The sequence below is a fragment of the Paenibacillus solanacearum genome (assembly GCF_910593845.1).
GTDB lineage: Bacteria > Bacillota > Bacilli > Paenibacillales > NBRC-103111 > Paenibacillus_G > Paenibacillus_G solanacearum.
This window is the reverse complement of the sequence record NZ_CAJVAS010000001.1, coordinates 346,028-403,698: the sequence shown is the minus strand read 5'-3', so window position 1 is coordinate 403,698 and position 57,671 is coordinate 346,028. Positions and strand designations below refer to the sequence as shown.

54 protein-coding genes and 1 pseudogene (2 of these 55 running past the window's edge) are annotated in these 57,671 nt (G+C 55.5%); 5 read left to right on the top strand and 50 right to left on the bottom strand.

Features of this window, described 5'->3' with window-relative positions; genetic code table 11:
• The 3 genes in view from KXG62_RS01705 to KXG62_RS01695 are tightly spaced (at most 57 nt apart) and all read right to left on the bottom strand, a layout consistent with a single transcriptional unit that may run on beyond the window.
• Nucleotides 1-788: the 5' portion of a phosphotransferase family protein gene (locus KXG62_RS01705; protein ID WP_246627250.1), read on the bottom strand. Its footprint begins 145 nt before the window's first position; the window shows 788 of its 933 coding nt (coding positions 1-788); its start codon is at nt 786-788; its stop codon lies beyond the left edge, outside the window.
• Entirely contained in the window at nt 788-1,336 is a 549-nt protein-coding gene (locus KXG62_RS01700; RefSeq protein ID WP_218090161.1) for a P-loop nucleotide/nucleoside kinase family protein, read from the bottom strand. Before KXG62_RS01700 ends, KXG62_RS01705 begins: the two co-directional genes overlap by 1 nt.
• Before the next feature lie 57 nt (nt 1,337-1,393).
• Nucleotides 1,394-2,248 (bottom strand): alpha/beta fold hydrolase, encoded by an 855-nt coding sequence (locus tag KXG62_RS01695; RefSeq protein WP_218090160.1) that lies wholly within the window; start codon nt 2,246-2,248, stop codon nt 1,394-1,396.
• A 243-nt stretch (nt 2,249-2,491) separates the two neighbouring features.
• On the opposite strand from KXG62_RS01695, the gene KXG62_RS01690 reads away from it, so the two are divergent.
• Complete coding sequence (locus KXG62_RS01690; RefSeq protein WP_218090159.1) at nt 2,492-2,917, top strand: hypothetical protein; 426 nt, start codon at nt 2,492-2,494, stop codon at nt 2,915-2,917.
• Nucleotides 2,918-3,124: 207 nt separating this feature from the next.
• Here KXG62_RS01690 and KXG62_RS01685 read toward each other — a convergent pair whose 3' ends face one another.
• From KXG62_RS01685 to KXG62_RS01630, 12 genes are all read right to left on the bottom strand, one after another.
• A complete protein-coding gene (locus KXG62_RS01685) occupies nt 3,125-3,994 on the bottom strand; it encodes an aminoglycoside 6-adenylyltransferase (protein ID WP_218090158.1) in 870 nt (289 codons plus the stop codon).
• A 286-nt stretch (nt 3,995-4,280) separates the two neighbouring features.
• Nucleotides 4,281-5,732 (bottom strand): sulfatase family protein, encoded by a 1,452-nt coding sequence (locus KXG62_RS01680; RefSeq protein WP_218090157.1) that lies wholly within the window; start codon nt 5,730-5,732, stop codon nt 4,281-4,283.
• Between the two features lie 6 nt (nt 5,733-5,738).
• On the bottom strand, nt 5,739-7,181 hold the full coding sequence (locus KXG62_RS01675) for a glycoside hydrolase family protein (RefSeq protein ID WP_218090156.1): 1,443 nt from the start codon (nt 7,179-7,181) through the stop codon (nt 5,739-5,741).
• 52 nt (nt 7,182-7,233) lie between these two features.
• Nucleotides 7,234-8,556: an ABC transporter substrate-binding protein gene (locus tag KXG62_RS01670; RefSeq protein WP_218090155.1), complete on the bottom strand. Its 1,323-nt coding sequence runs from the start codon at nt 8,554-8,556 to the stop codon at nt 7,234-7,236.
• Nucleotides 8,557-8,615: 59 nt separating this feature from the next.
• Complete coding sequence (locus tag KXG62_RS01665; RefSeq protein WP_218090154.1) at nt 8,616-10,133, bottom strand: sulfatase family protein; 1,518 nt, start codon at nt 10,131-10,133, stop codon at nt 8,616-8,618.
• A 71-nt stretch (nt 10,134-10,204) separates the two neighbouring features.
• Nucleotides 10,205-12,340, bottom strand: a complete 2,136-nt coding sequence (locus tag KXG62_RS01660; protein ID WP_218090153.1) for an ADP-ribosylglycohydrolase family protein — start codon at nt 12,338-12,340, stop codon at nt 10,205-10,207.
• Between the two features lie 300 nt (nt 12,341-12,640).
• Entirely contained in the window at nt 12,641-13,657 is a 1,017-nt protein-coding gene (locus KXG62_RS01655; protein WP_218090152.1) for a LacI family DNA-binding transcriptional regulator, read from the bottom strand.
• A gap of 58 nt (nt 13,658-13,715) precedes the next feature.
• On the bottom strand, nt 13,716-14,639 hold the full coding sequence (gene rbsK, locus KXG62_RS01650) for a ribokinase (RefSeq protein ID WP_343223411.1): 924 nt from the start codon (nt 14,637-14,639) through the stop codon (nt 13,716-13,718).
• Nucleotides 14,640-14,766: 127 nt separating this feature from the next.
• The gene (locus tag KXG62_RS01645; protein ID WP_218090151.1) at nt 14,767-15,327 is read right to left on the bottom strand and encodes a DEAD/DEAH box helicase family protein; all 561 of its coding nucleotides are present in this window, start codon (nt 15,325-15,327) and stop codon (nt 14,767-14,769) included.
• Nucleotides 15,328-15,511: 184 nt separating this feature from the next.
• A complete protein-coding gene (locus tag KXG62_RS01640; RefSeq protein ID WP_218090150.1) occupies nt 15,512-15,964 on the bottom strand; it encodes an SRPBCC family protein in 453 nt (150 codons plus the stop codon).
• A gap of 14 nt (nt 15,965-15,978) precedes the next feature.
• Nucleotides 15,979-16,410 (bottom strand): SRPBCC family protein, encoded by a 432-nt coding sequence (locus KXG62_RS01635; protein ID WP_218090149.1) that lies wholly within the window; start codon nt 16,408-16,410, stop codon nt 15,979-15,981.
• 36 nt (nt 16,411-16,446) lie between these two features.
• On the bottom strand, nt 16,447-16,929 hold the full coding sequence (locus KXG62_RS01630) for a MerR family transcriptional regulator (protein WP_218090148.1): 483 nt from the start codon (nt 16,927-16,929) through the stop codon (nt 16,447-16,449).
• 365 nt (nt 16,930-17,294) lie between these two features.
• Here KXG62_RS01630 and KXG62_RS01625 point away from each other — a divergent pair, with 365 nt between their 5' ends.
• Complete coding sequence (locus KXG62_RS01625) at nt 17,295-17,621, top strand: DUF2087 domain-containing protein (RefSeq protein WP_218090147.1); 327 nt, start codon at nt 17,295-17,297, stop codon at nt 17,619-17,621.
• Between the two features lie 66 nt (nt 17,622-17,687).
• Here the strand turns inward: KXG62_RS01625 and KXG62_RS01620 are convergent, their stop codons facing one another.
• The 9 genes from KXG62_RS01620 to KXG62_RS01580 form a co-directional block, all read right to left on the bottom strand.
• The gene (locus KXG62_RS01620; RefSeq protein WP_218090146.1) at nt 17,688-19,262 is read right to left on the bottom strand and encodes a SagB family peptide dehydrogenase; all 1,575 of its coding nucleotides are present in this window, start codon (nt 19,260-19,262) and stop codon (nt 17,688-17,690) included.
• 27 nt (nt 19,263-19,289) lie between these two features.
• Nucleotides 19,290-21,230 carry a TOMM precursor leader peptide-binding protein gene (locus tag KXG62_RS01615; RefSeq protein ID WP_218090145.1) on the bottom strand — a complete coding sequence of 647 codons (1,941 nt, stop codon included), beginning with the start codon at nt 21,228-21,230 and terminating at the stop codon, nt 19,290-19,292.
• Entirely contained in the window at nt 21,227-23,164 is a 1,938-nt protein-coding gene (locus tag KXG62_RS01610) for a putative thiazole-containing bacteriocin maturation protein (protein WP_218090144.1), read from the bottom strand. The genes KXG62_RS01615 and KXG62_RS01610 overlap by 4 nt, the downstream gene beginning before the upstream one ends.
• Nucleotides 23,165-23,322: 158 nt before the next feature.
• Nucleotides 23,323-23,652, bottom strand: a complete 330-nt coding sequence (locus KXG62_RS01605) for a heterocycloanthracin/sonorensin family bacteriocin (protein ID WP_218090143.1) — start codon at nt 23,650-23,652, stop codon at nt 23,323-23,325.
• A gap of 247 nt (nt 23,653-23,899) precedes the next feature.
• Nucleotides 23,900-26,461: a heavy metal translocating P-type ATPase gene (locus tag KXG62_RS01600; protein WP_246627249.1), complete on the bottom strand. Its 2,562-nt coding sequence runs from the start codon at nt 26,459-26,461 to the stop codon at nt 23,900-23,902.
• 285 nt (nt 26,462-26,746) lie between these two features.
• Nucleotides 26,747-27,109 carry an ArsR/SmtB family transcription factor gene (locus KXG62_RS01595; RefSeq protein WP_218090142.1) on the bottom strand — a complete coding sequence of 121 codons (363 nt, stop codon included), beginning with the start codon at nt 27,107-27,109 and terminating at the stop codon, nt 26,747-26,749.
• Nucleotides 27,110-27,257: 148 nt separating this feature from the next.
• Nucleotides 27,258-28,379 carry a DUF418 domain-containing protein gene (locus KXG62_RS01590; protein ID WP_218090141.1) on the bottom strand — a complete coding sequence of 374 codons (1,122 nt, stop codon included), beginning with the start codon at nt 28,377-28,379 and terminating at the stop codon, nt 27,258-27,260.
• A gap of 258 nt (nt 28,380-28,637) precedes the next feature.
• On the bottom strand, nt 28,638-28,964 hold the full coding sequence (locus KXG62_RS01585) for a hypothetical protein (protein ID WP_218090140.1): 327 nt from the start codon (nt 28,962-28,964) through the stop codon (nt 28,638-28,640).
• Nucleotides 28,961-29,182, bottom strand: coding sequence for a hypothetical protein (locus KXG62_RS01580; RefSeq protein WP_218090139.1), 222 nt, complete (start codon nt 29,180-29,182; stop codon nt 28,961-28,963). Before KXG62_RS01580 ends, KXG62_RS01585 begins: the two co-directional genes overlap by 4 nt.
• 173 nt (nt 29,183-29,355) lie before the next feature.
• On the opposite strand from KXG62_RS01580, the gene KXG62_RS01575 reads away from it, so the two are divergent.
• Complete coding sequence (locus tag KXG62_RS01575; RefSeq protein WP_218090138.1) at nt 29,356-30,231, top strand: helix-turn-helix transcriptional regulator; 876 nt, start codon at nt 29,356-29,358, stop codon at nt 30,229-30,231.
• A gap of 122 nt (nt 30,232-30,353) precedes the next feature.
• On the opposite strand, the gene KXG62_RS01570 is transcribed toward KXG62_RS01575, so the two are convergent.
• From KXG62_RS01570 to KXG62_RS01530, 8 genes and pseudogenes are all read right to left on the bottom strand, one after another.
• Nucleotides 30,354-32,501, bottom strand: a complete 2,148-nt coding sequence (locus KXG62_RS01570; protein ID WP_218090137.1) for an alpha-galactosidase — start codon at nt 32,499-32,501, stop codon at nt 30,354-30,356.
• A gap of 139 nt (nt 32,502-32,640) precedes the next feature.
• Nucleotides 32,641-33,495 (bottom strand): annotated as a pseudogene (locus KXG62_RS01560) (DUF6454 family protein).
• A 39-nt stretch (nt 33,496-33,534) separates the two neighbouring features.
• Nucleotides 33,535-34,086 carry a 2'-5' RNA ligase family protein gene (locus KXG62_RS01555; RefSeq protein WP_218090134.1) on the bottom strand — a complete coding sequence of 184 codons (552 nt, stop codon included), beginning with the start codon at nt 34,084-34,086 and terminating at the stop codon, nt 33,535-33,537.
• An 18-nt stretch (nt 34,087-34,104) separates the two neighbouring features.
• Nucleotides 34,105-34,461, bottom strand: a complete 357-nt coding sequence (locus KXG62_RS01550; protein ID WP_218090133.1) for a DMT family transporter — start codon at nt 34,459-34,461, stop codon at nt 34,105-34,107.
• Between the two features lie 25 nt (nt 34,462-34,486).
• Nucleotides 34,487-34,813 (bottom strand): DMT family transporter, encoded by a 327-nt coding sequence (locus tag KXG62_RS01545; protein ID WP_218090132.1) that lies wholly within the window; start codon nt 34,811-34,813, stop codon nt 34,487-34,489.
• Nucleotides 34,814-34,828: 15 nt separating this feature from the next.
• Nucleotides 34,829-35,365: a TetR/AcrR family transcriptional regulator gene (locus KXG62_RS01540; RefSeq protein WP_218090131.1), complete on the bottom strand. Its 537-nt coding sequence runs from the start codon at nt 35,363-35,365 to the stop codon at nt 34,829-34,831.
• Between the two features lie 146 nt (nt 35,366-35,511).
• Nucleotides 35,512-36,483, bottom strand: a complete 972-nt coding sequence (locus tag KXG62_RS01535) for an aldo/keto reductase (RefSeq protein ID WP_218090130.1) — start codon at nt 36,481-36,483, stop codon at nt 35,512-35,514.
• Between the two features lie 57 nt (nt 36,484-36,540).
• Entirely contained in the window at nt 36,541-37,590 is a 1,050-nt protein-coding gene (locus tag KXG62_RS01530; RefSeq protein ID WP_218090129.1) for an MBL fold metallo-hydrolase, read from the bottom strand.
• A 324-nt stretch (nt 37,591-37,914) separates the two neighbouring features.
• Here KXG62_RS01530 and pdxR point away from each other — a divergent pair, with 324 nt between their 5' ends.
• Nucleotides 37,915-39,348 carry a MocR-like pyridoxine biosynthesis transcription factor PdxR gene (pdxR, locus tag KXG62_RS01525; protein ID WP_218090128.1) on the top strand — a complete coding sequence of 478 codons (1,434 nt, stop codon included), beginning with the start codon at nt 37,915-37,917 and terminating at the stop codon, nt 39,346-39,348.
• Nucleotides 39,349-39,423: 75 nt separating this feature from the next.
• Here pdxR and KXG62_RS01520 read toward each other — a convergent pair whose 3' ends face one another.
• The 8 genes from KXG62_RS01520 to modA all read right to left on the bottom strand — a co-directional run bounded on the left by KXG62_RS01520 (nt 39,424) and on the right by modA (nt 48,410).
• A complete protein-coding gene (locus KXG62_RS01520) occupies nt 39,424-39,828 on the bottom strand; it encodes a FixH family protein (RefSeq protein ID WP_218090127.1) in 405 nt (134 codons plus the stop codon).
• Between the two features lie 423 nt (nt 39,829-40,251).
• Nucleotides 40,252-41,268, bottom strand: a complete 1,017-nt coding sequence (locus KXG62_RS01515) for a cytochrome d ubiquinol oxidase subunit II (protein WP_218090126.1) — start codon at nt 41,266-41,268, stop codon at nt 40,252-40,254.
• 13 nt (nt 41,269-41,281) lie between these two features.
• Nucleotides 41,282-42,610, bottom strand: a complete 1,329-nt coding sequence (locus tag KXG62_RS01510) for a cytochrome ubiquinol oxidase subunit I (RefSeq protein WP_218090125.1) — start codon at nt 42,608-42,610, stop codon at nt 41,282-41,284.
• A gap of 215 nt (nt 42,611-42,825) precedes the next feature.
• Nucleotides 42,826-44,988 carry a sialate O-acetylesterase gene (locus KXG62_RS01505; RefSeq protein WP_218090124.1) on the bottom strand — a complete coding sequence of 721 codons (2,163 nt, stop codon included), beginning with the start codon at nt 44,986-44,988 and terminating at the stop codon, nt 42,826-42,828.
• A gap of 195 nt (nt 44,989-45,183) precedes the next feature.
• Nucleotides 45,184-45,858, bottom strand: a complete 675-nt coding sequence (locus tag KXG62_RS01500; RefSeq protein ID WP_246627248.1) for a hypothetical protein — start codon at nt 45,856-45,858, stop codon at nt 45,184-45,186.
• Between the two features lie 290 nt (nt 45,859-46,148).
• A complete protein-coding gene (locus tag KXG62_RS01495) occupies nt 46,149-46,787 on the bottom strand; it encodes a Type 1 glutamine amidotransferase-like domain-containing protein (protein WP_218090123.1) in 639 nt (212 codons plus the stop codon).
• 157 nt (nt 46,788-46,944) lie between these two features.
• A complete protein-coding gene (gene modB / locus KXG62_RS01490) occupies nt 46,945-47,601 on the bottom strand; it encodes a molybdate ABC transporter permease subunit (protein ID WP_218090122.1) in 657 nt (218 codons plus the stop codon).
• Between the two features lie 11 nt (nt 47,602-47,612).
• Nucleotides 47,613-48,410, bottom strand: coding sequence for a molybdate ABC transporter substrate-binding protein (modA, locus tag KXG62_RS01485; RefSeq protein WP_425517322.1), 798 nt, complete (start codon nt 48,408-48,410; stop codon nt 47,613-47,615).
• A 243-nt stretch (nt 48,411-48,653) separates the two neighbouring features.
• Between modA and KXG62_RS01480 the strand changes: the two genes are divergently transcribed.
• The gene (locus KXG62_RS01480; protein WP_218090120.1) at nt 48,654-49,604 is read left to right on the top strand and encodes a helix-turn-helix transcriptional regulator; all 951 of its coding nucleotides are present in this window, start codon (nt 48,654-48,656) and stop codon (nt 49,602-49,604) included.
• Nucleotides 49,605-49,712: 108 nt separating this feature from the next.
• Here KXG62_RS01480 and KXG62_RS01475 read toward each other — a convergent pair whose 3' ends face one another.
• The 10 genes from KXG62_RS01475 to KXG62_RS01430 form a co-directional block, all read right to left on the bottom strand.
• A complete protein-coding gene (locus tag KXG62_RS01475; protein WP_218090119.1) occupies nt 49,713-50,933 on the bottom strand; it encodes an MFS transporter in 1,221 nt (406 codons plus the stop codon).
• A 206-nt stretch (nt 50,934-51,139) separates the two neighbouring features.
• The gene (locus tag KXG62_RS01470; RefSeq protein ID WP_218090118.1) at nt 51,140-51,703 is read right to left on the bottom strand and encodes a nucleoside/nucleotide kinase family protein; all 564 of its coding nucleotides are present in this window, start codon (nt 51,701-51,703) and stop codon (nt 51,140-51,142) included.
• A gap of 56 nt (nt 51,704-51,759) precedes the next feature.
• Nucleotides 51,760-52,215, bottom strand: a complete 456-nt coding sequence (locus KXG62_RS01465) for a GNAT family N-acetyltransferase (RefSeq protein WP_218090117.1) — start codon at nt 52,213-52,215, stop codon at nt 51,760-51,762.
• Between the two features lie 73 nt (nt 52,216-52,288).
• Nucleotides 52,289-52,891 (bottom strand): NUDIX hydrolase, encoded by a 603-nt coding sequence (locus tag KXG62_RS01460; RefSeq protein ID WP_218090116.1) that lies wholly within the window; start codon nt 52,889-52,891, stop codon nt 52,289-52,291.
• A 165-nt stretch (nt 52,892-53,056) separates the two neighbouring features.
• The gene (locus tag KXG62_RS01455) at nt 53,057-53,386 is read right to left on the bottom strand and encodes a hypothetical protein (RefSeq protein ID WP_218090115.1); all 330 of its coding nucleotides are present in this window, start codon (nt 53,384-53,386) and stop codon (nt 53,057-53,059) included.
• Nucleotides 53,386-55,578 carry a PrsW family intramembrane metalloprotease gene (locus KXG62_RS01450; protein WP_246627246.1) on the bottom strand — a complete coding sequence of 731 codons (2,193 nt, stop codon included), beginning with the start codon at nt 55,576-55,578 and terminating at the stop codon, nt 53,386-53,388. The genes KXG62_RS01455 and KXG62_RS01450 overlap by 1 nt, the downstream gene beginning before the upstream one ends.
• Before the next feature lie 304 nt (nt 55,579-55,882).
• On the bottom strand, nt 55,883-56,137 hold the full coding sequence (locus tag KXG62_RS01445) for a DUF2164 domain-containing protein (protein ID WP_218090114.1): 255 nt from the start codon (nt 56,135-56,137) through the stop codon (nt 55,883-55,885).
• Nucleotides 56,138-56,170: 33 nt separating this feature from the next.
• Nucleotides 56,171-56,629: an NUDIX domain-containing protein gene (locus KXG62_RS01440; protein ID WP_218090113.1), complete on the bottom strand. Its 459-nt coding sequence runs from the start codon at nt 56,627-56,629 to the stop codon at nt 56,171-56,173.
• 168 nt (nt 56,630-56,797) lie between these two features.
• Entirely contained in the window at nt 56,798-57,526 is a 729-nt protein-coding gene (locus KXG62_RS01435) for a glycerophosphodiester phosphodiesterase (RefSeq protein ID WP_218090112.1), read from the bottom strand.
• A 30-nt stretch (nt 57,527-57,556) separates the two neighbouring features.
• A protein-coding gene (locus tag KXG62_RS01430) for a spermidine synthase (RefSeq protein WP_425517316.1) crosses the window boundary here: on the bottom strand, nt 57,557-57,671 show its 3' end. 644 nt of this gene lie beyond the right edge of the window; the window shows 115 of its 759 coding nt (coding positions 645-759); its start codon lies off the right edge, out of view — the gene reads right to left on this strand; the stop codon is at nt 57,557-57,559.

Below are 57,671 nucleotides of genomic sequence, written 5' to 3'. Positions count from 1 at the left end.
AGGTCCCAGTACGGATCGTAGGCAAAAGAATCCCCCGCATACTGCCGATACGCGGACAAAAATGCGTCGGCAGCTTGTATACCGTGGAGCTGCGCCAAATTCACGCGGCAATGGCCGACATCGATGCCTGCCGGGCCAATGCAGCCGTTGACCCAATCGACAACGCCGCTCACCTCCCCGTCCTTCCATAATACATTTGCCGGATGATAATCCCGGTGGATGAACCGCGATGCAGCCGACGGGCGGTCTCCCGTCACGATGCGAGCAGCTTCCCTCCACTTGCCGGGAAACTGCGACCACGACGATGTATCCAGCAAGCCGGCATCGCAGTATGGCGTGAACGACCACCCATGATCTGCAGCATCCACTTGGTGAAGCCGCGAGAGCGCTTCGGCCATGCCGTCCACCCACTGCCGGATATCCGGCGGATCCAAGACGACCAGGCCTTCGAGGCGCGTCATGAGCAGCGCAGGCACTCCGCACCGCTCCCCGGTTTCATCGAAAGCGATCAGCTGCGGAACGGCTGTGCCGCTTGCCCTCGATGCCCTGCGCAAGCTTGCGGCTTCGCGCAAAGCAAGGTCGGGCTGTTCCCGCACCCACTCCGCGTTGGTGAACAGCCGAAGCACGACGCTTCTCTCCTCCCCGTGAACGCTGAGCACAATCCTGCAGACGAGTGCGGAAATTCCGCCGTGCAGCCGCTCAACCGACGCAACGCGCGCTTCCGGGTGCACCGCATCGATCACCCATTCCAGCACCGGATTCGACAACCATGGATTCATTGTATTCATCACACATTTTCTCCCTTCGCTTGTACAGCCGTATCTTCACGTAAATAAGCCATTATGTATTCGACAATCGTATCCAACGGCTCTACCGTATCCACGACAAGCTCGCCCTTCAGCGGTCGGATGGACAAGTCGCCATAATGGCTTTTCAACTTGGCAAAATCCGTAATCAGCTGGTTAGGAAGCGGGTTCGCCTTCCGCTCGTGGAAGCGTTCAGCCCAAATTCCTTCATCACTGCAATTGCAAAGTATCGATTTCAAGCAATAATTCCTTGTAGACAGCCACTCGGCAAAACGATTCATTTCTTCGTTATTGTTAAAAGGAAAATCCAGAATGAAGCGCGACGGCGCTTGCGCATTCGTATCCAATAGGCGAAACAGTATCCCATACGAAACTTTGTTTCTTTGCTCGTGATTATCGTTATAGCCGGCAATCACATCGTAAAAATCATCTTTGCGAATGACAGGCGCATGAAGTCTGCTTCCGAGCCGGTTCGAGATAACCGTTTTGCCGACGCCCGGCCGTCCCCGCAGCAAAATCACTTCCCCCATACTAACCCTCCTTGATTGCGATTGATGCTCCCGGTTATAGCATGCGGTCCTTCATGGTTACGGAAATAACCTTTGTAAAAATGCATTCATTTCCGCTCCCAGCATCGATGGATTATCCAGCCATGGATAGTGACCTGCCTTCTGAATGATGCAAAAATGTGCCGATGGCAGCAGGCGGGACAACGCGAGAGAATAGTTATAGGGCCGCGGGTCCATCTCTCCATGAAGGAATAGCGCGGGAGCCGTCACGCGCGAAACGTCTTGCTTGAATGCCACGTTTTCAAAATACTGATCGCACTCGGAGCCCACCGTTCGATTGACCTCATTATTTATGTAATGCCCGTTTATTTGCGGCATTGCTTCGTATTGGTCCTGACAAACGAGGTCGGCCCGCAGGCTAAGCTCGCGGACACGAGCGATGGCGCAAGATTTTTTCTCTCCACTCAGCGTATCCATTACAGAGCGCAGCTTGGCGTATTCCTCTCTGTCGTCGGAGCTCATTCGATTGAGCCGGTTTACGCGATAGTCGGCATGCCAGCCAGGGTCGATGCCCGTTCCAGAAATATAGATCAGTGCCATCACGCGAGCAGGATGTTGAACCGCATAAGCCAGCGCAAGAGAAGCGCCCCAGGAATGACCGCCGACGATCCAGCGCTCCAATCCCAGATGAATGCGCAATTGCTCCAGATCCTCTATAAATGTAGCGATATCGTAAGGCCCCTTCTTCTCGGATCTCCAGCTCCCTCGCTGGTCGTATCTGATTACGAGGTATCGGTCACTTAGCAGCCCAGCTACAGGCGCCAAATAATCATACGCTCCCGGGCCGCCATGCAGCAATACGACTGGAGTGCCTTGACCTTGCTTTACGTACCATAAAGAGATTCCATTGATAATGGATACACATTCTTCCATACCCGCCCCTCCTGCGTACAACATGTCAATTCAGCTTGTACTATTTCGATACCGCGCATCATTTTCCTTTATTTGTATGCGTTCCTCCTCAAATGGAAGACGATGAGAGGCCCATACTGGACTTTAGTCGGGGACAAAACCGTACACCGGTCCAAAGCGGGGCGAGGAGCATCCGTGTTACTATGGAGATAATGGAATGTCATCAACATAAACGACAGGAACAATGGAAATGAGGTTGCTGCGATGTATATCATTATTAGTCCACGACGAATTCTGATGGTCAGCACGATGGTGCTCACCTTTACGGCCGGGCTTGGCATTTGGGATAAGAAAGTCGAAGCCGGGGCCGGAGCTCCTCCAAGCTTGCATGAAAGCGTAAATACGCAGGACGGGCCCGTGTCGGCAAAAGATCATTTTCTGCAAACTCTGGGGGCATCGTCGGACGAAGCAGTGTATGATGCGCTGCTGGAAGGCCAATCGCTTGCGGACATCGCAAGCCTTCATCAGACCGATGCCGAACAGATCGTTACCCTTCAGGTGGACGAGCTGACTGCGCAGCTCGACGCCCGACTGGCGGAAGGAAGCATACGGCCGGAGCAATACCGCGCATACAAGGCGGAACTGACGGATATCGTCAGGAAAAGCGTATACGGCGGTACCTCCTCCTAAGATTCTCCGCGTGAGTATACGGGCTCTTGCGCGCACATGAAGTTTGCGCCAGCCCCTGTCTCATCATCCTACATATGGCTTGCCAACGTTCTTGCTCCAGCTTGTAGAACCGTTTGCTACGCAGTAGGACGGCTTACTTCACAAGCCAGCATAACACAAAAAACCAGCCGCGAACGGCTGGTTTTTTGCATGCCTCTTGTAGAACGATTACTTATCGCCGGCGCCGGGCGCCATATGCCGCACCCGGTTCAAATACGCTGTAACGTTCCTGTCATCGTCAAGCGGGTAAGCGTAGTTCAACCGTTCCGCAACCTCTTGCGCCGTGGCGCGGAACAAATCCAAAGTAGCAAACAGTGCGCGCCATACGCCTTCCACGTTTCCTTCCGGGTAGGTGGACAGCAATGTCTGCCAGCTCTGCGCGGACAAGTGCCGCTGCAAGTATTTGCCGTTCTTCCCCGTGCTGAGCGAAAATGCGGTGTCGATCCCGACCTTCCATTCAAGCATCTTGATCAGCATCGGCCTTACGTACAAATTCAAATGGTCCATGGCATACGTCATTTCTTGCCGCCATAACCCTTTGGCCACATAAGTGGATACCCACCAGAACTCATTGCAGCAGTCGGCATAAAATGCAGCAGACGGACATTTCACCCAATAATCTTGATCCGTCGGCGCCGGTAGCTCGGACAGCGCATGATCTTTATCCAGCAGCACGACAGACAGGCGGTCGCCGCTATGCCAGTCGTCCTTCTTCTCGATCGGGCAAAGCGTAAGGTCAATCCGGTTCCCATCCGCAAACAGCATCAGATAAGAGAAGTTACCGCCCAGCTCCGGCGGGAACATGGACATATTTTCCGGCATTTGCATAATAATCCGGCTTCCAAAGCAATCCACCCAATGTGGATCCGCGATAAAAGATTGCATGTCCGTAACCAGAAATACGATATCGTAGTCCTGGAACCTGTCTTTCGGCACGTTCGGATTCGTTCGCGATCCGTTCATCCCGACAGCCCGGACCCGCTCGTCATTTCTCGCGTAGTTCAAGATCATATCCATCATTTCTTGTTCGTTCCTCATCTGCTCACTCCGCCTTCCCATGGATTGATTTTCATATCGAAGCTTACGAACGGAAAGGCGGTCCGCGGATTCGTAAGAAACAAGACGAATGCGCGGTATAACGTTACAACAGATCCAGCAGCCTACTCATAATCGATCGTCCTCCTGTCGTCTCAATGAATTGAATCGGATTCCGCAAAAACGGGAAACCATGCAGTGTAGGTTTATTTTACCATAACTGCATGGTCGAATCATCCGGGCGCAGGCGCACCCTGCCTTTTCTGTATAACCCGCCTGCAGCGGCGATTTACAGTTCGTCTACGACCGTGCTCGGCCAACGAGGCGATTGATCGAGATAGCCTTTGGGCACATGTCTCGTCGGTTCGTAACGGACAAGCTTATCGCCGTCCAGCGCTTCCGCCAACCCGTAAGAGCGGTAATGGTCGAGCATTTCCTGCTGGCATTCCCGGCAAAGGTCGGGCTGCTGCGCCGCAATATCCGTCCATTCGTCCGGGTCGGCGCGCAGATCGTACAAGTTTTGCTTGCCGCCGTTGGCGTGATAAATATATTTGTAATCGCTGAAACGCAGCATCATCTTGAACACTCGGCCTCTTCCAACCTCCGCGAACAGCTTATCGCGAAGCGGCGCAGCCGGGTCCGCTGCAGCCGGCAGGAGATTCCGCCCCGAAGAAATGGCCGGCACCGTCCCGCCTGCCGCTTCAATGCACGTAGCGTAAATATCCTGCAGCAGCGCCAGCTGATCGCGGCGCTCGCCTTGGGGCAATGCCGCAGGCCAGCTGACAATGAGCGGCACTCTGGCGGACGCTTCATAGAAGGTGCGTTTGCCGTAGGAATAATGGTCTCCGAGCATTTCGCCATGATCCGAAGTAAAGACGATCAGCGTGTTCTCCAGCACGCCGCAAGCTTCCAGTGTATCGAGAATGCGTCCGACCTGCTTATCAACTTGAGTGACGCAGCCGTAATAATAGGCGCGCATCTTGAGCTCTTCCTCCAGGCTGAGGCTGTCAATCCCGTTCACTTTGTAATCGTTCATGACATCAATCGCATAATCGTCGGGAATCCGCTCATGCTCCATGCGAGCGGGCTTCGGTACTTGCTCCGGATCGTACATTTGATCGTACGGCTCGCAAGGATCGAACGGCGGATGCGGCTTAATGAACGACGTGAACAGGAAGAACGGCCGGTTCCGGTTGTTTCTTATGACGCGGCACGCCGCATCGGCCGTCCAGGCCGTCGTGTGCAGATGCTCGGGCAGCTCCGAAATTTGCGGAACGTAATACAGCTCGCTTCGTTTGCCGTGAGGCTCGATTACGTGACCATACCCCTGCTCACGCAAAAATTGCAAATAATCATCGTTCTCGATATGCGAAGGGATCTCTTCGGACAAGTACATGCGGTCGAACCCGTAATGCTTGCGCACCGGTTGAAAATGCATTTTGCCTACGGCGCAAGTATAATACCCCTGCTGCCGAATGAGCTCGGGCAGCGGATGCTTAATTTCTGTGGCCAACCGCTCATTCTTGAGCAGGCCGAGCTCGAACGGATGCTGCCCGGCGATCAGCCCGTGGCGGGCGGGAACGCATACCGGCGTCTGGCTGTACGCCCGGTCAAAGCATACTCCCCGCTCGGCCAGCCGGTCGATATTCGGGGTCTGAACGTGCCGATTGCCGTAGCAGCCCAGCACATCGAACCGCAGTTGATCGCACATGATCAATAAGATGTTCGGTTTTTGACTCATTCCTTCTCAACCTCCAGGACCCGGAATCACGTTCACGTCTCGGACGGATGCGCTGTCCATGTCGAACTCGTCGATCGTGATCGGCTTGTTGTTCATTGTAACCTGTTCAAACGTAATATGGCGAATTCCGTGCTCGGCGTCATGGCCTTGCAGGATGCTCTTATGCTTCATTTCATTCAGAATGTTAATGTGACGAAACGTCACATCGGAGATGTTCCCGTACCCGATCTGCTCTTCGTTGAACTTCGTTTTCAGGAAAATTAGCTTGACGAACCGGAAGTCGGCATTTTCAATCGTGATATGATCGAATATGTAACGGCTGAGATGCCCGGTTCCGCCGTGAATCGAGTTGAACACAGCCCGGTTGTCCCAATCCTTGTAGTGCTCGACGCGGATCACGTCGCAATTCGTGACGCTGACATCGCTTGTCGGCACCGATACGTTCCAGGTCAGTTGAAAAGGGGCGCCGTTCATTAATTGCCACAGCACGCAGTTGCGCACGACCATCCGCGAATGGTACAGCTTGACGGCATCGTCGTTCAGCTTGAAAAAGCAATCCTCAATGAGCGAATCGTTGCCTAGCAAAATGCCGTCGGTATTATAATACCAGCTGATCATTTTCACGTTTCGGACGGTGTTGTTTTGCCCCCACATGCGGATATGCGTCCATGGCGAGTTGACGATCGTGATGCCCTCGATGCGAATATTTCGCGTGTTGTTCCCCATTATTTCAATCATATGATGCGCTTTGTGCTCATACGCCTCGCCCGATACAACGCCCCGGCCGCGTATCGTAATATCGGTCTTGTTCGTCCCGCCGTCAAAATACCCTTTTACATACGCGCCGCCGGCGATATAGACGGTCTGGCCGGACTTCAGCTCCACTCTCCCGACCTCATGAACGCCCGGCCCAAAATAAAGAACATCCGGTCCCGGCTCGGGGACGGGCTCGCTCTCCGGCGGATCGGCAAACACAAGCAGCGGATGCTTGATTTGACCGTTGATCTCGACGGACAGCTTCGCCGGAGTGTCAAGGTCGAATTCGACCTGATGACCGTTGATCCGCGGTTGAATACCGAGGCGCGAGGGCAGGATGCTGCATGATTGAATCGGCCCCGAAACTTGACTTGTAACGACCACGGTCACTTTGCCGGAAAAAGAGAACGTCGTCCACGACGTATCTTCACTGTAAAGGTTCACTCTCGGAAACTGATTTTTGCTAATATAAGTAAAGCTGTCCTTCGTCTCCTGTCCCTGCCGAACAGCAACCGTATAATAAGGGGACTTAGGCGCTTTGTCGGGACCGGGATACGTAATCACCTGGGAATCCCCCGCCTTCCGTTCCTTTGGGGGAGCGGGAGGCGAATCGCTTGCCTCCGGACTCCCGGCGTCGCAGGCCGACACCAGCATGACGAGCAGTACGATCCAGATCACGATAACGTTTCGCATTTTCGTGGCCCCGCTCCCCATTCCAAGTATACATTTTCATTCATGCATGACGCTATTTTTTTAATAAAGACTCCACCGCTTTATTGATTTTCTCATCGGTTTGACGGATGACGGTATTCACATCAGCTGCAGGATCCTTGGCGATCTGATTCCCGCCGGCCACCAGTTCCTTGAACGCCGCGTCGTCATATTTGGTCGCTTGCGGCTGCGGCGCCAGCGTCATTTTGAAAATCGCATCTTTATTTTTTCCTTTCAGCGACTTCAAATCTTCGCCGAACACTTGGCTGTATTTCGGATCCTTCAGACTGCTGCGGCGGCCTTGCTTGCTCAGCATCGTCTGCGCTTCGTCGTCGGTGAGCATTTTGATCACCTGGAACGCTTCCGTCTGATGCTTGCTTTTGGAGGACATCATCATGTAGAAGATGCCTCCGCCGAACGCGTTTTTCGGCGCTTGCGGGAATGCCGGCAACGTCGCCATATCCCAGTTCATCGCCTGGCCCTGGCTCATCATCTGCTCGAATTCCCCGAGTCTTGCGCTCAGACCGGCCAGCATGGCCAAGTTCCGGTCTTTCTGGAAGGCAGGGATGCGCTGCGGATTTTCCAGCCAATTATCGGGGATTTGCCCGATTTTGCGGTACGTGTCGAACACCGATTTCCATGCATCCGTCTGCAGCACCGATTTGCTCGTCTTGGCGTCGACCATCGGCAGCCCCAGCTGTTCCCCGAGCCGGTTGATGTTGCCGTCGATCGCAAGCCCTTTGTACTGCACGCCTCCGTCCATCCGCGTCAGCTTCTTGGCCAGCTCGATTGCCTCATCCCACATCATGCCGTCCTTCGGGTAAGGAACGGCGAACCGGTCGAATATTTCCTTATTGTAATACAGCGCGGAGAAATTGAAGGCGAGCGGGAGCGCGAACAGCTTGCCGCCATCTGCAAGCTGCTTGGCGATTGTAATGCCGGCCGGATCGAATTTCCCCAGATCGACGTTATTTTTTTTCACCGTATCGTTCAAATCCTGCGCCGCTTCCAGCTCGACGATTTTGGCGGCGGTGACCGGACCGGCATAAATAATGTCCGGCAAATTCCCGATCGAGATGAGCTCCGCGAGCTTATCCGGGTTATCCTCGCGAACGAGGTTCAGCGTAATGTTCGGGTATTTCTTCTTCAACGGATCGACAACCCACATCTTGAACTCGTCGTCCGTCATTTTTGCGGAAGTTTGCAGAAAGGATAGCGTTACCGGCTCGCTGCTCACCGTTTCCGCCTTCGGCGTATCGGCTTTTCCCTTATCCGTTTTTACATCCGCGGAGCATCCTGCGACAAGCGCCATCGACAACCCTGCCATGAACAGGGCGGCTTTCTTATTCGTCGTCATGAACTGGACTCCTCCCCCTTTTTGCGCGGTACGTCCCCCTTGAGACGGTCCGGGCCCGCTTACCCGTCTTCCCACTTCGGAAACTCAGCCTCGTCTTGAAATACGCCCTGCCGAATCAGCTCCTTGCACTGCGGATCGGTCATCGTCAGCGTATAGTCCTGCCCGTCTTTCCCGATCAGTCCGAGGTCCGCTTTCGCCCGCAGCGATACCGCTTCCGGATCGACGATCGTGCGCAGCAGCGCTTCGAACTGCTTCAGCGTGTCGGCGTATTGCGGGTCGGCTGCCAAGTCCCGCATCTCTTGCGGATCTTCCTGCAAGTTGAACAACGAAGGACGATCGTTCACATAGTGCGTGTACTTGAAGCCGTCCTTGACGAGCATATACCAGTCCTGCTTGAAGAAATTGCCGTGATACTCCGAGAACGCGTATTCTTCCCGATTCCGGCTTCCGTTCTTGATTAACGGCAGCCAGCTGGTACCCGGCCGATCCGGCTCCGTCTCCAGTCCCGCGATGTCCATCAGCGTCGGATACAAGTCGACGAGCGTCACGGGCCCGTCGATGCGCTGTCCGCTTGGCAATCCCGGCCCCTTCACGATAAGCGGCACGCCGACGGATGCTTCATAGCTGCACTGCTTGTAAAACAATCCGTGCTCCCCGAGATTTTCTCCGTGATCCGACATGTAGACGATGTACGTGTTGTCGTACAAGCCTTGCGCCTTCAGCTCGGCGATAATTTTGCCCACATTGTCGTCCAGCGCCGTAATCATCCCGTAATACGCGGCGATCACGTTGCGCAGCATCGGCTCCGTGATCGTGCCGAGACCGAGCGCATTTTGCATATTGCGTACCTGCGGATGAAGTGCGTCGTTCGGAAAATAAGCATCATGCGGCATGACGATGTTGTTCGGGTAATACATGTCGTAATACTGCTGCGGCACTTTGTAAGGCCAGTGCGGGAACATGAGTCCGACGTACATCGCCCAAGGCCCGCCTTCCTTCTCCGCGCCCTTGTGCTGCAAATAGTCGATGGCCCATTCGGTAACCACCCGGTCATGGTCGTAGAAGCCGAGGTCTTTGTTGTAGCCGGTATCGCCGTCCGTCACCACGTCTTCCCGAATGCCGGCATTGACGATATGCATCCGCTTATCTTGACGCACATGCCCTTCCAGCCGGGCGTACAGCGGCGTCGTTCGCGGATAGGGCCTAAAGGCAGGACGCTTCTTAATGATTTTGTGCTCTGTGAATCCGCCGTCCTGGTATGGCCCGCAAAAATCCATCTTGCCGAACATCGCCGACGGCATGCCGGCCTCGTGCAGCTTGCGCGACCACGTCATTTCATTGCGGTCCAGCGGGCAGCCGAGAAACCAGCTGTCGATCTGATGCGGATATTTGCCTGTAATGAAGCTCATGCGGCTCGGCGTACATACGGGACAATTGCTGTATGCGCTTGTAAAATGAGTGCCTTCCGCCGCAAGCTGATCCAGATGAGGCGTCTTGATATACGGATGTCCGCGGTATCCGGTAATGAGCGGGTGATGCTGGTCGCTGCAAATGACAACAATATTCGGTTGGCTCATGCGATGTTCTCCCTTCCTTGATTGCATGATAATACGAGCGTGGCGAATGCGATTCGATGAAGCTCGATCCGTTACAGACTGACCAGAGAGAAGCCGCGGTAATGCGTATGGCTTGCTTCGGCGTTGGAAAATCCGATCATCCCGGTCATGTACGGCTGCTCCGCATCGGTGTAGCTCAGCAGCGATACGCCGTCTGCGGCAATGTCGAACCGGTTGCCCCGCGCCTGAACCGCGATCTTGACCGGCTGCTCGGCCTGCCAGTTCCAGTCGGCTTCCGCCAGCTTCTTGTATCCGTTCTCATTCTTGAAGAGCGCCAGCTTGCCGCCGGGCGCAAGTCCGACCGCATAGGAACGAATCCCTCCCTGCACGCGGAAGTTGATGCGGTGATGCTCGCCAAGCTTCGGCACGACGACCGCTTCGAACGTATAATCGTCCCACTCCAGCTTGCCTGTGTAGCATTCCGCCGTTTCGCCCGAATAGCTTCCGCTCAGTTCCCCGTCTTCCAGTGTCCAGATGCCCCGCAAATACGTCATTTGACTGACTTCGATGTGCAGCCCGTTCCACTTCTCCAGCCGCTCCTTGGCAAAATCGACGGCATAGCTCGGCTTGCCCCCGAAGACGACATCGTCCACATAGGCTACGAGACTCGCCCCTTTCGGTCCTTTGCCTTCCAGCGGGATCAACTCGACGCCTGCCTGCTCCAGGCAGCAGCCGCTTAACGGAGGAATCGCCAGCGCAAGCTGCGTCCATTCGCCAGGCGCAAGCACCGCGGCTTCGCCGTAATAATCAGTGCCCGAATGGCCGTCCCTCACATACATCCGCGCCTTGACCGGGCGTCCGGATGCCGGAACCATGACTTTCGCCTCCAGGCTTTGTCCCGGATACAAGATTGGAGAGAAGCTCGGGTCGTACCGGCTGTCGTTAAAATCATGAGGGCGGTAATACGTCTGATGGTATACACGGTAGCCGACGCCGCCTTGCGTTTTATCGAACAGCACCTTGAGCGAGCGCGTCCCGGAAGCGGCGGCCTCCGCCGTGTTCTCAATCACCGACGTCACCTGCAGCGGATCGTCGGTCGACGTGCGGAACGCATGCGTAGAACCGGGCAATTCAAAGTGAAAGCGCGTCCGCTTCTCTTCCATAATTCCCGCCCATCTGTCCGGAACCGGTTCACCTGCGATCCGGTAGCCGAGACCTGCAATATAGGTCGCGCACCATGCGTTGTCCAAAATGTTCAGCGATCCGATCACGCTGGAGCAGCACAGGAAATCGTTGATCGGCTTCCGCCAGTGGTCCTCGATTCCTTCCAGTCCGCCCCGGACGCCCATGATCGTTCCGACGTTCGCCACGTTGCAGTCCGTATCCCAGCCGCACATGTTGCAAATGTTGATCGACTTGGAGAAATCGCCTTCCCCGTACAATAGCGATAAAATAATGACCGCCGAGTTCGGAATGATGTGGCAGTGGCCCGGATACTTATCGTAGCCGAAATGCGCCTTCACATATCGAAACGCGTCCCGCCAGTTATCCGGATTCGCTTGATGAAAGTCCATGACGGCGCGGGTCATCCGAACATATTCGCAATCGGCGGGAATCGTATCCAGACCGGTTTCGATGATGCGCCGAATATCTTTCTCGACGAACGCGGCGGCAATGCAGGCGGCGATGAACATCCCGCCGTACTTGCCGTTGCCGTCATGGGACACGCTGGCGATCTTCTCCGCGTATTCCGCGGCGAGCTTCGGGTTCCCCGGGGCAATGAGTCCCCAGACGTCGATGAAGATTTGTCCGCCGATCTGTTCGGCGACCGCATGCCCGTTCTGCGCGATAGAGCCGGATCGCGGCGCCATGACACCGTTCTTCAGATTGATGTAAGCGGTATGCTCGGTAGACTTGCCGTAGCCGCCCCACCAGTAGAAGCCGTGGCCGTCCGGCGCATAATTCAGCCAGGTCAACCCCATTTGCTCCGCCGTAATTCCGGGACCGCACGCGTAGTCCTCCAGCGCCCTGAGGAAAAATATCGGCCCGTTCGTGTCGTCGTCGGCCGCGAAGTTGATAAACTCGTGCAGATAGCCGGTCACCTCGCCGAACGTGCGCTCGATGCGTTCGAACGTCCAATTCTCGATGTTGCCCCCGTGCCGGACGCCGATCACTTTCCCGAGCCAGCCGGCATACACCCGTTCGACGTAATCATGCTGTATCACCATTGCTTATTCCACCTTTCTTCTAGCCATACGATGAGTGCCGGTTGGAATGCATGGAACTAATTTTGCAAACTTGGAACCGGTTTTATTTTGTTTTAAAAAAATTATTTGTTGATTCCATCACGTTTTCCGTGCCTTCCGTTCTAGTTACAGCCCACCTTTATGGAACCGTTTCTATTTCGACTGCTGCTTTCGCGATGAATACATGAAAGCAGCAGACTTATCGGTGCGCGCTCCACCGTACCGCTGGTTGTTTACCCTGTCTGACCGACAGACAAGGCAAACACGGGGCAGGTCTCGCGCTTATACCGATTTCACCGTCGACTCCCGAACGATCAGCCGGGGTTCGAGCTTTACTTTGCGGAACGGCTCATCGGACTGATCGATTCGCTTCAGCAGCAGCTCGACCGCGATGCGGCCCATTTCCGCCACCAAATTCGACACCGAACTGACTTTCGGATTCGTCAGCATGCACCAGGGAATATCGTCAATGCCGACGACGGCGACGTCTTCCGGGACGCGCAGACCCAGCTCCATCAAACCTTGAATGACGCCGATCGCGACCAGGTCGTTAGCCGCATAAATGGCATCCGGCCGGTCCTTCAATCCGCAAAAGTATCGCGCCGCTTCCATGCCCGTCTCAAGAGACAGTCTTTCGCCGGTAAACACGAGCGAGCGGTCCAGCTTCATGAAGCTTGCGGCAAGCGACTTCTCGTATGCCGCGTAACGCGTTCCCCGGTGCAGTGTAACGGGGCCTCCGGCATACGCGATTCGCCTGCGTCCGATGCGGATCAAATGATCCATGGCCAAGTAGCCTTCCGACCGGCTCAAGCCTACCGTATCCGCCGGCATATCCTCGCCATAATTGCCGATGAGGCTGACCGGTACGGTCGCTTTCTTGATGAGCGGGTTCAACGTTTTCGGATGACTGATGGACAGCAGCACGATGCCGTCGACGTGCATGTCGTTGGCATCCCTGATGACCGCCAGCTCCTCCGACGGATTGCCGTAATGGTTGATCAAGACGAGACGGAAGTCATTTTGTTTGGCGACTTGCTCTGCCGCCCACGCCAGCTCCGGGTAATACGGATTGCGAATGTCATCGATCGCAAGAGCGATTTGTCTGCGCAAATTCGTTTTCAAGCTTCGGGCCATAAGATTAGGCGTAAATCCAAGCTGTTCGATTACCCGGGTTACCTTCTGCCTCGTGATCGGTTTTACCCCGGGGGCGTTATTGATAATTCTCGAAACGGTAGACTTGGCGACTCCAGCTTCCTTCGCCACGTCATCGATCGTTACTTTACTTTTCTTCTGCTCCATATGTATCTCCTACCCATCGCTCCAAAAAACGAATTCAAGCATTCCTCCCGTTCCTATTTCAGGAATTGGCTTGCAAAAAGCTTGCGATCTCTTCCCGCGTAGGGATAGACGATTGCGCTCCGCTGCGCATCACGGTCAGTGCGGCCGCCGCGGAAGCGAACCGCAGCGCCTCCGGAATCGGGCTGCCTTCGCATACTTGCGCGGTGTACGCGCCGATGAACGTATCTCCCGCCGCTGTCGTATCGACGGCCTTTACCGGATAAGCAGGCGTATAGAAGCTGTCGCCGCTGCGCGCCATGTACAGCGCGCCTTGCGAGCCCAGTGTGACAATCACTTCGCCGGCCCCTCTATCAAGCAGCGCCCTGGCTGCAGTTTCGGCCTCCGCTCTGCTGCCGACCGTTCGGCCGGATATGAATTCCGCTTCCGACTCGTTGACGATGAGCGTATCGATCAGCGCAAGCACGTCATCCGGAATCGGGAGCGCCGGCGCAGGATTGAACGTCACGCGAATTCCTGCGGCTCTGGCCTGCCGGAGCACGCTCCGGTTCGTTTCCCATGGAATCTCGTTCTGCAGCAGCACGGCAGCTACATCCGGCATGGCCCATAACGGCTTCACATCCTCCGGCACGACGCTGCCGTTGGCGCCTTCGGACAAGATGATCTGGTTTTGGCCGGAAGCGTCGACCGTTATAAACGCCATGCCCGAGTTTCCGCTCTTGCGGTCAACCCGCTTCGTATCAATGCCTTCCCGGCGCAGTGCTTCCAGCAGCTCGCCGCCGAACGAATCGGAACCGACGGCGCCCGCCATCATCGTACGGCCGCCGGAACGGGCTGCCGCGACAGCCTGATTCGCGCCTTTGCCGCCGTAGTTGTACTCCGTCCCTTCGCTCTTGATCGTCTGGCCGGGAACAGGATATTCCTGCACGCGATTGACAATATCGATGTTAATGCTGCCTACTACAGCTATGATCCCCAACTTCAATCAACTCTCCTTGTTTCTTTATGGAACCGGTTCCAATTTGATTATTGCATAACGTGCCAGCGGCGTCAATCCAAGATTTCGGTACCTCGTACCGAAAAAAATTGAAATAAACAGGCCGGCACAACCTTTATAAGGCGAAGGCTTGCTTGATCCGTGCCGCGACAACGTCCGGGCTCAGCTCGGCATTGTCGATTCGGATGTAATGGTCCCGCTGAATTTCCCCGGGATATGAATTCAACCGGCTGTCGGCCATCCGCTTGAGCAAATCCCGCTCCGAAAATTCGATGTTCCGCTTCGTCGGCTTATGCTCCAGCCTGTGCGGACTTTTATTGCGCTCCAGCCGGACGTCGAGGGCCGCTTCCAGCTCCACAAAGTACACTTCGCCGCCCTTCGATTCAAAGATGCGGCAGACGTCCTCGATATACGCCCAATCGTGACGGCTGTCGAACGACCAGAGGTACGTAAATATCAACCCGTCCAAGTCGCTTGCGGCCACCTCCTCGAATAGGGACTGGCGAATGAGCTTCACCAGTCGTTTGCCCGGCGCCGAGCCGTAGCTGAAGAACGGGGCCACCAGTTCAATGCTCATATGGTTGTGAAACAGCTTCAGCCCCGTTATTTGTTCCAGCTCCTGTCCGACCGTCATCTTGCCGACCGCTTGCGGTCCGAATATCAATACGAATTTCATGGCGGCACCTTCCTCCATCATGGAACGGATTGTATGTAGAAATCATACCATTTTTACAAGTCTGATTCTACGGAAGCGTAAAAAGCCCCCAACAGATGAAACACATTGCGCGTCCTCTCAGTCTCTCCGCGTCCGCAGACATGAGAACAAGCAGCCGGTCAGGGCTGCTTGCTGCAAGCGGATTTCAGGCACGGCCAGTCAGTTCATTCAGCACGGCGCCGAGCCGATCCAGGTTCTGTTCATTGCCTTCGGCGCAGTAAGGCTTGGCCGTCTCGAACTCCGCACTGTCCTTGAACAGCTGGCTGAACGTGACCCGGGTGCACCCGTCCCGTTCTTCGAAGGTCGCCGTCACCCTAAACTGATGACCGGACAAGTGATCGATTACGATCCGCTCCAGCGGCACAATGTCGACGAACGCGCTCTCGTTCGGATAGCTTTTGCCGTCCGGTCCGTGCATGTCGAAGCGCCATGCGCCTCCCGGCCGCAGGTCGAATTCATGAAACGTATTGGTGAAGCCATTCGGCCCCCACCAGCGGGCGAGCAGCTCCGCTTCGGTCCAAGTCCGGTACACAAGCTCCCGCGGCGCATCATAGACCCGAGTGGAAATCAATTCATTCTCTCTTGTTACCGGCTGCATGCTCCCGCACCTCCTTACAAAGATCGGCCCAGTGCGTCGAGCAGCTCATTCGTGCCGTGCTCGCGAATTTCCGGTGTATCGTGTCCGTCGAAAAATGCGCCTTGCTCCGTAAAAATGAGCTTCGTGCCCCCATCCGCCGCGATCAGCTCAATCGTTGCGATCGATACGGAAATTCGCGTGCCATCCGAATCCAATGTATACGTGTAGGTGATCCGCTGCTCCGGAACGATCTCCTGGTAGCAGGCGTCGTAGACGAAGACCGGTCCTCCAGGAGGCCCGCCTGCGCTGTATTCGCGTCCCCCTACGCGAAATTCGAAGATTTCCGGCTTGGAGAACCATTTCTCTTTAGCGGAACGGTCTGCCCAGGCGTTATATACTTTGGCCGGCGAAGCCGGATACGTTCGTTCGATTGCGAAAGTGGCGTGTTTGACGATGCGTTCAGTCATGAGTAATCCTCCTTAGATTGGTACCATTGGGTTCCGTTATATTTCGTCATGGTCGGCCAGAAAGCTGCCCAGCATGTCCAACCGGTGTTCCCAGCTCATCCGCCGCTCGATGACCGGCTTCTCGTGGCCGCTCTTCATCGCCATCAGGAGACTGGTGAAGTCGTCCACTGTCAGCGGCGCCTTCCCCTGCATCAGCTTGGATACATGCGCGAGCTGTTCCAGCAGCTGCCGTTGAAGCTTGATCTGTTCCTTGACTCGCTCCATCTGCAGCTTTACGATCTCCAGCGGGCTGTACAGCTCGCCGGCAAGCACGGACTTGACTTCATCAAGCGATAAGCCGAGCTCCTTCAGCGACAAAATCTGCTGCAAGCGTGCAAGGTCCGATTCGTTATACAGCCTATGGCCGGAATCGGTCTGTCCGGACGGCGAGAACAACCCGATTTGATCGTAAAACCGCAGCGTGCGCACGGTGAGTCCGGTCAATTTGGCGAGATCGCCGACTTTCCAATATCGTTTCATAATCAACTCCCTCGTTGTCGCCAGCTGTATACCGGTAACTGTACTATAAAACATGACGTAACGTAAGGGGCAAGCAGAAATTTGCGAACAGAAAAAAAAGAAAAGCTTCACGTCGAAGCTTTTCCGAGAAGATGCACCTCGGTTTTCACCTGAGACAAATTTATCCACTAGATTGCTAATGAAGAACTTAACACAATAAATACCTGAAGAAGGCTGTCAGTGGCAGCCTTCTCAGTGTGGGGTGAATTCATACACGATAACAACGGGAGGCTAGTGAAGGAGGATGCTGTGTTTGACTATTGACACATATATCTATTTTAATTAACATCTAATTAGATAATTATTTAATTAATGGAGGATCAAACATGTCTAACCATCCTGCAAATACGCAAACCAAAAATGAAAAGCTGCAGAAATCCGTGCTGCGTCATTTTTTCACGGAGCAGGGCCGTCTGAAAAACCTTCCCGCACAATTGAAAAAAAAGTTAATTGTCCTCGAGCATCTCACAAACCAACTGGAGCCTAAAAAAGCTTATTCCGAACAGGAAATGAACGAATTTATTAAATTCTATCACGAGGACTACGCGACAATCCGCAGAGAACTTTTCATCCACCGGTTTGTCAACCGAAATAATGAAATATATGAAGTGAACGCTCCCGGTGAATGGAGGGATTGGGTAAGCCTCAAATAAATTGCAGTAACTTAGAGCCACCACACAATTCGATCGCTGTCTAACGTCGTATAACGCCTCCATCCCTTACCCGCGAAGGCTTCCCTCCAACCGGGGACGGCCGCGGTAAGGACCGACCGGAATTTGGATCAGCGCCGTCGTCCCCTGATCGCCCAGACGATACAGCTCATCGATAACGGACGGCGCATACCCCAGCAGCGGCCGCCCCCCCATTCCTGCATCTGACGCCGCGAGCAGCAAGCGATGTACCAGCATCCCTGCCTCCATCTGCTGAATGCGGTAACCCCGGGGGCCTAGCTCGCGCATGCCATAGTCTTGATCGCCCGCCACATGGAAGCAGAGCGGCACTTGAAATAAATTGACATTGTCCATCGTCATTCCCGCTTGCAGCCGCGAGCGGTGGTCGCCGGGCAAGACGCATCGCAGCATATGGGCTGCGGCGTCATAGCGGTAAGCGCCGTCCGCCACGCCTACCACATTGTACACAGTGCAGTACAATGACAGCCGCGGTGCGGCCGGTCCGCCCGGCGGAGTCAAATCGGTGCGCACCTGCGCGGAACCGGCCGTTACCTGCAGCAAGGCGGCCAGGTCCTGCAGCGGCACCCGCCGCAGGACAAAATCCGCTTCCGGCGACTGCCGCATGCGGCAATATGCGAAGAAATCGCGAGGACGCCTGTCGCCAATCGGCAAATACACGGCCTGCGCGCCGGGATCCCGATGCCTCACCGCGCCCGCACAGCGAAACGCCGCTGTCGAAGCGTGCATGGCCGCTTCGTTCATGCGCGTTAGCAGCGGGTACGGCTTTATATTCTGCGAGCGCACATAATGCTCGTGACGAACCGCCGGCAGCTCGCGGCTTAGTTCCGCCGCGTCAGCGGCTCCTTCTTCCGGCACGGTGCGCTGAAACCACGACGCCGCAGGTCTGGTCGAGAAAGGAATAACCGCATATACGCTCTCTTCCTGTTCGTCAAGCCCGAGAAGATGATGGAGTGCGCGGTCCAGAAACTGAAAACAAACGCCCGTTTCGAACCCGAACCGTCTCGACGATTCGAGCAGTTGGCCGATCAACACTCCGGTATCCAAGCCTTGCAAGCGATAGGCGAACTGATGATACTTGAATACATTTTTCCAGAACATGACCGAAACGAGCACGACTCCCGTACACTGGGATACATCGCAGCGATTTCCAAGCGCCTGCGAGATGCAGGAATCGAACACGCCGTCGCGAAGCAGCGACAGTCGATGATGCGCGGCATCGTAATGGTAAATGCCGGCGGGCGCCTCCGTCGTCCGCAAATAGATGTACAGCTCGTTCGGGTACAGCCCGCCGCCGGAAGGAACGAACCGCCGGTACGTTTGCATCGGCTCATACGTCAGCCCGTCCGGAGCGGTCGAACGATACTGGTCCACACGGGATATGCCGTACGCATGCCACAGCATGTAGCCGATCGCGTCCAGACTGGAAACCGAACGGATACCGCCGCCCTCCGATAGCGGGACTTCCGCGCATAGCGGAATGACCGGCAAGCCGCGGTATAGCTTATAGGCCAGCGGCGCATCGTTCCAGTCGACCTGATCCGCCGGCGATGCGGGTTCCTGCGAATCCGCATGGAGGCTGCGCACAAACTGTTCCGGCGTCATCCCTGTTCCCCCTTCCCTTCTGCCCCGTTACGGGAATGGATGCGGATACGGATTAAGCTGCTCGAACGATAGCGGCTCCTTGACGTATCCCAGCTTCGCCGGCACCGTCAGCACGCGCTCCAGTCCGGTCAAGCGCGTCATATGATAGCCGAATGTCATCGGAAGCATCCCCGGGATCAAAACCTTCACGCAGTGCAGCCCATTTCGCTGCAGCTCCGGTGTCGTCTGTTCGACCACGATCACATCGAGCTTCAGCTGCCGGAACGCTTGCAGCGCATCCTTCAGGTCATCGGTCAAGTCCGGATGCGCCGGACGCTGTCCGAATTCGTCCCGAAACGTGCGCAGCGTCCGGTTCGGCTCAAGCAGGAAGCGCAGCCGTTCCTCGGCTTCCGGCAAGCTGTACAGCATCGAGTGATCCTCCATCCCCCGGACCAGCGCAGGATCGAGAAGCATCTGCCTGTATCGCTCCCGGTTCGCTTCGAATTTCTTGTCCAGGTTCAGCGTCATCCCCGATATTTCATGCACCGCGCCTTTCGCCGCGCGTATTGGATCCGGATGGGCTCCGGCGGCGCAAATCAGATTGATTCCGGCAGCCTTTCTATTTTTGGCGAGCGCCCATATGCTTGGAATGCCGTTTTCCATCGTCGCGTTATACAGGCGTACCTCGAACCCGGCCACGGCCCGCAAGCGGCCGATCATCAGCTCCAGCTCGGCATCCCCGGCCGAGGAGGGGTCAAGCTCCGGTAACGGCAAACGCGCATACCAGGTCAACAGAAAGGCATCGCGCTCGACGACCTCCATGATTCCGTATAATATGGCTTCCTCCAGGCTGCCGCCCAAAGCGCAGCCGTTGGACGTTTCGTACACGAACCCGTGTCCGCAGCCCGAACCGTAGTAAGCAAGCTGCTGCGGAACCAATATCGGGGCTTGCTGCAGCAGCGAATAGCCCCATACCCATTCCATCGGCTCGTCGGGATGAAACGGCTTGAACGCAAAATTCGGCAGCTCATACTGTTCCTTCGTATACACGCCGACCTTCACGGGATCCAGCGCGTGCTCCGCGACGTTCCGGTAGCTGTCGCGAACCATCGTTCTCCTCCCGCGAGGCGCCATACCGCAGTATCGCTCCAGTCCTTCCATGATGGCGGTAAGCTCGCTATCCGCGTACGAATGCGTCCGTCCGGCCGCCGCCTCATCGTCGTCAAGCAGTGGCAGATTGACGCTGACATCGGCAAACGGCGACAGAAGATCGGCCATTTTTCCGTTCAAGAAGCCGCATTTGACATCTAAGTAATCCGCAGAGAGAAAGCCGGCGAGCTCCTGCAGCGAGCGGGTCCGGCAGCTTTTGCCGAATTTCGGGCTGGGCTGCAGCGAGATGCGGGCTCGCTCTGGCGAATCATCCGGCAAACGGCCGCAAACCGGACAGAGCGGGTCCGGCAAAAACAAACGGTTCGCGCTGGCGAGCGTTCGCATGTCCAGATGCAGCATTCGTCCGTCCAAGCGGGAGCGTTGGCCCGCCAGCACCGTCAGTGCTTCCTCGGCCAGCAGCCGGGCCAGCAGCCGCAAGCCGGCATGCGAAGCCCACGGATCATGGGAAATCCCCTCGGCTTCCGTCAAGCGCTGCTCCAGCATCCACATCTGCCTGCGGTCGCGCCCCGCCAGCAAACGGCGGGTGTCGGCGCAAAGCGAGCATCCGCTTGCGCCCGGGCGCACGAGCGGTCCGGCCACCCCTTCGCCGAACGCCACAAAGCCGCGAAGCCATGCGATCCCAGCGGAGCGAAGCAGCTCCTCGGCTTCCCTGTGCGCCGCAGGATGCCACGCATCGTGCAGTACCAGAGCAAGGCCCGCCCCGCCCGGCACGCCTTCGCGGGCACTTGCGCGGCGGACGATGCGGCATCGGTCCGCCAGCTCGTCGCAAACCCGGTCCGCTAGCCTTCCTTCTCCCAGGACAGCCACTATATTGTTCAACGAGTTCCCCCCTCTCGCAGCAAGACGCCGTACACGCCTCCGAGCTCTTCTCTCAAAAACGGCTCCACCGCTAAATCGGCGACATAAAGCTGTTTATGTCGGTGGTTCAGTACTTGCGCCGCTGCCTTCAAGCGAGGACGCGCGCTTTGCTCGCTTGAAGGGATCGGCAAGTCCGCCGCAGACTGTCCCGCCAATCGAACGGCCCGGGCTTCCAGCACGCAGGCTGCTGTTGGCGCGGCAGGGCTCTGAATCCGGAGGAGCGCCGCCTTGAGCGCGTTCTCCAGGGCTAGCGTCGGATTCAAATCAGCGCTGCCGAACCAGCCGTCCCCCGTGCCGATCCACACGACGGGAAACCCTGATACAGCTTCGCCCAAGCCGATGACCGGCGCGCCTCTCATCACAGTCAGCGATTGCAAATAATACCGGCATCGCTCATCCTCTACCTCGCTCAACCGCACGGGCAGAATGTCCGGCTGACGAAGAGCGGCTTGCACGGCCAAGCTTTGAGCCAAACAAGCCTGCAGGCCGCGTATCACAGCCTCCTCCGCCGTTTCTCCTGCCCCGATGCCGACGAATTCGTTCGTGTCCAGCAGGTTCTCCGCCAGCCGCGATACATAGGCTTCGATCCCCAGCAGCCCGGCTTCGCGGCGTGCCTCCTCGTGCGTCAAGCCGCAGCCGATCCGTGCCGGAAGCAGCGCCGCCGGACCTTCCGACAGCGGGTCGGCTGCCTCGACCCGGCACAGGGCAAGCGGGAGCTGCCGCAGGTCTCCCTCCGCCCAATCATGAAATATGCCGGACTGCCCGGATGCGAGTCCGCTCCAGTAAGCGAGCAGCCTACTGTGCGCCGTTCGGTACGTGTGCTGCTCGCCATGGTCCGACCGCTCCGTGTCCAACGGAGAGAACCGCGCCGGACGGAAGGACTCCTGCTCGCGGACGAGCGGATGCGGCATGAACGCATGCCAGCTCCCTTCCAGCGTCTCCAGATTTAGCAGGAACACCGCGTTTTTGCTGTCCCGCAGTCCGGCCATGGTTTTGAACAGCTCGAAGGCCGCGACGTTCGCAAGCACCGCTCCCGCCGTCGGCGAATACGCATGCAGCTGCGGGTCCTTCGACACGGCAGGCCGATGTACACGGCGCCACGCCGACTCCCAGCAGCCCTCGAATTGCGGATGCACGACGGGACCCGCCATTCCCGTTTGCTCCAGGATGAGTGCCGGAATCAACAGTTTTCCTTCCGCCTTGCAAGCCGCATGAAGCTGCCGAAACCGCTCAAGGCCGCCTTCATCTTCCTGAGACGCGTATACAATCGCTTCGTACGGCCGCACCGCTTCTCTCCAGCCGTCCACTCCTTCCGGCTGTCCGCCGATCTCGCGAATCCCGACATCCGAATCGTCGCGCCGGGCATGTGCCGTAAGCTGGCCGATTCGCTCCCGGTTCGTCGGCTGTCTACCCGTGATCAGCATGTGCGGCGATGTGAGACCGGACTCCAGCAAAGCGGAAATCAGCGAGACGAACATCGGGCCCGAACCGACGGCGAGAACGCTCGCCTGCCGGTAGCACTCGAACCGGTACGCGCCGGAGTCGCCGAAGCTTTCCAGAAATAAGATCTGCGCAGCATATTTCTCCGCAACATGAGCTGGCAACTGATGCGGGCGGTCGACGCTTGCATCGCGGACGAACCCTTTTTCATACAACACATTGGCAATCTCATAAACTTTCATCCGGTACGGCGGCGTCAGTCCCGCCGTTAGCTCCGACAACGTATGCCAGCCGTTAAACATCGGGATCAGCTTCTCCATCCAGCGGTCTATCATCTCGCCTTCCATCTGAAACGTCCCGATATTATTGCGGAAATACACCCCGCTGCTCGAAACCGGCAAAAAAAACGTATCTTCCTTCACTTTCGGACGTGCCTCAGGAGTCAAGCCGCTCATCGTACACCCCCCGTTGACGCAATTTCCAAATCGGAGTACGGATCTTCTCCCCACTAGTATATGTACTTCAATTCGTCCCACATGCCTTGACGGCAAAAGGAAAAGCCCCCGACAACTTTCGTTGTGCAGGGGCAGGCGATGGCCGCGCCTTTATCGGCTTACCGGCAGCGTTGAGGGCCGACGCCGCAGCGAACGGCTCCGCAGCGGACTGCACCGCACCGGATGCCGCCGCATAACACAGCGCAGCTCGAGCAAAAACCTCCGCAAAAGCCGGTGCAAAAGCCACCGCAGAAGCCGGTACAAAACCCGCCGCAAAAGCCTGCACAAAAACCTCCGAAACCAACGCACAAACGGGACGGGTCAACCGGGTGAACACCTGCGGGAAACTGCCATGCCGGATAGGGGCTTTGCTGGCTCCAGGGCGTCATTTCGCTGGCCTGCATCGGGGAAACGCTCAGCTGTTGAAGCTCATTTTGAAATTCGTTCATGATACAACAATCCTTCCGTTGTGATCTGGCTTGCAATCCATGTCAGAGGAATGAACGTGAACTGTCTTGCTCCTGATTCCAATTTATGGTGATTCTCCGCACTTGTTACTGATGAAAGCGCCCATTTTATAGGCATTTGTTCTGCACCGGGTTCCGGAGGCGCACCTCAATGACGCATATGTTCGACGTATCAACGGCAAAAAGCCCCTGCCGGCTTATTCGGCAAGGGCGAATGTTGATATGCGGTTTATTTCGCGGCAGCTTGCAGGGTATCGCCGTTTCCTGGAAACGCAGCCTGCTTCGGTGCCGCGGCACGCAGCAATCGCATTCCGTTGGCAATCACGATCAAGGAACTTCCGGTATCGGCAAGCACAGCCATCCACAAGGTCGACACCCCGAAAAAGATCATAGCCAGAAAAACAACCTTTACCAGCAGGGAAAACGCAATATTTTGCTTAATAATGCGAACCGTCCTGCGGCTTAATTCAATCGCATACGGGAGTTTGGACAGATCGTCGGCCATCAAGGCGACATCGGCGGTTTCCAGCGCGGTATCCGTGCCGGCTGCCCCCATCGCGATGCCGACGGTCGCCGTCGCGAGGGCAGGCGCGTCGTTTACGCCGTCACCGAGCATGGCCAAACTGCCGTAGGATTGGCTCAGTTCCCGAATCGCGGCCACTTTATCCTGCGGCAGCAATTCCGCACGGTACTCGATGCCGCCCAGCTGTGACGCCACCGCCCGGGCCGTCCCTTGGTTATCGCCGGTCAGCATGACGCTTCGAGCAATCCCGATTTGCCGCAAGCGCTCCAATGTCTGTCTGCCGTTGTCTCTTATTTCATCCGCAACGGCAATCGCCGCCCAAGCTTCTTCTCGCGTCCCGAGCACCATGACGGTGTGGCCCTGTGATTCCAGCCGATCGATGAAGTGCATGGCTTCGTTCAGCGGGACCTGCAATTCTTGCCGGAACCAGCGGGGGCTTCCGATGTAAAATTCAGTCCCGTGTACGAAGGCCCGCACCCCTTTACCGGGAGCAGCTGCAAAATCCGTCGCCTCCGCCGCCGGCACGCGGTCCGCTGCCGCTTTTCTTACGATCGCCTCGGCCACCGGATGCTCGGACCGCGCTTCGATCGCGGCCGCAATGGACATCAGCTGCCGTTCATCCCGGCCGCCGAGCGGGATCACGGACGTCACCTGCGGTACGCCGGTCGTCAGTGTCCCCGTTTTGTCGAAGGCAATGACGGATACCGAACCGAGCCTTTCCAGGTGGGCTCCGCCTTTCACCAGGACGCCGTTCCTCGCTGCATTCCCGATGGCGGACACGATCGAGACGGGCGTCGAGATCACGAGCGCGCACGGGCATGAAACGACGAGCATCATGAGCGCTCGGTAAATCCATACGTCAAACGGCTGATTCATGAATAAAGGCGGGATGAGGGCAATCCCGACCGCCAGAATGATGACGGCCGGCGTATAATATTTGGCAAACACATCGACAAATCGCTGCGATGGCGCCTTCTGGGCCTGCGCTTCCTCGACCATATGAACGATCCTCGACAGCGTGTTGTCTTTGGACAGCCGGGTTACGGCAACTTCCAGCGAACCGTACAGATTGATCGTTCCGGCGAACACCTCATCGCCGACGCCTTTGTCGACCGGGGCCGATTCCCCGGTAATCGGAGCCTGGTTCACCGTAGAGGCACCTTTGGCGATGGTGCCGTCCATCGCGATTTTTTCGCCGGGCTTAATGATGACCGTATCCCCGATGCGAATGTGCTCAATGGGCAGGACCGCTTCAACGCCGTTTCTTCGTACCAGCGCTTCCTTCGGCGACAAGTCCATCAGACCGCGAATGGACCTTCTCGTCCGATCCATCGTATAGGCTTCTAGCGTCTCGCCGAGCGAGAACAAAAACACGACGGCAGCGCCTTCCTCCCATTGGCCAATGACCGCCGCGCCGACCGCCGCGATCGTCATCAGCAGATCCATGCCGATCGTCCGCGATTTCAAGCCGAACAGTCCCGTCCTGGCGATCCGGTAACCGCCGATCACGATGGCGAGCGCGTAGCCTAAGTTCGCGGTCAGGTCATGAATGAGACCAAACGCATGGAGACACCATGCCGCTGCGAATACGGCACCGGAAATAGCTGTCGGAACGACCTTTGTATTGCGCCTCCAGAAGCTCCGCTTCTCCGTCCGGCGCGGTGCGCCTTCTTCGTCCAACGCCGCGGTATACCCCGCTTGACGCACCGTCTTCATGATCTCATCATCGGCCGTCCCGTCGTGATGCACGGTCATTTTGGCGGCGCCGTAATTCACCGTCACTTTGTGCACCGCAGCTATCGCTCCGACCCTTTTTTCCAGCTTGCTGGCGCAATCGGCACAGTCCATCCCTTCGATGCGGAACACGCTCGGAAGCCGCCGGTGCTCGTCCCGATCGTTGATGCCATAGCCGAGCCCCTCAATTTGCTTCTGGATCGCGTCTATGCCCATTCGTTGCTCGTCATAGCTGACGATCATTTTCGCCGTTGCGAACTGTACCTCGGCATGCACGACGCCATCCATGCGGGAGACGGCTTTCTCCAGCTTTGCCGCGCAATCCCCGCAATGCATTCCCTCCAGCAGCAAGCTGCGGGTCACGGTCTGCGCGACGGGTACGGAACAACACGCCGCCCCGTGTTGATGGGCCGGCCCGTGATCATGCTCGCAGCATGCGTGCTTATGTTCCGCAGGCGCGCGTCCATGCTCGCGATCCGTCGATTGATGTTGGTGCTCCGTTTGTGAGCTGCTGTTAGATGACTTATTTGACATGGGGCATCGATCTCCCTTGATAACAATATATGATTAATTGTTCATATGTTATCAATATATGCCCCTCTTCCTTTGCTGTCAATACAATTTATCACTTGGACACAAATTAAGACGGTTGTTACAACGCCGCTTCAGGCGATCGCCCGCCGTGGCCGATTTTCCCGAGTATTGACCCCATGCTTTTTCGGCGGTACAACCGCTTCAATCGCTTTCCAGGCACGCAAAAAAAGCTTGAGAACCACCGTTCTCAAGCTTCATGCCGTATCGACGACTTCCGCCGTCATGTCACTGATGCTTTATGTGCTGCAGCATCTGGACAAAAATTTGCTCGATATGTCCGTCATCCAATGAATAAAACACCGTCTTCCCTACTTTGCGGCGCTTGACGATCCGCATATTGCGCAAATAGCGAAGCTGATGGGACACGGCGGATTGCCCCATATCCAGCACCATCGTAATGTCATGGACGCATAATTCATTTTGCAGAAGCGCATGAATGATTTTGACGCGTGTCGGGTCGCCCAATGCTTTGAACACGTCAGCCAGATTCGCCGCTATGCCCTCTTCGATCAAATTCCCTTTGAGCTCGGATATATTCACCGTTCCGTTGCATACTTCATCGCACTGCTCATTGATTACTTTCTCCAACGTTACCACCGCCTCGATCCTTTAAGCTTGCCTGTGTTCATCCATTATACCAGAAAAATGAACAAATCACCGCAAGCCGGTGCCGCAGCAGCCCGGATTCGCCCGTTCGCTTCATTGATCCGCGGTAACCGCGCGCACCCGCCTCATCTTACAGCGGCATCGTCCTCGACGAAGCCCGGTCTTCCTGGCGGCGGAACGCGGGCAGCTCGCCATACGTCAGCGTTCTCCACAGCCATTCGGCCGGCCCCATCCGGTAACGCTTCAGCCATGCTTTGCTGCAAATGATGAAGAGCACCGACAGGACTGCCGCGTAACCCATTCCGAGCCAGAGCGGCAGCTCGTTGAGCCGCTGCCCGAAGACGGCAATGAGGCCGAACGTGACGACCGTTTGCAGCAAATAGACAGTAAGCGATAGCCGACCGGCAGCGGCTAACCCGCGAAAACGTTCGCTTCCCCACCGCTTAACCGCCAGCAGCAGCGTGCAAACATAGAACATCGCCATGCTTTTGCCCGATAAATAGATGTACAAATAAACGGCGTACGTGTTATAGACCGGGCTTGACCTATAATATTGCACCATCGGGACGAACAGCAGCACCGATATGGCCAGTGCGGCAAGCTGCAAGCTTCTTACGACCGGTACGCGGAGCTCGCCTGCGAACCACTGCTTCTTGGCGGCGACCATGCCGAGCAAATAAAGGCCAACGACCTCAAAGCCGAAAATCAGGTTGTTCAGCAATCCGATCCTCAGCAGGAAGTCCAGCCTCTCCCGCATACTCGGAATATGGGTAAACATACGCGATCCGGCCGTGCCTGAAGGAAACCATGCATACAGCATGAAGATGAGCAAGGTGAACAGGCCAAGCAGAATCAGACTCCAGACGATCAATGTCGGAACCGACCTGCGGTAAAAGGGGAGCAGCAAAAGCCCCAATAGCGCATACGTGGTTAATATATCCCCGAACCAGAGCAGCACGGCGTGAAGCAAACCGATCACAAGCAGCGCCATCAGGCGTCGCAGAAACAGCCTTTTCGCCGGAAACCCTTTGCGTTCCGCGTTCTGCATAAAGATCATAAAGCCTGCGCCGAACAGAAATGAAAAGATCGTATACAGCTTGGTCTGGAAAAACATGTCATACAGCAGCCTCAGCAGCGCGTCAAAGCCGGTAAAGGTCGAGCGGAACGCAAGCCCGCTGCCGATCATATCCGGAACATTTACGAAGAAAATCCCTAATACGGCGAACCCTCGCAATATATCTAGCAATACCATTCTGTCTTGTTCCGAATGGGTGGAAATAGAAGTCATCCTGTCACCTTCCGCTCACAATAGGTTGCCGCACACTGCCCCATTGTAGCATATCCGCTCGAACCATTGACAGTTGAAGCCTGCAAAAATCTCTCGATTCAATATAATTCAATAGGCTCGCTGAAATGAAAAAAAGACAACGAGTCCAAGCATCTATGCTCTGAATCGCTGCCTTTTCTTCCATATATTTTGCGGTATCGCCACTCACGAAATGAATGTGCGTCACTTCTTCTCGCCAGCTTTTTGCGTGGCGACATATGGATTGATCGCTTCCTCCGTGTTGCGGATCATCGTATTCAAATCTACCTTGCTCTCCACGTCGTCAATCAGCGCATTGTACGCGAAGCCTCTCGCTCCGCCTTCGTATTTCGTAAATTGCTGCGGCGGCGCAGGCTTGCTCTTGAAGATGGCGTCCGTATGCTTTCCGATCAGCCCCGAGTTGCCGGCCATAAACTGCTTCTTCACTTCCTCTTTGGCCAGCGGCGTAAACCGTCCCGTTTCTTTGGCGGCGATCATTTGTATTTCGTCGGACGCGGCGAGGCCGATCACAGCGTCACATGCGGGTATCGTTTCCGAAGCGGCTCGGTGAAGAGAAGCTTGAAATCGTCGTCGGAAATGGTCTGTCTGGCGTAAAACGTCAGATGGACGGGTTCCGCGGCGGCAGGCTTGCTCTCGTCTTGGGGAGGCGCGGTGCTGCAGGAGCTCATTAGCGCGGCGCTGCCGAATAATAGGAAGAAAGCGCAAAGCTTGCTTATCGGACGCGCCATCCGTTTACCCCTTGATATGTAAGCGTCGCCATTTTTATCGTTTCTCCGAACCATCTGTTCTCGCACCCCTCTCATTGATATAATATTGTTGTGGAATATAATGGATAGCAAATCATACTGCCGCATTACCCCTATTTCAACAGTAATATATAACAGAAGGATGGTAAAATATTGTGCATAAAAGCTACGGATTCCGCTATACCGAAGGGACTCGCCGCTGTTTGCATCTGATCGAGACAATCGGCCGGGAATCGACGCACAACCCGACTTACAGCTTCGATGGACTGCATCGGGACGGACCCGGTCTGCTGTTCCAATACACTTTATCCGGCGAGGGCAGGCTCGAGCTGGGGAATACGACGTACAGGGTGCCTCGCCACCACGGCTTTTTTGTCACAATCCCGAGCGCGCACCGGTACTATTACGATCCTTCCGTTCAAACGCCCTGGGAATTCATATGGATCAAATTGAATATGGAGGGAAGCTCCCATTATTGGCAGCATTTCGTGCAGTCATTCGGGCCGGTAGCCGCCATCAAGCCGGATTCCGATACGATTCTGCTCCTGCAGAAGCTGTATAACGACGTCGCCGCCAAAAAATTCGCCGATTCCAAATACGATATGTCGGTCCGTGTACACGAGTGGCTTCTGACGCTGCTGCGGCTGTCCGAAGGCGAGAAGCATCCGTCCAGCGATTGGCCCGAGCCGGTGCGGCTGGCCAACCAGTTCATCGAACGGCACTACGGAGAACCGGTCTCGCTGGAACAAATCGCGAATGCGGCGCAATTGTCCAAGCATTACTTGTGCAAAACGTTTCGCAAGTTCACCGGCACGACGCCGATCGATTATTTGCGTAAATTACGGATCGAAGAGGCCGTTCGGCTGCTGCAGCATACCGATATCCCGATATCGCAGATTGCGATGAAGACGGGCTTTGACAATGCGAGCTATTTCGGCAAGGTGTTCCATCAGCTCGTCGGCATTACGCCGACGGAGTTTCGCCAGCGAAAGTCCGATTTGTCCGCCGATTACTTGCACATAATGCGCTAACAGGGACTCTCCGCATGCTGCGGAAGAGTCCCTGTCTTATGGATACTGGCTATATTTTCTATTGCCGTTAAGAAAGATCGGATCCCCTGGTCCCGGCTCGCATCCGGGAATAACGTCGACCGCTACGCGTCGGCAGCGGAATAATGATACAGCGCAAAGGCGAACGGATGATTCAGCTTGCAGGTCACCCTGCCGCTGCTGCCGTCGACGGCGATCTCGCCGCCTCGTTCGCAGGCGTGTTGCGCGACGGCTTGGGCAGCCGGATCATCTGTGGGCTGCGAGCTCACGATGCAGTGCAGCTTCAGGCGTGAAGCCGGTGCGTTCCACAGCCGGAAGCTCCCCGCTTCCCTGTCGTTGCATTCCCTTAGCAGGAGAATGTACCCTTCCCTCTCGCTAACCACCGACTGGAATCCCGTCCAGCTCGTGCCGGAAGGCTCTTCGCCGATCGGAACGATATGACCCGACTGCATATGCGGCTGTACTTGCCTGTATGCTCGAATGAGCGCAGCCAGCGTGCTCTGGTCCGTTTCGTTCAAGCCGGTCACCTCCATCCAGGCGAGCGGATTGGCGAACATCGTGACCGCGAACGCATAGGCGATTCCGCACCGGTCGGGGGCAAGCGGATCGTCCTTGTACCGCTCGGCATTCCGCCGAACGTTAAGAAATTCGATCTGCAGCTTCTGGGCGGGCACGTATTTGCTCAGCATCCACAAGTTCCGCAGCGTCCAGTGAGGGTAATAGTTCGACCAATCGGTATACCGGTTTTCGAGAAACAACCCGCCGTATTGCGTTTGCCCGTAATAACCGAGCCGCTTGCCGGAGGTCGTATCCTGATTGAAATAAACCGCGCCCGCCGTTTCGCGGACGACCTTCCTTATCAGGTTCAGCAAATTCCGTTCGCCCCGCTTGCTGCGAAGCTCGATGCCGTCCAATTTGAAATAGCGAATACCGTAACGCCGGTGCAGGCTCAGCAACCGCTCCGCGTCCTGCTCCCAGTGGACGCCATCGCCGCTGGAGTCGGGCGAAAACCACAGTCCGAGCTGGATGCCGCATTCGGCCGCCTTAGCGACGACCGGCTCCAGACCGTTCGGAAACCGCTGCGGGTGCACATTCCAGAAGCTGCCGTCGCGCGAATAATAATCGCCCCACGTTCCGCCAGGCTTGACGGAATTGCTCGTAATGCCCTGCTGCCAGCCGTCATCAATCTGGTAATGCGTCATGCCGAGCATTGCAGCCACGGGCAGCTCGGACAGCACGAAAGCTTCGCTGACCCGCCCATCCCGGGAACGGTCTCCCCACGTATTGCTCATGACGAAGCCATCCCGCTCGGCCTTCCATTCGCGCAAGCATTGGTGATACTGATGCAGCAGGGCGAGAGCGCCGTAATCGCCGCCTTGATACAACCCGACGACGGAGCCGTAGGCGTAAAGCTCATCATGCGGCTGCAGCTCTTCGGACCCGATTCCGGTTCCCGTCATATACAGCCGCTTGCCCATCATGCGGTAGTCGCCCTCGCCATAGTGCATATGCCCGAAGCGGGTCGGCGATTCCTTCAGCCATACAAGCCCGCTGTCGCCAAACGTCTTCCGCAGCTTGAGCACGTTACCCTCGAGCCACTGCCTTTCATTCGGATACAGCAAACCGCGAGCCTCGCTGACGATGTTGTTGTTCGTATCCGTCCGATCGCGCAGCGAAACCGCTTCCCACGAGCAATGCAGCTCGTCGATGGCGAGCGCGTCGATATAATCTTCCGGCGGAGCGTTCTTCGGCTTGCTGTTCGCATCCACCTGAACCGTAACGGCAGCCGTTGCTTCCGCTCCCGAATGGGGATGCGGTTCCCCGATGCGATCCCCCTGTTTGCCCGAATCGCAGTCTTGCTGTTCCCCATGCCCGTCCGCCGGAATGAATCGCACCGCGATCGCATGCCGCATCAAGGCCGCTCCGGGATACACTCGCGTATCCAGCGTAATGCGATAGGACGGATACGCGAGCACGAGCGACACGAGCAGGTGCTCCTTGGCGATGCCCGCGTCATCGTCCAAGCGGCTGGTCACAAAAACTTCCAGCTGTTCCCCGGCAAGCTGGACCGGCAGCCGGAACATCGGGACGTTGGCGTCCGGACTGATCCATTCCTCTCCCGTGTGTTTGTCGCATAACGACTTCGTATACGGTACGCCGCCATCCAGCTCCCAGCATCGCTCGATGACGTCATTGCCAATCGTCAGCCGGTTACCGTCGTATGAATAATAGCAATCTTGGTATCGCTTCATTCCGCTCCCCCATGCTTTTTGTGAAATGTGATGACACGTACAATCAATCAAAGCATAGAGGCGCGAGCCGTGAAGCGCAATCGTAAAATATGACGGAGGCACAGTAAAATATTGTCGCGCTGAACAATGTCGACGGGCTTTATCGTAAAGAAGCTTCAAATATAAGCAGCTCTGCGCGGTGGTCATCCGGTACGGCATATAACCGGATCGCTTGACCGGCGCTTTCCACCCATACCGGATTACGGGTGATGACATGGCCTTGCGGAGAATGCGCGAGAACGGGCACTTCATGCAGCGTCTCCATCGTATGCATGTCGATTAGGGCCAAGCCTCCCAGTTGAAACCGTTAGGAGCCACCGCCGGCCGGATCGGGCAGCTCGGCGATTCCGCCGGTGATCATACATCCGTCCCCTGCATATTGGCCGTCCTGATAGTCGATGAAATGGCTTGGATTATCTTTTTCCCGCAGCAGCTGTCCTTCCGCGCTCCATTGATAAAACTTGCGTGAGCCCCAGCTGTATCCGGTCAGCTCTCCTTGCCTAGCGTTAACGACAACCCCGCCGATATGATCGGCGACCCGGAACACTTCCTCGACTTTCCTCGTCGCCGGATTCACTTTATATATGATCGAGCGGCTATGCGGCCGGTATTCCGCGACGGATACCCAAATATGACGGCCGTCATAATCTATCCCTCCGGGATGGTACATCGCCCCCTCCCCCAAGACAATATCTCCCTTTAGCCGTCCGCTATTGTCAAATATAAATACATGGCCGACCCCGCGTCCGGGCGTACGGTCATACCCTTCACTAGGTTGGCCCAGCGTAACCGGACGTTCGATCAGTTCAACCGAGGACAAATAAAACAAATCCCCGATGCGGACCAAGCCTTGCGGGTGATGGTTATCGAATTGCAGGGCAACACCTGCCTGTTGTTCCCATATCGCCGTTCGCGTCAAACGCCGAAACAGCTCGATCAGCTTCGCATCCTTCATCGGTCTCTTCCTTTCGCCATGGACTGTTTGCGATATCCGTCAATGGAGCAACCGGGAACATATCGTGCGGCTGCGGATGCATGCACCCTCTGTATATTCCAGCTTGACGACGGCGATTTCAGTCAATCTCGCTTGCATAGGCCGAAACGCTCCGATACAATACTGCAGCGCAGCGGCCAGCGCATGCGCGTCGAGGTTGATCGCAAACGTACAGTGGGGATTCCAGCTGTCGGGAACGTAGTACGGATTCGCGATTGATTGGAACGAGGCCATTTCCTGATAGTAACGACGGTGAACATGAAAGAGAGCGTCGGTCATCGCCGGATGGGCGAATACCGTCCCGGACGTCGGGAAGACGGCGACCGCATCGAATTTCAGCGCCATGGACGGCACATGCTGCGCAAACGCATCAAACCGGCGAATAAACGGATCAAACGTCAGATCGGCATCATACACAGCCACCGTCACATGAGGCCGCAATCCCTCAATCGCCTGCATGCTTGATGTGATCCCGGCCGATTGCAATCCGCGCCAAATGCTCCTGACGTACTCCTCGCTTACAGGATCGAAAAAACATTCCACAGCATACATAGGTGATCCCCTCCTTATTCATCCTTGCAGCTTCTGGCTGGCCGCGTTGTCCGCACGATCCGGGACATTCAATAAAATGACGCCTCCGACGATGGCGGCGATGCCGATCATCGTGTAGACGCCGAAGGCTTCATCCCATATCGCTACGCCGATCAGCGCCGTAAGAACGGTGCCTACGCCCGACCAGATGGCATAGGCCAAGCTGAGCGGCACGGTCCGCAGGCTCCGGGAAAGCGAATAAAATGCAAGACCGAATCCGATCACGGCACCGGCAGAAGGCAGCAGGTGGGTGAAGCCTTCGGACATCTTGAGCATCGTTGTACCGCATATTTCGAATACAACCGCCAGACTTAATGCTATATAGCCTCTTACCATCGCAAAACCTCCGCAGCGCTTATGATTATTCCGAAGCGCCAGTAAGCTTCATGACGATCACGCCGCCAATGATAAGGGCGAGACCTGCTATTTTGGCGCTGTTCAATCTCTCTTTATAAAAGACCGCCCCGGCCACAGCCGTCAAAGCCGTACCTGCGCCGGCCCAGATCGCATAGGCGGTGCCGAGCGGAATCGTGCGAAGCGACAAGGATAGGCAGTAAAACGCCAGACCCATGCCGGCAACGACTCCGATTGACGGGAGCCATTTCTTGAATCCGTTCGACGCTTTAAGCATTGAGCTGCCGAACACCTCGCATACGATAGCAGTAGCGAGCAGGATGAATGCATTCACAGGTTGCGTCCCCTCCTACTTCGTCATTTGAATTAATTTGTGAACGATTTGCTCACGCAGCGCATCGTCCGGCTTACCGAGCCCGAACACTTCAGAGAACCACAGGCCGTCTGCGACAAGCCGCACGATCGTCGAATTCACCGGATCGATCCCGTCATTTTCGAAGTTGCGCTGCCAGTCGGCATACTGCTCTTGAAGCTGGCTTAACAGGTCCGGATTGGCGAAGAGCGCAACGATCAGCGCCGCGCTGATGCCCCGCTGCTCCTTCATATCTGCAATCGTCTGCTCCAGGTAAGCGCGGCTCCACGTTCCGGCGCTTGCGGCAGGGGCGTTCTCGACCCTCTGCTGAACGTCGGATGCGAAATCGCTCGTAACGTAGTGGACGAGCCCTTCAAGCAAAGCTTCTTTATTCGGAAAATGATACAGCAGCCCGCCCTTGCTGACGCCGGCTTCTTTGGCAACCGCTTCGAGCGTAAGCTTCTCGACACCGCGATGCTTCACGATCGCAGATGCGGCCGCGAGAACGCGATCATGCTTCGAGTTGCGATTCATTCGGATCACCTCCCCGTTACTATACCGTCTGGACGGTTTTTTTGTCAACGAACCGGCCCACCCTTCGCTCTCCGCTGCAGCCGAGGAACAACGAAAAAAAGCCTGATTGCTCAGGCTTTTGGTTGCTATCTATGAGTAGCCGCCGATCATCGGCGTCCGCCGCTGCCGAACGGCCTTGCGTATACAAACGCTTCGCTTGCGTCATTCAACTGCTGCATGACGTCCGCGGAAAGCTCCAGCTCGACCGACTTCAAGTTATCGTCGATTTGCGATTCGCGTGTGGCACCGGCAATGACCGTGCAGACGGCCGGCCTGTGCATCAGCCAAGCAAGCGATAGCGCGGTAGCCGTCGTACCGAGTTCCGCCGCAATCTGCACGGCGCGGTCGCCGACCTCCATCCGCTGGGCATCCATCCGCGAGGCGAAATTCGGATTCCTCTCCAGCTGCGAGCCGCTCGGCACGGAGCCGCCGGCGTATTTGCCGGTCAAGATGCCTCCCGCCAGCGGAAAATACGGGATGATGCCGATGCCCTGATCCACGCAGAACGGCACGAGCTCCCGCTCCACTCCCCGGTCAACGAGCGAATAGCCCGGCTGTACCGTCACATAGGCGTTCAGACCTTCGCTTTTGCTGATCGCAAGCGCCTTCATCATTTGCCATGCCGCGTAGTTGGATGCGCCGATATATCTCACTTTGCCCGAGACGACCAGATCATCCAACGCGCGAAGCGTCTCCTCGAGCGGCGTCTTCGGATCGAACGCATGGATTTGGTACAGATCGATGTAATCGGTACGCAACCGGCGAAGGCTGCCCTCCAACTCCTTGATGATGTGGTATCGAGAGGAGCCGCTTTCGTTCGGCCCTTGTCCCCGCTTCATCCCGACCTTCGTCGCCAGGATGACATCATGACGGCGGCCTTCGAACGCTTCGCCGATCATTTCTTCGGACTTCGTCCCGGTGTATATATTCGCCGTATCGATGAAATTGATTCCGCTATCCGCGGCGTGATGAAGGACGCGGATCGACGTCTCCTTGTCCGCGCGGCCTCCGAAGGCGTTCGTGCCCAATCCGAGTACGGAAACCTGCAAACCGCTCTTGCCCAAGCTCCGGTATCTCATGCTCAACTTCCTCCTGTTCTCCCGTTAAGTGATAATATTACTCGTGAGCGGCAGCGGCTACTCTTTCATCAAGATGGCCGTGATGCCAGGTTCAACCAGATCGATAAACTTCAATGCATCGTCCCGCGAGCCGACGACATCGGCATAATGGTAAGGAATAACAATGCGCGGACGAATCGCATTCGCCGCTTTGGCCGCTTCCTCGTAAGCCATCGTATACGTGCCGCCCATCGGCAGGAAGGCGACGTCCGCGTCAAAGTCTTTCATCTCCGGAATCAAGTCGGTATCGCCGGCCATATAATACGAAGCGCCGTTGACCTTAATGATGTAGCCGACCCATTCCCGCTCTTTCGGATGGTTGGCGGTTTGCGTGTTGTATGCCGGCACCGCTTTGTAAGAAATATCGTTCACGGTCCCCTCTTCATTCGGAACGGCGCCGATGACTTTGCCGAATCCGGCATCCGCCACCTTGTCCAGCTCTTTCGCCGGAAACACGACGGTCGCGCCCGCTTTGGCTACTTTGCGGATTTCACTCAGGCTGAAATGATCGCTGTGCGTATGCGTAATGAAAATAATATCGCCGTCCTTCGGCTCGCCGTCTACCTTGTAAGGATCGACGTAGATGACCTGCTTGCCGCCGCTGAGCTTGACCATCGATTGCTTGAACAGCTGCACGCCTTTGAGCACATTCGACTTGGTCGTAACGGATACGGTCGTCTTCGCTTTGTCCCATGCGACACCGGCTCCCAGCTTGTCCTGGATAAAGGCAAGATCGGTATAGACGCGCCCGTCCTTCAGGAACGGCTTGCCGCCGCCGGCTGTCGAATCCGGCGTGAACGAAACCGCCGTCGCGCCTTCACCGATTCGTACAGTAGAAGACCCCGCATCCCAAGCGACCGGGATTCCCATATTCTCCACAGCGATCCGGACCGGAACATAGACGCTATCGCCGACCGTATAAGCCTGTGCGTCCGGAAATACGATATTCCTTCCGTCTACCTGTACCGCCACCTTGCCGCCTGCTGCCGGCTGTTCGGCTGCATATAGCGACCCTGCGCCTGTCAAGGACAGGAGCAGCACGATCATCGCAGCTGCTTTTCCCTTCATGCGACACCTCCCGCTTCTGATTTGTATACAAATCCGGGAATGTGGCCGCGCCGAAGGTGTGACCGTTGCGATCATCGGCTGCCGCATTCCGCATACGATATCATTTCTACAAAAACCATAAAATTCCTGTGACAGCATCGAAAAAAATACGGTCTTTTCCTATCGTTGAACTTAGTAATAAATGTAAACCCGGGGCGGCATACTATACTCTGTCGCAATTGCCAATAAATTTTCAATAAATTGACGAATGTCTGCTGCGCTTCATACGGAGGCCGAATGGTAAGATGAATTCGTTCTTATTTCATAACGCCGGGGGCGATCTTCATGTGGAAGCCTGATCGGTACGGCGCACAGCCGCTGTATCAACAAATTGCCGACGATCTCGAGCAAAGAATCGCCTATGGCGAATTTCCGCCCGGAAGTCCGCTGCCTTCGGAACGCAGGCTGGCCGAGCAGTTGGGCGTCAACCGGAGCACAATCGTTCAGGCCTATGCCGAGCTGCGCTCGCTCGGCATTATCGAAAGCCGCTCGGGAAGCGGAACGAGGGTGAGCCGGCATAAATGGGGAGCGACGCCGAGGCATACCCCGAACTGGCATCGGTACGCGGAGGGCGGGAGTTTTTTGCCGAACCTGCCTTTTTTGCGCCGCATTCGGGAAGCGCTGCAGCAGGACAAGTCGCTGATAGACTTCGCCAGCGGCGAGCTGGGCGCAGATCTGTCTCCGGTGAAACAGATCAATACGCTTTTTGACAGCAGCTATACCGAATATCTCGGCTATGACAACCCGCAAGGATTCGCGCCGCTCCGTGAAACGCTGGTTACGTATTTAAGCCAGTATCGGCACATTCACACGACGGAATCATCGATATTGATTACGTCGGGCTCCCAGCAATCGCTCTATTTGATCACCCAATGCTTGCTCGCGCCCGGAGATGCGGTAGCCATCGAAGATCCGTCGTACTGCTATTCGCTGCCGATGTTTCAATCGGCGGGCCTGCGGCTGTTCCGGCTACCCGTTGACCGCAGCGGCGCTCGCCCGGAAGATGTGTACTCGCTTTATAAGAAGCATCGCATCAAGATGGTGTTCCTCAATCCGAATTATCAGAATCCGACAGGCACCGTTCTCGACGAAGCGCGCCGCAAGAAGCTGCTCGACCTTGCGAGCGAGCTCGGGCTTCCGATCGTAGAGGATGATCCCTTCAGCTTAACCGCCTATGACGGGTCACCGCCGCGGCCGCTCAAATCGATGGATTCGATCGGATCGGTTCTATATATCGGCTCTTTCTCCAAAATCGCGGCTTCCGGGCTGCGCGTCGGGTGGATGGTCGCCCCGAATTCCGTCGTGGAACGGCTGGCCGATGCGAGACAGCAGATGGATTTCGGGCTTAGCGTCGTGCCCCAGCAGGTGGCGGCGCAATTTTTGAAATCCGACTACTTCCAGCCGCACTTGAGCGAATTGCGAATGCGGCTGCTCTACAAGCGGGACCTTCTCGTCCAGGCGCTGCAGAAGCATCTGCCGGACATGCTCAGCTTCTCGATCCCGAGCGGCGGCTTGCATCTATGGTGTAAAATCAAACCCGAGGTGAACGACGGCAAGCTTCTGGAAGAGGCGATCCGGCAAGGCGTCATCTTTGTGCCCGGCAGCGTCTACGGCTCGAACTCGGGCTGCGTACGGTTTACTTTTGCCAGACCGCAAGCCGAGCAAATCGAACTCGGCATCGCCAAATTTGCGGCTTCGCTGAGAACGCTGCTCGGATAATCGGGCGAAAAAGGCGAATGAAAGATGCGCAGATCCTACGCGTCTTCCATTCGCCTTTTATTGGGGCACCGAATATTACTTGTCCGTTACGTTCTTCACGACAAGTTCCTTTTCCGGCGTGACATAGGCGTCTTTGCCGGACACCTCGGCCGTTACGCAGTAAATTCCGGCGTCCGGGAACATCGTCTGAATCCGATAATTACCCTCATGCGAGGGACTCGCCGTCACCGTCCTCCGCTTCTCCTCGCCCTTCTTCCATATCTCGAACTTCACTTGCTCCGCATTGGTCACCTTCGTACCGTCTTTCGTTACATGCGCATCGATCAGGATAGCCTTGCCCGCATGCAGCGTTTCCTGCACCGGTTTGATTTCAATCTGAAGCGCTGCGGATTGGCCCGCCGTTTCGGAAGCGGCTGGGGAACAGGCGGCAGTGAACAGCAGGACGACAAACGCGACCAACAGCAAGCTTTTTTTCATCATGATACGTTCCTCCTCAGATGTAAGTGATTGGCGGCGGTCAGGAGCACCAGCAGCAGCATGAACAAGGCAGCGAATCAGCGTGTTGCTTTCAAAGCGTTCAACTTCCTCATCTCCCTGCGTTCACTTAAGTACGTTAACGTTATACTTTACTTTAAAGGCGAATCGCGGCGGTGTCACCATCCGCTGGCCGAGCAAAATACCCGTCCATGTTCAACAAAATGAAACAATTTCGAAGCAGCGCAAACAGCCCCACATCCGGAAATGAAGGGCGCAGCGGTATTTTGCGTATTATGCGCCGCCGAATCACGGCGGACGTTCTCGGACTCTACATCTGCACAAGGTGCCGGATCAACGACAGTAGTAGCACGAAGGCGATGCCGAAGCAAAGCCGCATCAGCCATTTGTCCTGGCGTTCGAAGACGTTCATGCCAGCTCCCCTTTCACGTACCGGGCATTGAACAAGAACAGCCGCAGCAGCAAAATAATCGACGGCACCAGCAGCGCGAACCCGGCGATAAACACCAGAACCAGCGCCCGTCCCATGGCCGGGTTCGTCACGCCCCCGTACACGGTCAAATAAGGATACAGCAAGTACGGAAGATGCGATTGGCCGTATCCGTAAAAGGCGAAGGCGAACTGCAGCATGACCATCACGAAGGCGGCGCCATACGACCGCTGCTTCCAGATGAGTCCTACCGCGATCGCGAAGCTGAGCAGCGATAGACCGAACATCCACCATACATCCAGCGCGCGCTGGAAATGCTCCAGGTTATGATTGCGCAGCGCGATAAAGACGAACAGGCTGGAGATGATCGTAGGAATGCCTCCCCAGAGCGCGAACCGGCGCATCAGCTCAAGCGCATTCCCATCCTTGGCGCGGGCGGCATAGAACGCCAAAAATGTCGAGCTGATGAACAAGACGCTGGACATCGCCAACAGCACGACCGCCCATGAGTAAGCGCTGTAAAACAGCTCCTCCATCAGAAGCACCACTTCATGGCCCCGGACGTCCAGGAAGCCGCCTTCGGATATGGTAAATACCGTCGATAACGAAGCCGGTATGAACAAGCCGGTCGCTCCATAGGCAAGCAGGTAGAACGTATTTTTTTTCACGCCGTAATTGGCGAAGGCGTAGAACGAGCCCCGGATCGAGAGCAGCACCAGTGCAATGCTGCCGGGGATGAGCAGCGCCGTGCCGTAATAATAGGCGGTTTCCGGGAAGAAGCCGACGATTCCGACGAAGAAGAACACGAGAAATACGTTGGTTACTTCCCACACCGGGGACAAATATCTGGAGATGACCGGCCCGATAATCGATTCCTTCCCGATGAGTCTTCCGTAATACGCATAAAATCCCGCGCCGAAATCAATGGAACCGATAATCAGATAGCCGTACAAAAAACTCCAAAGCACAGTAATGCCGAGCTGCTCGATGGACATTTCCGGGACCTCCTCACAAGATGATGCGCTGTGCTTCCAGCTCCAGCTCCGCCGGCTTATTATGAAACAACCGGGCCAGCACGAACAGGCTTACAATGCCGAGCACGGCGTACAGGACGGCGAACATCCAGAAGGTGACGCTGACGTGAGCGTTCGCGGTCGCAGCATCCGACACGCGCAAATATCCCCGGATGATCCAGGGCTGCCTGCCGACCTCGGCATAAAACCAGCCGAGCTCGATGGCAAGAAAGGCCAGCGGTCCTCCCGCCACCATGGCGGTCAGCAGCCAGCGGTTGTATGCATTGCGGCGCTTAACCGCCAGCAGCGCCACAAAACATGCGGACACGGCAAGCAAATAAAAGCCGATGCCGACCATGGCGTCGAACAAATAATGAACGTATAACGGAGGCCACTCGTCCTTGGGGATATCGTTCAGCCCGATGACCGTTCCGTCGGGATCATTCGTGGCCAAAATGCTGAGCGCCCACGGAATCTCGAGCGCGCCGGAAATTTCGCTCGTTTCCTGATTCAGCCGGCCGCCGACAACAAGCGCCGCCCGGCTGCCGGTCTCGAAATGCCACTCCGCGGCGGCGAGCTTCTCCGGCTGCGCTTTGGCCAAAAATTTGGCCGAGGCATCCCCGCCAATGATCGTCACGAGCGCCAGAACCAGTCCGGCAATCATGTTCAAGCGAACCGATTTCCGGTAATATTCGTCCTTTCGCCCTCGAAGCATGGAGAATGCAGCGATCATCGCAAGCAAAAAAGCGCACGTCAGGTAAGCGGAGAACAGCACATGCGCGACCTTAGACGGCGTAGCCGGATTAAGCATGGCCGCGAGCGGATCGATATGCGTCAAGGCTCCGTTCTCATAGGTGAACCCTTGCGGCGTATTCATGAAGCCGTTGACGGTCGTAATGAAAAGCGCCGACCCCGTCGAGCCGAGAATGACCGGCAGCGTCAGCAGCCAGTGTACGTATGGATTGGCGAACCGGTTCCATGTATACAGGTAAATGCCGAGAAAGATCGCCTCGAAGAAAAACGCGAACGTCTCCATAAATAGCGGCAAGCCGATCACATTGCCCGCCAGCCTCATAAATTCCGGCCACAGCAGACTGAGCTGCAGGCCGATGCACGTCCCGGTAACGACACCGACGGCCACGGTGATGACGAACCCCCGCGCCCAGCGGCGTGCCATTAACATGTAATGCGCATCCTTCTTCCTGATCCCCAGCCATTCGGCGATGGAGATGAATACCGGCACGCCGACGCCGACCGTCGCGAACAAAATATGAAAGGCCAGCGTCATTTCCGTCAAACCGCGACTCCAACCGACTGTCCCCATTACGGATCCCTCCTAACCACGCGACTAAGCGCAGGATGCAGCTGCGCTCCAATATATGGTTACTATTCCCAAGGAAATCAAGGTTATGCAATAAGGGTATCGGCCCGGCCGCCACCGGCGAATGCCCAAGAGCCTGGCCCCAATCGGGTCCAGGCTCTCGTGAACGTTCAATGACTCCCTCTGGCTTCCACTGCGCGCCGCGTGGAGTTCAATCCTCATTTCGTTCGATCCGTGCGAAACGGGCTCGCTGGCAGTCCTTCCTTATTGTATAAATTCGCCTCGGGAAAGCCTTCGTACGCATAGCGGACGGCGGCGGGCTCCGGAACGCGATCACTCGATACCACGATCCGCTCTCCGCTGATGACCGCTTCGGCGTCCACGAATTTGTAGTCGGCTCCGCTAATTTTGAACCCTTTCAATCGCTCTCCTTTGACCATCAAGCCGCTCCCGGTATGCGTGAATTCAATTTCCGCCTTCCCGTTCTTCACGGTCATTGCCTTGTAGATCGGACCCATGTACTCGAGCTTCTCTCCGTAGGCGAGCGCACGGGCGATGAGCGACAGCCTGTAGCCGGTCTCCTTCTTGTTGCGCGGATGAATGTTATTCGACTCTCCGTTATCGATCGTTACCGCCATCCCCGTATTGTCCGTCTTCGCCAGGGAAAGCAGCTGTTCTTCGCGAAGCGCGGGAAATTTCGCATTGTTGTAGCTCGACAGCTGTACGTAGATGAACGGAAAATCGCCCTGCCTCCACTGCTTCCTCCAATCCTTCACGAGCGAAGCGAACAATCCGCTGTAATTGGCGTCGCCCAGCGAAGCGTTATGCTCTCCCTGCCACCAAGCTACGCCGGCGATGGCATACGGCTGAAGCGGCGCTATTCTCGCATTGTACAGCAAGGAAGGCAGTTGCCTCTTCGGGTCGGCTTTAAAGCCCGCCTCCTTGACGATGTCCTGCCGCATCCACATATAAATATCGGTGCCGCCAACCGCCGTGGCGATCAGCCCGACCGGGACGCCCAGCTGCTTGCGCAGCTCCAGTCCCATATAATAACCCGTGCCTGAAAACTCCGCCACGCTTGCCGGGGTGGCCGCTTTCCAGTTACCGCCCGGTATATCCCACATCGGCTGCTCGGTCATATTCGTCCTGGAGGTGAACAGCCGGATTTCGTTATCGTTAGCCTGACGTATGTCCTCCGGATCGGCAATGTTTTTCATCAAATACTGCATATTGGACTGTCCGCTTAACACCCAGACTTCTCCGATGAGCACATCCTTGAACGTCAGCTGCTTTTGCTTGCCCTGAACAACCAGCTCATACGGACCGCCCGCCTCTTGCGGCGCAAGCTCCACCATCCACTTGCCGTCTTTCACGGTCGTTTCCTTCTGCTGACCGGCAAGCCGGACCGTCACGCGCTCTCCGTCCGCTCCTTTGCCCCACACGGGAATCGCCTTGTTACGCTGCAGCACCATGCCGTCAGAGAAGACGGACGGCATAACCAGTGCTTGCTCGCTGCCCGCAAGCGCCGCGGCGCTGCTCGGGCGAGCGGCAGGCAGGACCGGCGAAGCCGAAGGCCGCTTCTCCTTCAAGCTGTCCCAGTCGCTGAAGGGGTATACTTTGATCCCCCCGAAGGCGACTTGCGGCTGTATGTCGGCCGAGCCCGACGTTCCGACCTGAGGGCCGACCTCCGCATTTTTCATGATACGGTAGCTTGAGCTGTCCAAGTAGCTGATCAGCGGTTTCTTGCCTGACTCCGGATCTTCCGGGTCGTACAAATACATCGTGAGCGCAACCATGTTCTCATTCGGATTATGGATCACAATGCGCGCCGTGTACGAGGTTCCCCCCTTCAGGATATAAGCCGCTTCCCGCTTCGGATCGGCCGCATTGTTGAACTCCGCCGGCGCGGCCGTATTCATTAGCCTCCACATCATTTTCCCGTTTTCCAGGGTGTACTGAAACGCATAATACTGCTTCTTGGCAAAATCTTTCGTTCGCGGGATGAGCATAACCGACGGTCTTGATGGAGCGCCCAGCCCGTCGGTCTGAAACGTCGCTTCGAAAATGTAATTGTCTCCGTATCCGAGCGTATCCGCCTTCAAGGCGGCGAAGGTCGCCCCGGTCTGCTTGCGCATGACCAAGCCTTGCGTCCCCGCAAGGGCGATATCGGCTCCGGCCGCGCGCTGGAGGAGCCACTCCGGCTGCCCGTCCGCCCCGGCAATCGCATTGCCGCTTATACGCCGATTCGCGAATTCGATCGCGGTGCCGAGTGGCTGTTCATCCTGCGGACGGGACGGCGGAGCCGCCGGCTCCCGCGCATCCGTGCATGCGCAAAGCGCCGCTGTAAGCAAGACAAGCATGATCCATATACGCCACCTCATTATCCAACATCTCCCCTGTACAGCCTATAACGCGACCGAATCCCCATGTATGAAACATTGATGATAACGCTTTCAGTCTTTCGCAATAATATGCTATACTCTTTACGGTTTATTGTCAAAAACATCCTGCTTCATTCCTTTGTTCGCAGCGCATTCGCGCTGCTCGCTTCGCTCGAATCGCCGATGAGCACAGCCTCAGGCCAGCCGATCCAGCCATTGCTTCACGCGCTGCTCGAAATCCGGTTCGTTCCACAGCGTAACGGCATCCCTCTCGCCGAGCCGTGCAACCTGCTCTTGCATAAACCAGTCGCCCAGATAATAACCCAGTCTGCTGCGGCTGAACCTGACGCCGCCAAGAATGGAAAACCATTCGCGATAGATGGAATCCGATGCTTCAATACGGCAAGCCTCGGCAAACGCCGCTTTTATTTCTTCTTTATGCGCCTCCGCGAAAGCGAGCCATTCACTGCCCTGCTCATCATAAGAGAAGTAAACGGAAGGACGAAGTCCGCCAGCTGCCTGTCTTGAAAAATACGTAGCTGCGCCTTCCTGAAACAGCCACACGAGCGGGCTGTCCCAGCGGATGCTCGACCAGTCGATACGAGCGCGTTCGGAAAGTACATGATGAACGGCGTGGCCAAATTCATGGGCAACGATCGCTTTGAGATGGTCCGGGTCTGCGGACAGCTTCTCTAGCGCGAACACAAGATTCGTCTTGCCGCGGTAGTACATGTATGCATTGGAGCCAAAGCCGCCGACAATCAAGTGCACGTCGACAGGCAAATCGATAGCGTATAAGGTACAATACGATTCCGCGATGTCCTCAATGGTCGGCGCAATGCACTCATGCACTTGCCGAATCTTTGCCATACTGCCGGAGTATTGTCGAATGGATTGAAGATGCCTTTCCTCCGTATCTTTGCAATGTCTGGAAAAATATACTTTGAATATGTCCGGGAACGCCGCATAGTACGTCCGCAGAAAACGTACGTCAGGCTCGTAATGGTTCAGAAAGTAAAGAACGGTATCATTGATGTTCAGGCCAATCCCTCCAGGCGATGATCGGGTTTCTCATGGCGGCCAGACTCGCTTGACGTGGCGAAGCCGATACAGCAGACGCCGCTCACTTGGCGTGACGAAACACAGGAGAAGTCGCCCGCTTAGACGCTGCCGATTTTTTCAACCGATTCACCGTTAATGCAGATCGCTTCCGTATCGGTTATCCGCATAACATCGCATTGATGCCTTGATTCGAACTGCTGAATTCTCGCTTCAATCGTCTCTTCATGCGGAAATTTATCATGCCTGCCATAATGCGGAAACGTGATCGTATCATACAGCCGAAGCGCGGTGAAATCCGTCAGCCCAAGTTGGTTCATCTGCGGTGTAAAATGATCTACAATACGAATGTCCGGTCCTAGCACGACCGTACCCGCGCTGATCCCGACTAGCACTACGCCTTGTGTGCTTTGCTCCGTAATGATCCGGTCGGCTCCGCTCTGTCTTAGATGATGCAAGAGGTGGAACGGATTTCCGCCGCTTATACAGATGACATCGCATTCGAGCAGCTGCCTTGCATCTTCAAACTCAACGTCGATCATTTTCACCCGCCGCAATCCCATCGAATCGAATGCCTGCTTCATTTTCACCGTGGGTCGTGCCTGTTCTTTCAGTTGAACCGCTGCCGTTGTAATGATACCCGCCGTTAGCTCCTCCGGATTTCGGCCGATCAGCCCGAGAAACGCTTCCGTGATCTTCGGCGTTGCAAGTCCGGTTGAGGTCAATACGATTTTTCTCATGGTCCACCCCTGCGCTCAATTTATAATAGTATGTATGGCAGTCGCCTTCCATTATAAGGTATATTTTGGTATTCGGGTAATGATATTTTGCTATATGCGATATTCATAAAAGCAAACAAAAATCAAAAAGCCGCCGTTGGGCGACTTGAAAGGAACTCTATTTCCTTGGTCTCGTAAACAGCAGCATAATAAATGAAATGACGATAATGGAACATGACCAAGCCCAAGCCATCGTCGCATTGCCTGCATCAACCGCAACGTAGATCGCGGTCGGAATCGTTTGCGTCTTGCCCGGAATATTGCCTGCGATCATGAGTGTCGCCCCGAATTCACCCAAGCCTCGGGCAAAGCCGAGAATATAGGCGGACACGAGCGAGGGGGCCGTAAGCGGCAGCGTAATGTAGCGGAACACCTGCCATTCGCTGGCGCCGGCCGAACGTGCAGCGCCTTCCACATCGCGGTCCACTGCCGCAAAGCCGACCTTCATCGTCTGATACACGAGCGGAAAGGACACGACAACCGCGGCGATCACGGCAGCCCACCACGAGAAAATGACCGGTGCGGCGAACAGCCACTCGATCCATTGGCCAAGCCAGCTCTTGCGCCCCAGCGCCACAAGCAGCACGAAGCCCACGACTGTTGGCGGGAGGACGAGCGGCAGCATGAATGCCGTTTCCACAAGCGTCTTCCCTCGAAACGATACCCTCGACATGAGCCAGGCCGATCCGACGCCGAGAATCACAACGAGGATGCTCGACAGAAACGCGACTTGCAGCGACAGCCGGATCGGGGTGACAAACTCATGCCAGTTCATTGCAGCGGTCATCACTTAATCGTCGTAAACCCGAACTTGACGAAAATGTCCAGCGCCGGCTTGCTTTGCAGGAAGGCATAAAAATCTTCGGCTTCTTTGCGATGCTTGGTCGCCTTCACGATACCGATCGGGTATTCCACTGCGGTGTACGTTTTCGGATCGACGGCAAACGCAACTTTGACCTTGGAGGACGTTAACGCATCCGTTTTATATACAAATCCGACTTCCGCGTTACCCGTTTCTACATATTGCAGCACTTGCCTGACGTCTTTGGCCTGCACCAGCTTCGGCTGCAAACTGTCCCACAGCTTCTCGTTCGTAAGCGCCTCTTTCGCGTAACTGCCGGCCGGCACACTCTCAGGTATGCCGATCGCGACTTTTTTCACATCGGCTTTGGCCAAATCGGCCGCTTTGCCGACCGGAACTTTGCCATCGGTGGAAACGACGACGACCAGCTCGTTCGTCAGCAGCTTCTTTTGCTGACTCGCGTCGATCAACTGTGCATCGACGAGCGCTTTCATGTTCTTGGCCGCTGCAGACAGGAACAGGTCAGCCGGGGCGCCCTGCTCGATTTGCTGCTGCAAGGCACCGGATGCGCCGAAGTTAAAGTTTAATTTCACGGCGGCGTTTTTCGTCTCGTAAGCTTTCTGAATCTCTTTGAGCGCATCGGTCATGCTCGCTGCTGCAGAGACGGTCAGCTCCACGGTCTGCACCTGCTTCGAACCGGAATCGCCCGCTCCCGGCGTCTGCCCGTTGGCATTGCCTTCGGCCGGTTTTTGAGCCGCACCGCAGCTGGACGAGACCACCATCACGATCAATAAACATAACCAAATCGAACTATTCCTTATATATTTATACACCAAATCCCCTCCATCGTATGGTTTAGTTATAAATAAACATAAGTTATTATACATACCCTGCAAATGATTGTAAACTGGATCCTATGTAAATATATTTCATGCGAAAGCCGTCTCGCATCATTCGACATCATGCGATGTGATATAATAAAGGGCAGTATTGGACGGCATGCAGCCGCCAAGGAGGATCTTGAGATGTCGAGCGACATGTCCTACACCACGGAAGAAATCGCCAAGCTATTGAAAATATCCAAACTGACCGTCTACGATCTGATCAAAAAAGGCGAGCTCGCCTCATACCGGGTCGGCAAGCAAATGCGGATCGACGCCACGGATCTGGAGGCGTACAAGCAGCGCGCACGGACAGCGATGAATCCCGAACGTCCGGCTGCGGTCGGCGAGCCCGTGCGCTCGTCCCTATCCGCTCTCGCGGCCGGATCGCGTCCGATCGTCATTACCGGGCATGACATCGGCCTCGATATATTGGCCAAGCATATGGAGAAGCAAATCCCCGGCATCCGGCCCCTCCGCTCTTTTGTCGGCAGTCTGGACAGTTTAATCTCGATGTACCGGGGGGAAGCGGACATTGTCAGCACCCATTTGCTGGATGGAACGACCGGCGAGTACAACCTTCCGTATATTCGGACGCTGCTCGTCGGGTCTCCGTATCTGGTCGTCAATCTGCTCTCGAGAAATGCCGGGCTCTACGTGCAAAGCGGCAATCCGTTCGGCCTTACGCAGTGGTCCGACTTAAGCCGTCCGGGCTTACGGCTTGCGAACCGCGAGAAAGGTTCAGGCGCCCGGGTGCTGCTGGACGAACAGCTACGTCTCCATGGAATCAAATCCGACCAGCTTGCGGGATATGACGTTGAACACAATAATCATCTTGCTGTGGCGTCCAAAGTGGCGTCGGGTGAAGCGGATGTCGGGGTCGGCATCGAGAAAGCGGCTGCGCTCGTCGGGCAAGTCGAGTTCATTCCGCTCATTCGCGAGCGTTACGATCTCGTTATGTTGAATAAGGCAGATAACGAATATTGGATCCGCCCGCTGCTGCACATCCTGAAATCCGATGCCTTCAAACGGGAGCTTCAGGCGATCTCCGGTTACGATTTGTCCCGCACCGGCGAAATATTATTGGAAACGTAAGGAACGCAAAAAAAATGGACATTTCGCTCCTATTGAACGAAGTGTCCATTCCCTTTTCGTTATGTAGCAAGTTGATCAAACGAACCCCGTGAACCGCCTACAGTCAGTCTACACTTTCCCGGATAACGAACGCAATCGCCGAAGCGACGGGAACAAATACATCCATAGACCGGCGACGAGAATCGTGCCGAGACCGCCGATGAAAGCAGCCCGGGACGCACCGACAAAACCGGCCAGCGTACCGGATTCGAACTCCCCCAACTGGTTCGAGGTTCCGATAAACAGCGAATTCACGGCGTTCACGCGCCCGCGCATTTCATCCGGCGTCTGCATTTGCACTAGAGTCGACCGGATCACCACGCTGACGACATCCGACGCGCCGACCAGCAGCAAAGCAATCATCGATACAATCAGATTGGTCGATACGGCAAAGATCATCGTCGCAAGGCCAAATACGCCAAGCGCCCCGAACAACGTCGGACCGAACGCTTTTTTCAACGGATAATAAGCGAAGAGGATCGTCATCATCAAAGCGCCAACTGCCGGCGCCGTCCGCATGAATCCTAACCCCCATGGCCCCGTTTGCAAAATATCTTGCGCAAAAATCGGCAGCAGCGCGGTCGCCCCGCCCAACAATACGGCAAATAGATCAAGTGAAATGGTTCCCAAAATGACCGGATTGCGATAAACAAATACGAGTCCTGAGAACAGAGAGCTGAGCGACACCGGCTCCAGCCTCCGCTCGATCGGCTCCATCCGGATCAGAATACTCAGGCTGGACGCGATCAACAGCGCGACCGTTGCCGTGACATAGACATAATTGGCGCCTAATGAAAACAGCAGTCCGCCGAGCGAAGGACCCAATATTTGAGCTGTTTGTCCAGCCGAAGTGCTCCACGAGATCGCTTGCTGCAGGATCGACTTCGGCACCAGCTGCGGCAGCAGCGCTGAGGACGAAGGGCCTTCAAACGCACGGCACGCCCCGATAATCGCTGCGGCCAGCAATATTTCATTTCGGCCAAGCCAGTGAGCAGCGTTGCCGAGCAGCAATAAGGCGGCGACCAGTCCCTCGACAAGCTGGCACAAGAAAACAATTTTTCGGCGGTCGAACCGATCCGCCACATGACCGACCACTAATGTCAGCAGCACCATGGGCGCGAATTGCGCTAGGCCAACCAGACCCAGGCTGAACGCATCGCGTGTCAAATCGTACATTTGCCAGCCGATGGCAACGGAGAGCATCTGGAATGAGGTCGAAGACAAGATCCGCGACGTCCAAAATTTCGCGAAAGACGGCTGCCGTAGCATGGAATCCGATGATAGCAGCATTTACAGCTCACGTCCTTTGATATGGTTTTGCAACCTATGCACGTCTATCGGACTCGCCTGCACAAGAGCAAGGAACATTATATCATTGCAACGCGGCATTGTGATAAATTGTTTACGATTGCTTGATGCTCATTTTGTACCGTTTATGCACAAAACGTTCTTGTTTCGAGAACAATCGCGGAGCTCGTTCCGACGTCTGTCCATTCTTATTTTTTATATCGGCTCCCTATTTCCTCTACGATCGTATCGATAATGGTAGTAAGCGGCAGTTCGCCATCAACCACGATGTCGGAATTGGGCTTCACCGTTCTTAACATCTGCATATAGGCCGGCCTTCCACGGTCCAAGTAATGGAGCATGTCGCTAGCGACCCTGTTCATCGTATCTGCCGTATAATCTCTTACAATCCGCCGGGCCATCGCTATATCCAGCGGAGTATCGATGAAGATGGCGAAGTCGATCAGCGACTTCATCTCTTCGTGCAAATAAGCAAACGGGTAATCCATGACGACAAAGTCCAGCGGCGGTTCATGACATAAACTTAAAAACTGCAGCTCGCTCCTAAGCGGCGATAAGTTCCACACATTGCAATCCGCTCCTTGCGCTACCCACTCGCAAAGATCATCAGGCTCCCCGCTGAATTCATAATCGTCAAAGTAAAGGGCTTTCGAACGATCCAGTATTTCTGCCAAGCGTTTCGTTACCGTCGTTTTACCGCCTCCCGATACGGCCGCGACGGCGATTACCAATGGTTTGGGGCGGGTCGTCATAGGCTCCTCCTTTATTCCTCGTTGAGCAGGTTAACCTAAATCGTACGTTGACCATCCTATAGATTCTTACACATCTCGATCGCGCCGCTGCCCCATATTTCGCTGTATCGCTTAACAACGGAAAAGCCGTGCTGCTTATAAAACTTGATCGTATGCTCGTATTGAGGCTTTACGTCAGGCGGAACCGTTAATAACGTAACCCGTTCAAATCCTAATTCGGATGCATGGACAAATAAAGCATGGATTAATTGCGTCCCTAGCCCTATCCCTCTGTAGTCCGGGTGAGTGCCCATTAATGTTATGGAAATGGAGCCTTCCCAGCTCGTAAATACCAGAAATGACCTTAATCTGCCGTCCACTTCGGCACAAATAACGTCTTGGAACAGCAGGTCTCTCCTCGTATCTTCCGGCACGTCCTCCGTAAACCATTCCGGTTGAAGCGAATGAATGACTCCAATGACTTCCTCGACGACAGGCGGGTCCGGTCTGCGATATAGCTTTACTTGTATCATCTTCTACTCCTTCAGATAGGTACGAATAATCCCATGAATTCAAGAATGTCTGCCGGATACGACAGTTTGCATTTCAATTGTCGTCGCAAAGATAGATCAATGCTTCAGCCGTCCCGATTGGGTAGAGCACGGTATTTTCATATACATTCCTACCAACTATTCTTGCTCCTTCTTGAATCAATTGCCGGACGCTAGCCCTTCTGGCCCCATTCCTCACTTGTTCCGCTGACATGATGATGATTCCGGAAACTTCATCATCTTTATAAATTTGCGGCAATCGATCAAGCAGCGCCTTGTAAATGACAATATGGTAAACCCCGCCTTCTCTCGGGCTTCCCGGTGGATGAATCATTTCGAAGATGGCCAACGGTTTTATCCCATCATCCACTTTGATAATCCGGCTATTCCTATGGAAGTCGATGTATACCGTTTTACAGCTGCTCTCATATTCAATGGGCATCCCAATTTCTTCGTTTGCCTCCCGCCTCCCGCATTCCAACAAACTTTCCCCTGGCTCCAAATGACCTCCGACACCTGCATAAAACATCTCTTCAACGGGGGTGTCATTCATATGCCGTTTACCGGGAAGGAAGAAGAGGTACTCGGCCGTTTTTAAGCGTAAGGCGAGCCCTACGCCAATCTCCGCATCATTGGGTATATAATCCAATATGTTCACTGGAATCCCCTGCTTTCCTATGTACGCGTGTTTTCAAGACTACTTTTCAATATATTCAAGGAATCTCACTCAATATCCTTTTTATGGATCTCGATATTTGCATTCCATATTACAAAAAAAAGATGGCACAGGACCGCAATCCGTGCCATCCATACCCTCTTTCACTCACCCAATATACACAACCGCTCCGTCCCGCTGCAGCATCTGGGGCAGCGCCGTCAGCAGCATTTGGATGCGGCTTAACAGTTTCTCCATTCGTTCACCGCCAGCTTGCTCTAGCGCCCACTCTTTCAATCGGTTCAGTTCGTCCAACACCTCAGGCAGATCTTGTTTCTCGATCTCGATCCCCGTAGAGAATAAAGGAACCCACTTCAAGCCCAATGCCTCTGCCGGCGGTTCCCAGCATTCCGCGAAGAATGCCTCCGCCGCGACCGGTACGTGGAATTGCCGTTCGGCATCATTGGCGGGCTCCGGTATAAAAGCGCTTATCGACATCACGGCTTCCCTCCAAACAAAACATTAAATGTATAATCCGGAAACTCCGTTCTCAGCTGGTTCAAGCTGTTTTCGACGGCAGCTCGCAGCTCGGGCGTGTCGCCGTCAAGCCGGAACACGAAGTCGCGGATCGACTTGATCTCGTCCAGATGCGGCACTTCGGAAGATCCGTGCGCCGTCGGCCGGGTGGCCGCTGCTTTTTCCAGCATATTCTGAATGCGCACTCGCGTTTTCCCGAGAATTTGCTTGTCGGCAAATTGCTGCGGCGTCTGCGCGGGCTGTCCCGTTCGCGGATTGATGCGATCCAGCCCTTTGGCTGTCTTGTCTTCATAAAAAATCCGCTCTTCCAGATCGATTTCGTCGAACTCACCAAGCGGATTTCCCCGGTGATCTACAATTTCGACCTCGTTATACTTTTTCCCTGCAACGGTCGCATGATCGTCACGTTCTTCATCGGCCCGGTCTCTGTTCGGCGTCTCCTCTTCCGGCTTGCGGGGAGTGTCCGGCTCATCCGAGTGATGGTGAGGACCGGGTCCATCGCTTGTTGGCCGTTTATTCGGAATGTCCACATCCGGCCGTCGGAAGCCGAGCTTTTCCAGAAGCTTGCGCACGTAGCCGCGCCCCTTCTTCCCTGCCCATTGGAAGGCTTTGCCGAACGGAATCCGGCTCAAGAGTATGCCTGTCGCTACGGCAAGCGCATTCTCGGGCGTCAGCATTTTCTTCGGATCACGGATATAGTCCGCAATCGTATGACCACTGCCGGCGATGCTCCCCGCGGTTAATGCGATGCTCACAGCCGGCCAAAAACCGACGAACAGCAACGACAAGGCGAGCGCGCCGAGTAAAATGCCGCCTTGTTCATACCATTCCAGCCGATCCCACCAGTCCTGCAACTGATCGAACATACAGGTGAAGCATGCCGCTCCATCATTCGCCGGCGAATACGCCGTATCGGAAACACCAAGAGCAGCAGCAGCAACTAAGCCAACAACGATCACTACGAAGGCCAGACTGGCCAGCGCCCGGTAACATGCGTTCATTCGTTTCTCGATTTGACCTTGCCGCCCGGATGCCTCTGTGTTGCCGTACAGCAGGTGAAATCCAAGCTCGCGGCGTTCCCGGTAAAAATCGAGCCAATAGGTAAACCGCCTGCGGTCATGGAATAGGGAAACGCTAATGTTCCACAGCTCCGTGAACGGATTGAACAATGGCTCGTTCGGCAGAACGGCAAGCCGATCCCGTACTTTGCCCAGCGCCATATAATCGGCAATCAGCGCGCCGGCCAGCATCAATAAGAACACCGTCCGCGTCTTATACCCGTCGCCGGTCCAGCCATGGATCGTAAATATCCAATCGGGCAGCTTGTGCTGGCCGTTATAAGCGGCATGATCCAGGATAGACCAGAGCAGCATCAACGCCGGAAACCCGTATATCCATGGCGCCCATCGCTTCCGCAGCCGGTAGGCGATTCCGCAAGCCAGCGTGATCATCGCGGTATGTACGGGATGACTGACGGTCATCAGTGTAGGCAGCAGGCTTTCTTCAAACCGGCCGGGAAACAGCGAGAACACGTCCCAGTGAATCGTCTCGCCGCCCAGCAGCGTCGTGCTGTACCCGAAGGTTCTGCCAATAATACCGGAATTGAGCCAACGCCGGGACAGCTCCTCCATCAATTGAAAGCCGATACCGGAGGCAGCGCCGATCAGCGTATAATCGCTGAGGCTCAGCGCGGAAGCGCGCCGCGAGAACAGGAGGAACACACCCAGCGGGAGCAGTTTCCACAGCTCTTCGAAGATTGGCGTAATGACGGCAGTAGACCATGTGTCGGATGTTTTCCCGCCGAAGACCAGGTGAAAGGTGCCAACCGTCAGCGCCGTGACCGGCACGACAACGAATACGCCGGAAAGGACGAACAGAACAACCGGCTTCCACGGCAATGTTTTGCTCCGGCACAAAAACCAAAATTGCAGCAGCACATAGAACGACCACAAGTATTGAACGAGCATCGTTCGCGACTCTCTGACGAAGAACAAGCTGATGACGAACATCGCCAGGGAAAACCACGAGAACATCGTATACGCCGTCCGGATGAACGGATATTTCGCAATCCAGGCTTGGCAGGCCCGATACATCGCTTCAACTCGATCCCGGATTTCGGTTCGAATCGTCCAAATCGTATTCAGATGCGTCACCTCCCCTATAGGCTGCTCCGGTGAAGAGCGACGTTTATGCTTGAAGGCCAAGCGCGATCACAGATTTTCGTGTCCGAGCATTATTCATTCACGCGTTATAAAGAACAAAAGAAACTGTATATCATCATATTGTTCGAATGAAAGGAATATTTTGGGTCTTTTGATTTAAAATGAATGAGTATCCGTACAAAGGCATGCTTCCATGAAAAATCCGCCCGGTTCCCCGAGCGGATCATGAAAGTCTCATCCTCCCCACCGTGAGACGACAGGGCGGAGAGCTGGGAGCGTCATATGCTCCCGTTCGCTACCTCTTGCGTTTGTGAAGCGGCTTTTCCAGCGAGTACATCTCGTCCTCCATTTGATTCATCTTCTCGTTGATCAGCACCCGCGCGTCGGCGACAGCTTTGTTGTAGATGTAGGGTCCCAGCTCCTGTATCATGTAATCGATCAGCTGCTCCGCCGCCAAATCCCCGATCGATTCGGATCGCTCCTGTTCAAAATACGCTTTCACGCTGCCAATGATTTGCTCCTTCTCTTCTCTGGGCAATTTGATCGTCATGGACACGGTTATCTTCCTTTCATCGTCATAGGGTCATGTTCTTAGCAGCGTCGTGATGCCGCTCTTCAGATCCTCGAATACCGGTCGTTGTACGGTACTGATCTCGTTGATATCGATGTCTTCTATAGGCTTAAATTCCAGTTTCAACGATTCCCGGGCTTCGTCGGCATACAGAAGTGTCGTGTTGTCTTCCGCAAGCTTGCCGGTCAAGTCCGCCTCAGCATGAAAAAGGAACATCACAAACACGACTTCATTCCCATCGGGATATTTGTACTTCATTCGATGGCCGCTGTATACCGAGTAGAGCTCGCTTCGCGTTACCACAAGCCCGGTTTCTTCAAGCACTTCCCGAACCATCGTTTCCTCGATCGATTCTCCCGCATGCATTCCTCCGCCAGGCAGTCCCCAGTTGCCGTAGTCCGATCTTTTTTGCAGCAAAATTCTGCCCTGCTTGTCTTTGATCACGGCACCGCCGGTCACGACTGTTCTCATCTGCCATTCTCCCTCTCCGCCGAATACGAGCCTTCTTTAATATTACAGCACAAGAAACATGAACTTACCGTACGGCCAAGTTAACAAAAGCCCTCGGGGATGAAACCGTTGCTGCGGTTTATACCCAAGGGCTGCCTTCATCGTTTCCACCTGCATCGATATCCTGTCTTACGGTTGCCCAAGCGCTTCCCGGTTTTGCTCGTAAAAGCGCTGCCATTGCTCCAGCATGTTCGTCGAAGCGAGCGCTGACGGGTATTGCTGCAGCAGCTTGTTCATCACTTCCTCGGTATCGATCGGGTTCGCGATCACCTGAATGCCTTGCTCGACGCATTCCTGCACATACGCTTTGGTCAGGTGCTTGTGGGACATCCACAAGTAGCGCGAGCGAAGCTGTTTCATGAACGGAAAGACGCAAGGGGACAAGCATCCCAGGATGAGTCCGATGTCGATCCCTTGGTCAAGCTCCCTCATTTTCATCAATGAATAATGGTCGAACGAAGTCACGATGATCTGGTCGGTTACATTCAGCCGGCGAATCACATCCAACGCTTTCTCTTCGATACCCTCATACGCTTGTCCGATCTGCTTCAGCTCCAGAAATACGGATATCCGTCCTTGGCACAACCGAAGCGCTTCCTCCAGCGTCGGGATCGTCTCCTGTTCCCCTACCGTAAACCGCTTAAGCTCCTCTAACGTATAATCTTTGACCCGGCCTTTGCCGTTGCACATCCGGTTGATTGTCGCATCGTGAATGACGACGGGAATGCCGTCCTTGCTTAAATGAACATCCAGCTCCAGATGCGAATAATGAGCATCAAGCGCCGCTTGAAACGAAGATAATGTATTTTCCGGATGTACGGTCGGATAACCGCGATGGGCTATGCCTTTAATGGTCATGAGGTTTCACTCCCTATGATAATGTATGAATTAACAATGCTGTTCCGTGCTCCGGTCCAAGAGAAGATGTCCTTGCTCCCACTCCATCTCGACAAACCCGGCCATCTGCCTCATATCGAATTCAATCGGTCGGCCGCTGCCGATC

What these genes read in the sequence shown, in the direction of transcription:
- KXG62_RS01570 (WP_218090137.1), bottom strand. Translation starts at nt 32,501, where the DNA reads ATGAAGCGATACCAAGATTGCTATTATTCATACGACGGTAACCGGCTG.
- KXG62_RS01690 (WP_218090159.1), top strand. Translation starts at nt 2,492, where the DNA reads ATGTATATCATTATTAGTCCACGACGAATTCTGATGGTCAGCACGATG.
- KXG62_RS01635 (WP_218090149.1), bottom strand. Translation starts at nt 16,410, where the DNA reads ATGACTGAACGCATCGTCAAACACGCCACTTTCGCAATCGAACGAACG.
- KXG62_RS01675 (WP_218090156.1), bottom strand. Translation starts at nt 7,181, where the DNA reads ATGCGAAACGTTATCGTGATCTGGATCGTACTGCTCGTCATGCTGGTG.
- KXG62_RS01445 (WP_218090114.1), bottom strand. Translation starts at nt 56,137, where the DNA reads ATGACGATCAAATTGCCCAGAGAAGAGAAGGAGCAAATCATTGGCAGC.
- KXG62_RS01505 (WP_218090124.1), bottom strand. Translation starts at nt 44,988, where the DNA reads ATGAGGTGGCGTATATGGATCATGCTTGTCTTGCTTACAGCGGCGCTT.
- KXG62_RS01475 (WP_218090119.1), bottom strand. Translation starts at nt 50,933, where the DNA reads ATGCTGCTATCATCGGATTCCATGCTACGGCAGCCGTCTTTCGCGAAA.
- modB (WP_218090122.1), bottom strand. Translation starts at nt 47,601, where the DNA reads ATGAACTGGCATGAGTTTGTCACCCCGATCCGGCTGTCGCTGCAAGTC.
- KXG62_RS01440 (WP_218090113.1), bottom strand. Translation starts at nt 56,629, where the DNA reads ATGAGAACAGTCGTGACCGGCGGTGCCGTGATCAAAGACAAGCAGGGC.
- KXG62_RS01620 (WP_218090146.1), bottom strand. Translation starts at nt 19,262, where the DNA reads ATGACGCCGGAACAGTTTGTGCGCAGCCTCCATGCGGATTCGCAGGAA.
- KXG62_RS01700 (WP_218090161.1), bottom strand. Translation starts at nt 1,336, where the DNA reads ATGGGGGAAGTGATTTTGCTGCGGGGACGGCCGGGCGTCGGCAAAACG.
- KXG62_RS01550 (WP_218090133.1), bottom strand. Translation starts at nt 34,461, where the DNA reads ATGGTAAGAGGCTATATAGCATTAAGTCTGGCGGTTGTATTCGAAATA.
- KXG62_RS01455 (WP_218090115.1), bottom strand. Translation starts at nt 53,386, where the DNA reads ATGTCGATAAGCGCTTTTATACCGGAGCCCGCCAATGATGCCGAACGG.
- KXG62_RS01685 (WP_218090158.1), bottom strand. Translation starts at nt 3,994, where the DNA reads ATGAGGAACGAACAAGAAATGATGGATATGATCTTGAACTACGCGAGA.
- KXG62_RS01500 (WP_246627248.1), bottom strand. Translation starts at nt 45,858, where the DNA reads ATGGCAAAGATTCGGCAAGTGCATGAGTGCATTGCGCCGACCATTGAG.
- KXG62_RS01495 (WP_218090123.1), bottom strand. Translation starts at nt 46,787, where the DNA reads ATGAGAAAAATCGTATTGACCTCAACCGGACTTGCAACGCCGAAGATC.
- KXG62_RS01480 (WP_218090120.1), top strand. Translation starts at nt 48,654, where the DNA reads ATGTCGAGCGACATGTCCTACACCACGGAAGAAATCGCCAAGCTATTG.
- KXG62_RS01610 (WP_218090144.1), bottom strand. Translation starts at nt 23,164, where the DNA reads ATGAGCGGCTTGACTCCTGAGGCACGTCCGAAAGTGAAGGAAGATACG.
- KXG62_RS01665 (WP_218090154.1), bottom strand. Translation starts at nt 10,133, where the DNA reads ATGAGCCAACCGAATATTGTTGTCATTTGCAGCGACCAGCATCACCCG.
- KXG62_RS01630 (WP_218090148.1), bottom strand. Translation starts at nt 16,929, where the DNA reads ATGAAACGATATTGGAAAGTCGGCGATCTCGCCAAATTGACCGGACTC.
- KXG62_RS01670 (WP_218090155.1), bottom strand. Translation starts at nt 8,556, where the DNA reads ATGACGACGAATAAGAAAGCCGCCCTGTTCATGGCAGGGTTGTCGATG.
- KXG62_RS01515 (WP_218090126.1), bottom strand. Translation starts at nt 41,268, where the DNA reads ATGTCCATCGAGCAGCTCGGCATTACTGTGCTTTGGAGTTTTTTGTAC.
- KXG62_RS01680 (WP_218090157.1), bottom strand. Translation starts at nt 5,732, where the DNA reads ATGAGTCAAAAACCGAACATCTTATTGATCATGTGCGATCAACTGCGG.
- KXG62_RS01655 (WP_218090152.1), bottom strand. Translation starts at nt 13,657, where the DNA reads ATGGAGCAGAAGAAAAGTAAAGTAACGATCGATGACGTGGCGAAGGAA.
- modA (WP_425517322.1), bottom strand. Translation starts at nt 48,410, where the DNA reads ATGGTGGTCTCGTCCAGCTGCGGTGCGGCTCAAAAACCGGCCGAAGGC.
- KXG62_RS01435 (WP_218090112.1), bottom strand. Translation starts at nt 57,526, where the DNA reads ATGACCATTAAAGGCATAGCCCATCGCGGTTATCCGACCGTACATCCG.
- KXG62_RS01660 (WP_218090153.1), bottom strand. Translation starts at nt 12,340, where the DNA reads ATGGTGATACAGCATGATTACGTCGAACGGGTGTATGCCGGCTGGCTC.
- KXG62_RS01530 (WP_218090129.1), bottom strand. Translation starts at nt 37,590, where the DNA reads ATGAAGGGAAAAGCAGCTGCGATGATCGTGCTGCTCCTGTCCTTGACA.
- KXG62_RS01640 (WP_218090150.1), bottom strand. Translation starts at nt 15,964, where the DNA reads ATGCAGCCGGTAACAAGAGAGAATGAATTGATTTCCACTCGGGTCTAT.
- KXG62_RS01465 (WP_218090117.1), bottom strand. Translation starts at nt 52,215, where the DNA reads ATGATACAAGTAAAGCTATATCGCAGACCGGACCCGCCTGTCGTCGAG.
- KXG62_RS01510 (WP_218090125.1), bottom strand. Translation starts at nt 42,610, where the DNA reads ATGGGGACAGTCGGTTGGAGTCGCGGTTTGACGGAAATGACGCTGGCC.
- KXG62_RS01605 (WP_218090143.1), bottom strand. Translation starts at nt 23,652, where the DNA reads ATGAACGAATTTCAAAATGAGCTTCAACAGCTGAGCGTTTCCCCGATG.
- KXG62_RS01580 (WP_218090139.1), bottom strand. Translation starts at nt 29,182, where the DNA reads ATGGCGCGTCCGATAAGCAAGCTTTGCGCTTTCTTCCTATTATTCGGC.
- KXG62_RS01540 (WP_218090131.1), bottom strand. Translation starts at nt 35,365, where the DNA reads ATGAATCGCAACTCGAAGCATGATCGCGTTCTCGCGGCCGCATCTGCG.
- pdxR (WP_218090128.1), top strand. Translation starts at nt 37,915, where the DNA reads ATGTGGAAGCCTGATCGGTACGGCGCACAGCCGCTGTATCAACAAATT.
- KXG62_RS01555 (WP_218090134.1), bottom strand. Translation starts at nt 34,086, where the DNA reads ATGTATGCTGTGGAATGTTTTTTCGATCCTGTAAGCGAGGAGTACGTC.
- KXG62_RS01590 (WP_218090141.1), bottom strand. Translation starts at nt 28,379, where the DNA reads ATGGTATTGCTAGATATATTGCGAGGGTTCGCCGTATTAGGGATTTTC.
- KXG62_RS01600 (WP_246627249.1), bottom strand. Translation starts at nt 26,461, where the DNA reads ATGTCAAATAAGTCATCTAACAGCAGCTCACAAACGGAGCACCAACAT.
- KXG62_RS01625 (WP_218090147.1), top strand. Translation starts at nt 17,295, where the DNA reads ATGTCTAACCATCCTGCAAATACGCAAACCAAAAATGAAAAGCTGCAG.
- KXG62_RS01470 (WP_218090118.1), bottom strand. Translation starts at nt 51,703, where the DNA reads ATGACGACCCGCCCCAAACCATTGGTAATCGCCGTCGCGGCCGTATCG.
- KXG62_RS01645 (WP_218090151.1), bottom strand. Translation starts at nt 15,327, where the DNA reads ATGAAATTCGTATTGATATTCGGACCGCAAGCGGTCGGCAAGATGACG.
- KXG62_RS01535 (WP_218090130.1), bottom strand. Translation starts at nt 36,483, where the DNA reads ATGAGATACCGGAGCTTGGGCAAGAGCGGTTTGCAGGTTTCCGTACTC.
- KXG62_RS01695 (WP_218090160.1), bottom strand. Translation starts at nt 2,248, where the DNA reads ATGGAAGAATGTGTATCCATTATCAATGGAATCTCTTTATGGTACGTA.
- KXG62_RS01520 (WP_218090127.1), bottom strand. Translation starts at nt 39,828, where the DNA reads ATGATGAAAAAAAGCTTGCTGTTGGTCGCGTTTGTCGTCCTGCTGTTC.